Source organism: Diaphorobacter ruginosibacter (assembly GCF_014395975.1).
Lineage (GTDB): Bacteria > Pseudomonadota > Gammaproteobacteria > Burkholderiales > Burkholderiaceae_C > Diaphorobacter_A > Diaphorobacter_A ruginosibacter.
Genome location: NZ_CP060714.1, coordinates 968,415 through 1,026,085, shown reverse-complemented (window position 1 = coordinate 1,026,085; position 57,671 = coordinate 968,415). Strand labels below are relative to the sequence as shown.

Here is a 57,671-nt window from a genome sequence, read left to right as displayed (position 1 = left end):
TGGCACGCAGCTCCGCCAGCAGGCCCGCGTTGAACGTGACCTCGTTGACCCGCTCCATGATTTCCTGCGCATCGTCGGGCAGTCCATCGTGGTCGATGGGGTTGATCTGCACGAGCAGGATGTCGGCCGCCGCCGTCCGGTAGATCAGCGGATAGATCGCGGGATTGCCGGAATAGCCGCCATCCCAGTAGTGCTCGCCGTTGATCTCGACGGCCTTGAACAGCGCGGGCAGGCACGCGGATGCCATCACTGCATCGGCGCTCAGCCGCTTGCCCGAGAAGATCTCGCCGCGCCCGGTGCGCACATTGGTCGCACAGACGAAGACCTGCTTGGCATTCTTGGCGCCTATGAGCTCGAAGTCGACCACCCTCTCCAGCAGCTTGCGCAGCGGATTGATGCCAAGCGGATTCATCTGGTAGGGCGACAGGAACTGCGAGAACATGCTCATGAACGCGCCGGCGGCTGGCATCGGCACGCCCCACATCAGCGTGGAGCCCATGGTACCGACGCCTTCCCAGAGCTGGGCAAGCGTTTCTCTGGCCTTCTGCGCCCCGGCGAGCTGCGCCTGCACAGGGTCGCTGAACTCATGCGAGGCGACCGCAAAGCCATGCGCCATGGCCACCGCATTCATCGCCCCGGCACTGGTGCCGCTCACGCCTTCGATGCGCACGCGACCATCCTCGAGCAGCGCGTCGAGCACTCCCCAGGTGTATGCGCCGTGGGAGCCTCCCCCCTGAAGGGCCAGGTTCAGGGTCTTGCTGCCGCCCTTGTCATGCGACTCAGGCATCGACGCCCCGGCCCTTGCTCATCGCGAGCATGCCGCGAATGATGCGATACAGGAACCACAGCGAGATCAGGCCCCAGGCGATCCAGCCGGGCACCACGAACAGCAGCCACAGCGGCGAGGTGAGCACGTACAGCACGCCAGCCCAGATCACAGAGCGGATGCGCCAGGAGAAATGGCTTTCCTGCCACGTACCCTCCGCATCGCTGCGCTTGACGAGGTCGATCACCAGCGCCACCAGCAACAGCAGGATGCTGGGCTGCGCGCTGGGCACCACGGCCGCCACGGCAACGATCAGGTGCAGGATGTAGCTGACCCAGCCAATTGCCACCAGGCTCTCGGCACGCTGGCTGGACGAGCCGCGTGGCTCCGCATCGATCACGTCGTTGTTGCGATTGTTCAAGTTGAACCTCCTTCATCAATGGCACGTTGATCGGCCTTGCGCAGCGCCTTTTCCTCCAGGCCGCTCAGGCCTTCGCGGCGCGCAAGCTCGTTGACGACATCAGCAGGCGTGAGGCCATAGTACGACAGTGCCACCATCGAGTGAAACCACAGGTCGGCCACCTCATAGGTCAGCACGGATTTGTCCGCCCCATGATCCACGTCCTTGGCGGCCATCACGACCTCCGTCGCCTCCTCGCCCACCTTTTTCAGGAAGGCATCGGGCCCCTTGGCGAGCAGGCGCGCCACATAGCTCTTGTCCACATCGCCGCCCTTGCGGCTCTCGATCACATCGGCCAGGCGGGCCAGCACGTCGACGGAATTCAATTCTTGGGTACTCATGATGTCGCTTTGCACTGCTCTTTACTTGTAGATGGTTTCCGGATCTTTCAAGACCGGATCGACGGGCAACCACTCACCATCCTGCAGGCGACTGTAGAAGCAGCTGTGACGTCCCGTGTGACAGGCGATCCCGGGCTCGTGGCCGGTCTGCGTCACCTTGAGCAGCACCACGTCGTTGTCGCAGTCGATGCGGATGTCATGCACCGTCTGCACATGGCCGGACTCCTCGCCCTTGAACCACAGCTTCCCCCGCGAGCGCGAGAAGTACACGGCGCGGCCCAGCTCGGCGGTCTTTGCAAGCGCCTCGCGGTTCATCCACGCGAACATCAGCACGTCGCCCGAGGCGGCCTCCTGCGCAATCACGGGCACGAGGCCCTGCGCATCCCATTTCACTTGATCTAGCCAGTTCATGTTCCCATTGTCCGATATTCGGTGTCATCGCGAACGGCACCGCCCATCACAGGGCAAAAAAAGAGGCCGGGATCAACCGGCCTCTTCTCTCAGTCGCTCACAGGGCGCTACGCCTCAGCGCCTCGCACCGGACGTCCGCTGCAGCCTCGTGGCGGCCACGGTCATCAGCAACAGGCCGAGCAGCATCAGCATGGTGCGCGAGTCCACCGGCACTGGCGTCACCTCGGGCGGCGCCCCGATGTCGTCGCTGTCCGTCGACGTGCACGGAGCCGCCAAAGTGCACGCACCGCCCGTCACGCTCGCCGTGTTCACCGCCTTGCTGCCCACGCTGCCCGTCACCTTCGCCGTCACCGTGTAGCTGACGCTGCCGCCCGCCTTCACCGTGATGCCCGTGCAGGTCAGTCCCTGGCAGCTGCCCGCCACCGAGCCCGCACTCGCCGTGCCCGCCTCGATGCTCGCCTTGTCCAGGCCGCTCACCACCGTGTCCGTCCAGCTCAGGTCCGTCGCATCCGTACCGCCGCTGTTCGTGATCGTCACCGTGTACGTCGTGGTCGTGGTGGCCGCCACCTTCGTCACGCCGTTCGTCTTGGTCACACTCAAGGCGGCCTGGGTACGCACATCGGTGCTGGTGCTTGCGCAGTGGGCATCGCCCGTGCAGTTGCCCGGCGTGGGCGGATTGCCACCGTTGTGCGGGTCGCCGCCACCGCCTACCGCCGCGCTGTTGGTCACGCTGGGCACCGCAGCCGCTGCAATCGTCACCGGAACGCTGATGCTCGTAGAACCGCCTGCCGCAATCGCTGCAGTGCTCGTGCAGGTCAACACCTGGCCCGAGGCCACGCAACTCCAGCCGCTGTAGGTACCGTTGGCAGCGGTCACGCCCGCCGGCATGCTGTCAGTGACCGTGACCGTACCGGTTGTCGCCGCCGTACCGCTGTTGCTTACCGTCAGGGTGTACCGGGCATCCGCCTGCGCCACCACCCACGGACCGTTGCTGGTCTTGGCAAGGCTCAGTTTCGGCACTCCCGGCAGCTGCTCGCAGTTGGCATCCGTCGAACCATTGCCGATGCCGGCAGCGTTGTAGGCGCCATTGCCCGGTGCTCCCGTGCAGGCCATGGTCGTCACCCCCACGTTCGTCGTGAATGTGATCGCCACCGTGTAGGTATGCGTCGCCGCATTGTTGATCGTCGTATTGGTCGCACTGATCTGGTTGTCCACACCGTTCGACGGTGCTGCCGCCAGCGCAGGATTGACAACCCCATCCGTGGAGACCACCGTCCAGCTGTCCAGCACGACACCCGCCGGGTAGCCCGGAGTGTCGTTCAGCGTATAGCTTCCCGGCACACCGCCGCCATTGACAACCGTCACCGTGTAGGTGGCCGTGTGCTGGCCAGGAGTGGCTGTAGGCACGATGACTGGCTTGCTCTTGCTCACGACCATGGCCGCTGGCAGGTTCACCACAGTGTCCTTGCCCGCGCAGTGGCCCGGCGTCGCCGCATCCAGCGCCGTGCAGGCGCTGCCCGGAGCCGGTGGGTTGCCTCCGTTGAACGGATCTCCACCACCTGCCACCGCGGCGTTGTTCGTCACCGTCGCTCCCGTGCCGCTCGTGATCGCCGAGGCGTCCACCGTCACCGGCAGAACGATCGCATCCGTGCCATTGGCCGCAATGCTCGTGCTGCTCGTGCAGGTCACCGTCTGGCCGCTCACCGTGCAGCTCCAGTTGCCGCTCGTCCCGTTCACCGCCGAGATGCCCGCTGGCAGCGTGTCCACCACCGTGATCGGGCCCACCGTCGCCACCGTCGCGCTCGCGTTCGTCACCGTCAGCGTGTACTCCGCACCGCCCTGGCCCACCACCCAGGCTCCGTTGTCTGCCTTCGCCAGTTGCAGGCTCGGGGCATCCACGTTCGTCGTGGTCGTCGAGCGGCAGTCCGCCGTGTTCGTCGGACACACAGGGTCGCCACCGCCCAGCACCGTCGCCGTGTTGCTCACGCTGGGCGAGGAGACCACCGCCTGCGGCGTCACCGGGATGGTGAAGCTCACCGAACCGCCAGGGTTGGCACCCTGGGGCGCTGCCAGCACCTGCGTGCTCGTGCAGGTCACCTGCTGGTCTTGCGCCGTGCAGCCCGCCGGCAGCGGGCCCAGCGTCAGCGACGCCGGAACCACGTCCGTCACCGTGATCGTGCCGCTCGTGGGTGCCGTACCCACGTTCGTCACCTTCAGCACGTACTCGCCCTGCACTCCCACAGAGAACGTCGGCGTGTTCGTCGTCTTCACGATCTTCAGGTGCGGTGCATTCACCACCGTGCTCGTGCTCGGCGCGCAGCGTGCCGGCAGGCTCGCCGCCCCCGTGCCGTCCGCGCACAGCGGATCGCCGCCGCCTGTGGCCGTCGCCTGGTTCACCACGGTCTGGCCATCCACGCTCGCCTGCGGTGTCACCGGGATGTCGAAGCTCACCGTCGCGCCCTGCGCCAGGCTCGCCACCGTGCAGACCACCATCTGGCTGCCCGCAGGGTTCTGCACGCAGGCCGCGTTCAGGCTTGCCGTGTCGATCGTCAGTCCTGCAGGCACCGTGTCCGTCACCGTCACTGCTGCCGTCGTATCCGCCGTGCCCGTGTTCTTGAGCACCAGCTGGTAGTTCGCCTGCTGGCCCACCGTGAACGCCGTCACCGAGGTCGCCTTCGTGAGCGTCAGCTGCGGCGCCGTCACCGGGTTGTCCGTCGTGCCCGTGCAGTGCGTGCCTGCCGGGCAGGTGCTGTCACCCGTGTCCGGATTCGCCTGGGCCTTGTTCGTCAGCGACTGCCCATCGGCGCTCGCCTGCGGCGTCACCGGGATCGTGAAGACCACCGAGCTGCCGCTGGGCTTGCCCGCGGGGACGTTGCAGGTCACCACCTGCCCGCTTGCGCTGCAGCCGCTGTTCGTCAGGTCGCCAATCAAGAGGCCCGTCGGAATCGTGTCCGTGATCGTGCCCGCCAGCGTCTCTGCCTGACCGTTGTTCGTCGCCGTGATCGTGTAGCTCGTCTGCTGGCCCACCACGAAGCTGCCGTTGAGCACCTTCGTCACGTCCAGTTGCGGACGATTCACGTTCGTCTGGATCGTGGTTTCGCATGGCGCCAGCGCCGTGCACGCCGTGCCGCCACCGCTCGCCTTGGCCGTGTTCACCGCCGGGGTCGCCGTGCCGTTGGCAATGCTCACCATCGCGTTGATCACCGGCGCCGCCGAGCCCGGCAGCAGCACCGCGCTGCTCGCGCAACTGATGCTCGCGCCGCCGCTGCCGATCGTGCATGCCCAGCCCGTGCCGCTTACGCTGGTCACCGTGATGCCTGCCGGCATCGTGTCCGTCACCATGATCTGGCCGCTCGTGCTGTTCGTGCCCGTGTTCGTCACCGTGATCGAGTACACGCCCGTCTGGCCCACCGCAAAGCTCGTGGGCGTCGCCTGCTTGGCGATGCTCAGCACCGGCGTGCCACTGTTCTGGCTGGTCACCGTCGAGGTCTTCGTGCAAGGCGCTGCCGTGCAGGTCACGCCGGCCGGCGGCGTCACCGTCGCCGTGTTCACGATGTCGCCCGTCGCGCTCAGCCTGGCCTTGCCCGTGACGGTAATCGTCACCGATTTGCCCATCGGCAGGTTCACGCCCGTCAGGTTCACGTTGTTGTCCGTGCCCGAGGCCGTGCCGCCGCAGCTTGCGCTCGCGTCGCTGGCCACGCAGCTCCAGCCGCTCACTTCCACGTCGCTGGGCACCGCATCGTTCACCGCGGCTCCCGTCACATCGCTCGGGCCCGCGTTGCTCACCACGATCGTGTAGTTCAGCGGCTGGCCCGGCACGTAGCTTGTGCCTTGCTCCGACGTCTTCGTGATGGTCAGGTCTGCCTTGGCGCTCACCTGGGTCGTCGTGCCCGAGCAGTGCTGCGCATCCGTGCAGGCCTGCGGGTCGGGCGGGTTGCCGCCGTTGTGCGGATCTCCGCCACCGCCCACCGAGGCCTTGTTGGTCACGCTCGATGCGGCCGTCGCTGCAATCGTCACCGGGATGACGATGTCTGCGCTCACGCCCGCAGCAATCGCTGTCGAACTCTTGCAGGTCAGCACTTGGCCCACTGCCGTGCACGCCCAACCGTTGTACGTGCCGCTTGCTGCCGTGATGCCCGTGGGCATCGCATCGCTCACCGTGATCTCGCCCGACGTGCTCGCCGTGCCGCTGTTGCTCACCGTCAGCGTGTAGCTTGCGCCCGTCTGCGCCACCGTCCAGGGACCGTTGCTGCTCTTGGCAAGGCCCAGGTTGGGAACGCCCGGCAGGGCTGCACAGTTGGCGCTCGGCGCGCCGCCGATGCTCGCCGCGTTGTACGCACCGCTGCCCTCTGCCCCCGTGCACGCCAGTGCCGTCACGCCCGCGTTCGTCGTGAACGTGATCGCCACTGTATAGGTATGGGTTGCGCCGTTGGCGATGCCCACGTTGCTCGCGCTGATCTGGTTGGCGCTGCCGTTGGCCAGAGGATTGGCCAGCGCTACGTTCACCGCACCGCCGCCTGCCGCCGCCACCGACGAGCTGTTGAACACCACACCGCTGGGGAAGCCCGGGGCATCCGCCAGCGTGTAGCTGCCCGGTACGCCGCCCGTGTTGTTCACCGTCACCGTATAGGTGGCCGTGTACTGGCCCGGCGTGCCGGTCGCCGCAATGGTCGGTGCACCCTTGTTCACCGCCAGTGCCGCTGGAGCATTCACCACGGTGTCCTTGCCCGCGCAGTGGCCCGGCGTCGCCGCATCCAGCGCCGTGCAGGCACTGCCCGGTGCCGGTGGGTTGCCTCCGTTGAACGGATCTCCACCACCTGCCACCGCGGCGTTGTTCGTCACCGTCGCTCCCGTGCCGCTCGTGATCGCCGAGGCGTCCACCGTCACCGGCAGAACGATCGCATCGGTGCCATTGGCCGCAATGCTCGTGCTGCTCGTGCAGGTCACCGTCTGGCCGCTCACCGTGCAGCTCCAGTTGCCGCTCGTCCCGTTCACCGCCGAGATGCCCGCTGGCAGCGTGTCCACCACCGTGATCGGGCCCACCGTCGCCACCGCCTGGCTCGCGTTGGTCACCGTCAGCGTGTACTCCGCACCGCCCTGGCCTACCACCCACGCTCCGTTGTCTGCCTTCGCCAGTTGCAGGCTTGGGGCGTCCACGCTCGTCGTGATGCTGGATTTACAGTTACCGGGAATCGGGCATGTAGGGTCTCCACCGCCCTGAGCTGACGCCTGATTGGTCACCGCAGGCGATGCAGCCGCGTTGGGCGTCACCGGGATGGTGAAGCTCACCGAAGCGCCAGGATTGGCCCCCTGGGGCGCCGCCAGCACCTGCGCGCTCGTGCAGGTCACCTGCTGGCCCTGTGCCGCGCAGCCCGACGGCATCGTACCCAGCGTCAGTGATGCCGGAACCACGTCCGTGATCGTGATGGTTCCGCTGGTCGGCGCCGTGCCGGTATTGGTGACGGTCAGGATGTATTGCGATTGCACACCCACCGAGAACCTGGCCGGATTGGCCGTCTTGCTCATGGTGAGCTGCGGCGCATTGACGGCCGTGGTGGTCTGCGGCGCGCAGCGCGCCGGCAGGCTGCCCACAGCTGTGCCGTTCACGCACTGGGTATCACCGCCACCCGTGGCCGTTGCCTGATTGGTGACCGAAATGCCGTTCAGGGAGTTGTCCGGCGTGACGAAGATTTCAAACTCGACGCTCGCGTTGGCTGCAAGTCCCGCGGCCTGCGTGCAGGTCACGGTGCTCTGGCTACCCGACGTCGAGATCGTGCAGGCCGCGGAAGGGCTCACCGAGCCCACGGACAGACCGCCAGGGATGACGTCCGTGACCGTGGTAACAGCCGTGGTACTCGCATTGCCCGTGTTGCTCAGCTTGAGCTTGTAGCTGGCCTGCTGGTTCACCGTGAAGGTGCTGGGCTGCGGGGTTTTCTCCAACAGCAGCAGCGGTGCTGTCACCGGGTTATCCGTTGTGCCCGTGCAATGCGCACCGCCGGGGCAGGTGCTATCACCCGTGTCCGGGTTCGCCTGTGCCTTGTTCGTCAGCGACTGACCGTTGGCGCTCGCCTGCGGCGTCACGGGAATCGTGAAGTTCACAAAGCTGCCGCCGCCTACTCCCGCAGGCACATTGCAGGTCACGACTTGAGCGTTGGCACTGCAGCCGCTGCCCGTGAGGTCACCGATCACAAGTCCCGTCGGGATCGTGTCCGTGATCGTGCCCCCTGCCAGTGTCGCCGCCGAGCCACTGTTGGTGACCGTGATGGTGTAGCTGGTGGACTGCCCCACCACGAAGCTGCCGCTGCCGTTCAGCACCTTGGTCACATCCATCTTGGGACTGTTCACCGGTGTCTGGATGGTGCTGGTACAAGGCGCCGAGGCGGTACATGCCGTACCACCGCCCGTCACGCTCGCCGTATTGGTTACCGGCGAAGCCGTGCCGTTGGCGACACTGACCTGCAGATTGATGACGGGAGCATTCGCCCCCGGCGGCAGCACCGTACTGCTGGTGCAGCTCAATTGCGTATTGCCTGCGGCCGTGGAGCAGTTCCAGCCTGCGCCGGCATTCACCGTGGTGATGGTCAGCCCCGGAGGCAGGGTGTCGGTCACGGTCATCGTGCCGCTGGTGCTCGTTGTGCCGCTGTTGCTCACCTGAATGGCATAGCTGCCGCTTTGCCCCACGGCAAATGCACCGCCCGCTACTTTCACGATCTTCAGGTTGGGCACACCGACGTTCTGGTTCGTCACCGTCGCGCTTTTCTGGCACGGCGCCGTCGTGCAGGTCGCTGCAGCCGGCGGCGTCACCGTTGCCGTGTTCACGATGTCGCCCGTCGCAGTCGATTGCGCCGTACCGTTCACGGTGATGGTGATCGTTGTGCCCTTGGGCAAGCTGACATTGTTCAGCGCGACGTTGTTGTTCGTGCCGCTGCTGGTCGCCCCACAACTGGCCGAGCCGCTTGGCGTGCAGGTCCAGTTCGCGACGTTGACCGAGCCAGGAACCGTGTCGCTCACGCTCACGCCCGTCACATCGCTCGGGCCGGCATTGCTCACCGTGATGGTGTAGTTCAGGCTCTGGCCTGGAACATAGGTCCCACTGGGCTGGGCCACCTTGGTGATGCTCAGGTCCGATTTCTGTACCACATTGACAGTAGGCGTCCTGGGGTCGCACGTCTCGCCGGCGTTGGCCGCCGTGCACGAAGGATCGCCCCCACCGCCCAGATTGGCCGTATTGGTGGCGCCACCCGCAACCGCGCCCGCACCCACGTTGACCGGAATGCTCACGGTGTATGTGCCGTTGGCCAGATTGGCACCCAACTGGCAACTGGCACCGAGGCTGGAACCGCTGCTGGCGCAGCCGCTCAGCACTGCACCACCCGACACCGACGGCGCTGCAGCCAAGGTAATGCCGGAAGGCAGGTTGTCGGCAATGGTGATGGGGGCCGTCGTCGGCCCGTTCGCCACGGTGATGGCAACGTAGTAGAACTGATCGGTCGCACCGACCACCAAGGGGTTGACCGAGACAGTTTTTGCGCTGGTCAGCCTGGGGTAGACGGGGGTGTTGGTGAACGTGCAAGTGATGTCATCACGTGACTGGGGCGTGATGTTGACACTGGTGCCGCTACCAGATGCGGGCACGGTGGTGCCGCCACTCATCGCGTTGGAGCAGACATAACTGCTTGTGTAACGCGCCAAATTGGTGGTGCCCGCAGCAACCTCGCTCAATACGTAGTTGGTACCTGCCGTCGCCGTGAAGATCCCTGTGCTGACGCTGGGGTCGGCGTTGGCCGAAGTCGCGCTGCCGCCTCCACCACTGATCTGGACCGTGAATTGATCCGTACTGACCAAACGCCCTGCAATGGTTTTGCTCACGCGCAGTTTGGGTCGCGCGCTCACGGTACTTGACACGGATGCGGTGCAACGTCCGGTGCCGTTGCAACTGGCGTCCCCACCACCCGTGGCCGTCGCCGTATTGGTGACCGAGAACGGTGCCGAGGCCGTTGGCGTGACGGGAATGGTGATGGTCGTAGCCGCACCACCAGCGGTCAAACTGGCGGCCGCCACCGTGCATTGAACGTTCTGGCTGCCCGCAGGATTCAACGTGCAGTTGGCAGGCAGCGTGCCAATAGTCAACCCGGCTGGAATCGGGTCGGTGACAACGACATTGGCGCTGGCATTCGTGCCGCCGATGTTTTGAACACTGATCACATAGTTGCTGGAGGTGCCCACCACCATCGGCTCGGCAGACGCCGTCTTCTGAATCCGGATGATCGGCAGCGAATTGCTTATGACCGTGCTGGTGTTGTTGCTGCTGTCGGCATCAGTCTGCGAGACCGTCGCCGTATTGGTGATGCTGGTTGTTCCTGTGGCAGGCCGAACTGTGAACGTATAGGTCAGATAGCTACTGTTACTGTTTCCACCAGGATTGCCAGGCAGCGTTCCGCTGGTCAGGACATAGGCATTTCCGACGTTTGAGTGGAAGTTGGCTGCGCATGTCGCCGACCCCGTGGCTGAGCACGTAGGGGTGCCAACGACGGTCACACTGGCAGGCAAGGTGTCTGCAACGGTGACGGCTGAAGCCGAGGAACTCGGATTGCTGTTGTTCCAGACCTTGATGCTGTATTGAAACGTTGGAGGCGTTGCCGGGCTTGAATCAAAGGTCGCAGGTGCGGATTTCTGAACCGCGATGTCCGACAAGATTGCCGCGCAACCGGTGTAGGAAGCCGGATTGCTGGGGTCAAGGAGGTTTGCTTCCGGAATGATTTCAGTCCCTCCTCCCGCAGCAGCTGGTTTTGTCCATTGCAAGCGCAGATGATTGACCCCGCCCTGGTTGTTCCAGTAGATGCGCATGGCATAGCAGGCATTGGCCTGCGTCACGACAAAATTGCCCGGAATCGTTTCAAAAGTGCTGTCGTTGGAAGTCCAGGCAGCCAGCGATCCAACTGGAATGTTGTAACTGATCCCTCTATAGTTCCCTGCATTCGCAGCGACCACATCGCTGGAGAAATCAATTCGTACGCCATCGTCATGCGCCGCTCGAAAGGTATAGGTACCTGCGGCAGGGAACTTGACTATCGAATAGATGACCTTGCCCTGCCAACGCTGTTGGCAAGCTGTCGAGGACGAGTTAGCCGTGTTGCACAAGCCATAGCTGGAGGAAAACCAGTCCACATTGGTTGCAGTTCCACTACTGGCGATGTTTGCCGTAGTTGCGGCGAAATTGGCGAGATTCGCCATTTGCGTCGCATTGGTGGCATCCGCGTAATTGGAGTAGTTGGGGGTGATCAGGGGGGTCGGGACCCCTGAATTCCCTCTGAAATTATCAAATAGAACTGCTGCAGAAGCCGCCTGTGCAGCGCATGCCAGTGACACGACAGTGATCACCCGGCGGGCGAGACCTACCACACTCGATGAATTGAAGAGGAATTTGTGACGCTGCGGCGTCGCTCTCGGGTATCGCATAGAAAGCTCATCTCTTACGTGCCCTGCTTTCAGCAATGCCCTGCAACAACTGGGGCACTTCCGTGAAAGAGGTTCTGTTTGTTTGCCCCATGTATGGCAGCAATCGATATGTCAGCGCAGCACTGATTCGCCCGGGTAGCCTTTTGCCTTCGAGCCGAGAGGAGCGGTCCAAAGATATACAGTAACTATCGAAGAGGGTACTAAAACTGACTCACTTCCGATAGATTACAACAATGTGTGAGGAAATGTTTAAATTTAATAAAATTTAACAATCGAAAAAACAAAACATTGAATAGATTGCAATCAATAGTCCCAATTTTCATATCAATCCCATCATTCAATTATTAATTGAAATCACTTAGTGTGTTTAATAGTATCAAACTATAACAAACAAGGATATGGAATGTCGATCTGAGAGGAGGTGGTGAACCGCTGCCTAGTTCACCTCCAGGAGACCTCGGAAAGAAGATCAGCGAGAGTTGTCGCTGACGGAAGAGTCGCTTCTTTCAGCCTCTTCCATAGCTCACGGCTGGCTCGCTGACAGCCGTGAGCTATTCAGTTCAGCATAGATCAGCGATAGAAGCTGTTCTTGCTGAACGATCTCCCGGCAGTGAGAGCAGTGAGGCATACCAGCAGAGCGCCCAGCAACAGCAGCATGGTGCGCGAGTCCACCGGCACTGGCGTCACCTCGGGCGGAGCCCCGATGTCGTCGCTGTCCGTCGACGTGCACGGAGCAGCCGCCGAAGTGCACGCACCGCCCGTCACGCTCGCCGTGTTCACCGCCTTGCTGCCCACGCTGCCCGTCACCTTCGCCGTCACCGTGTAGCTGACGTTGCCGCCCGCCTTCACCGTGATGCCCGTGCAGGTCAGTCCCTGGCAGCTGCCCGCCACCGAGCCCGCACTCGCCGTGCCCGCTTCGATGCTCACCTTGTCCAGGCCGCTCACCACCGTGTCCGTCCAGCTCAGGTCCGTCGCATCCGTTCCGCCACTGTTCGTGATCGTCACCGTGTACGTCGTGGTCGTGGTGGCTGCCACCTTCGTCACGCCGTTCGTCTTGGTCACACTCAAGGCGGCCTGGGTGTTCACAGGCGTTGTCACGCTTGCGCAGTGAGCATCGCCATTGCAGCTGCCCGGGACTGGCGGATTGCCGCCGTTGTGCGGGTCACCTCCGCCTCCCACGGCGGCGTTGTTGGTCACGCTGGGCACTGCGGCTGCGGCAACAGTGACCGGAAACTCAATGCTTGCCGAGGCTCCCGGAGCCAGCACGATGGCATTCGTACAGGCCAGAGACTGGCCCGTGGCCGTGCAATTCCAACCGTTGTAGGTATTGCTGCTTGTCGTGATACCTGCGGGCAGGCTGTCGTTGACCGTGATGGTTCCGGTCGTTGCGACTGTGCCGCTGTTGGTGACCGTCAGCGTGTACCTGGCATCCGCCTGGGCAACCGCCCAGGGGCCATTGCTGGCCTTGGCCAGGCTCAGGCTCGGCACGCCGGGCAGTGTTCCGCAATTGGCGCTGGAGGATCCATCGATGGCCGCCTCGTTGTAGGCACCACTGCCCGGCGCGCCCGTGCAAGCCACGGCCGTCACGCCCACATGGGTCGTGAAGGTGATCGCCACCGTATAGGTATGCGTCACTGCGTTGCCAATCGGCAGATTTGTCTCACTGATCTGGTGAACCACGCCGTTGACGGGCGCCGCCGCCAGGGAGGGGCTCACAACGCCGCCGTTCGATGAGGTGACCGACCAGCCATTGAGCACGACATCCGCAGGGAAAACCGGTGCATCGGTCAATGTGTAGCTCCCTGTAGCGCCGCCAGAGTTGGTCACTGCGACCACATAGGTGGCGGTGTACTGACCCGGCGTGCCCGTGGGAAGGAAGCTCGGCTGGCCCTTGCTCACGGCAAGCGCAGCGGGCGTGTTCACGACCGTGTCCCTGCGCGCGCAATGACCGGGCGTGGCTGCATCCAGTCCGGTGCAGGTGCTGCCGGGAGTCGGCGGATTGCCATTGTTGAACGGGTCGCCGCCGCCAGCAACCGAGGCATGGTTGGTTACGGTGGAGGTTGTGCCGCTCTGAACCGCGGAGGGCTCGATCATCACCGGCAGAACGATAACACTGCCCGCTCCTGGAGAAATGCTGCCATCCGGACCCGTACCGGGGTTGGTGCAGGTCACGCTCTGGCCGCTGACCGTGCAGACCCAGTCGCCGCTTACCGCATCGACTCCGGTGATGCCCGCCGGCAGCGTGTCCAGAACGGTCATCGCACCTGTCGTCGCCACTGTTGCACTCGCATTGGCCACCGTCAACATGTACTCTGCTCCGCCCTGGCCCACCACCCATGGGCCATTGTCCGCCTTGGTCACCTGCAGGCTCGGTGCATTCACGGGCGTCGTGATGCTCGCGACGCAATCTGCGTTGATCGGGCACACCGGATCCCCACCGCCCTTCACAGAAGCGGTATTGCTCACCTGAGGAACCGCTGTTGCCTTGGGTATCACGGGAATGCTGAAGCTCCGTGACTCACCTGGCGTTGCACCTTGTGGTGCCGCCAGAATGTCCGTGATCGTGCAGGTCACCTGCTGGCTGTTGGCCGGTGCCGTACAACCGACTTGCAGAGGGGTGCCCAGCGTCAGGCTGGACGGGATCAGGTCCGTCACCGTGATCGTACCGCTCGTGGCTGCCGTGCCCACATTCGTCACCGTCAGGATATAGCTGGCTGGCACGCCCACCGCGAACGCCGCCGAGCTCGCCGTCTTCTCGATCTTCAGGTGCGGCGCATCAACCACCGTGGTGGTGCTGGGCGCGCAACGCGCCGGCAGGCTGGCAGCCTCGGTACCCACCGGGCACATTTGATCGCCACCACCTGTTGCCGTCGCCTGGTTGGTAACGGAGACACCATCGAGGCTCGCATCGGGCGTGACGACGATGTCAAACACCACGCTGGCCTGGACGGCAAGGCCGGCGGCCTGGGGGCAGGTCACCGTCGTCTGGCTGCCTGTCGGGGCAAAGGTGCACGGGGGTGTCGCACTGCTCACGGTCAGGCCCGCAGGAATCACATCGGTGACGGTCGTGTCAGCCGTTGTGGGTGCCGTGCCCGTATTGGTCAGCGTGAGCCTGTAGGTCGCTGGCTGATTGACCGTGAATGTGCCCGGCTCCGCAGCCTTGGTCAGGGTGAGTTGCGGTGCGAGAACCGGGTTGTCCGTGGTTCCCGTGCAGTGCGCACCGGATGGACAGGTGCTGTCCCCCGTATCCGGGTTGACCTGTGCCTTGTTGGCCACGGATTGCCCAACGAGGTTGCCATCCGTGGGTGTCACGGGAATCGTGAAGCTCACCGAGCTTCCGCTGGGCTTGCCCGCAGGTATGTTGCAGGTCACCAGCTGCCCATTGGCGGTACAGCCACTGCCCGCCAGGTTGCCGATGGCGAGGCCCGTGGGTATCGTGTCCGTGATCGTGCCTGCCAGGGTGTCCGCCTGGCCATTGTTCGTGACCGTGATGATGTAGTTCGCCTGCTGGTTCAGTACGAGGGTACCGCTGAGCACCTTCTTCACGTCCAGTTGCGGGCGGTCCACGTTCGTCTGGATCGTGGCCTCGCATGGTGCCTGGTCTGTACATGCCGTGCTTCCACCAGTCACCTTTGCGGTATTCACCGCTGGTGTCGCCGTATTGTTGCCCACCATCACGTTGGCGTTGACCACGGGTGCCGAAGCGCCCGGCACCAGCACGGCACTGGTCGTGCAGCTCAGCACCGTCGTCGTGCTGGCGGAGCAATCCCAGCCCGTACCGCCCGCGTTGCTCGCCACCGGCTGCTGAATCTCGATGCCGGGAGGCATGGTGTCTGTCAGCACGATCGGGCCACTCGTACTCGTCGTGCCGGAGTTTCGTATCAGGATGGCATAGCCCCCTGTCTGACCCACGGCGAAGCTGCTGGGCGATGCCTGCTTGGTGACCGTGAGAGCCGGGGTTCCGCTGTTCGTGTTGCTGACCGTGCTCGACTTGGAACATGGAAGCTGGGTGCAGGTCGCCCCTGCGGGCGGAGTGACCGTCGCCGTATTGGTGATCGTGCCTGTGGCTCCGAGCTGCGCCGTGCCCGTGATCGTGATCGTGACGGACGCGCCGCTGGGAAGGTTCACGCCCGTCAGGTTCACATTGTTGCCTGAGCCGGAGGAGATCGGGCCGCAACTGGCGCCCGGATTGCCTGGAGTGCAGTTCCAGTTGCTCACCGACACCGCACCAGGAACCGTATCGGAGATGGTCGCGCCCACGACTCCACTGGGCCCGGAGTTGCTCACGACAATGGTGTAGTTCAGCGGTTGGCCCGGCAGGTAGGTATTGCCTGGCGTAGCCGCTTTTGCAATGCTCAGGTCCGCCCGGGTGAGCACATTGTTGGTCACTGTCGCCGTACAACGCCCGGCTTCGTTGCAACTGCTGTCGCCCCCGCCGGAGGCGGTCGCGGTATTCGTCACCGTCGAAGCGGCGGCCGCTGTCGGTGTCACGGGGATCGAGATGGTGAATGGCGCCGCACCAGCCGCCAGGGACGATGCCGGTACGATGCACTGAAGGTTCTGGCCTGCCGTCGTACATCCTGCGGGCAGGGAACCAATCGTCAGCCCGGCAGGAATGGGATCGTTGATGACGACAGGAGCGCTGGCATTGGTTCCACCCAGGTTCTGCACCGTCAACACGTAGTTGCTCTGAACATCGACCACCAGCGGATTGCTGGATGAACTCTTCTGAAGCCGGATGATCGGCAGCGAGTTGCTGGTCACCGTGCTGGTGTTGTTGCTCGGATTCGAGTCGGTCTGCGAGACGGTCGCGGTATTGGTGATGGTCTTCGTGCCCGCTGCCGGCCTGACCGTGAACGTATAGGTGAGATACGAGCCCGAGGTGGGTCCGCTTGCCGGACTCGGGTTCGTGGGCAGATCACCGCTCGTCAGGACATATGCGCTGCCCGAATTGGAGAAGAAACTGCCCGCGCAGGTCGCGGAGCCCGACGCGCTACAGGTGGGGCTTCCGACAACCGTCACATTCGCCGGCAGGGTATCGGAGACCGTCACGCTCGACGCCGCCGGCCCCGTGCTGCTGTTGTTCCACACCTTGATGCTGTACTGGAACGTGGGAGGAGTCGCCGAACTCGAGTCGAAGGTGGCCGGGCCGGACTTCACGACGCCGATATCGGCCTGCACCGTTGCGCAGCCTGCATAGGATGCCGGACTGGACGGATCCAGAAGGCTGCTCGCCGGGACGATCACCGGCGTGCTCGTCCCGGGAGGGATCCATTGCAATCTCAGGTGATTCACGCCCCCCTGGTTGTTCCAGTAGATGCGCATCGCATAGCAGGTATTGGGCTGGGCCACGACGAAATTACCGGGCACCGGTTCAAAGGAAGTGTCGCCACTCGTATAGCTCGCCAGCGATCCGACGGGAATGTTGTAGACAAAATTTCGATAGTTGGCGCTCGTGGCCGCGGTCGCATAGCTCGAAAAATCAATCTGTGCTTCATCGTCATGAGCTACGCGGAACTGATACGTACCGACCTGTGGAAAGCGGATCAATGAGTAGATCACCTTGCCCTGCCATTGACCCAGGCAAGCTGCCGAATTGTTGTGCCCCGAAAGATTGCTGCAGAGCCCGTCATAGTTTTCGGCAGGGGTCGTTGTCAGGTAAGCCCAATCTACCGTGTTCGCTGTTCCACTGCTGGCGGCGGTCGTGGACGCCGCGAACTGGATCAGATTGGCTTTGGCGGTAGAGCCGAGGTTCTGGTAGTTGGGCGTGACCTGGGTGCCAGGTACCCCGCTACGCCCGCGGAAGTTATCGAACAGAACCGTGGCCGTGGCCAGTTGCGCAAACGCGCCCAGGGCAGCCACCCCCAGCACGGCACGCAGAGTGCGCAAGGAATGGCGTTGGCCGACTCCTGCCCGAGGGGGCTTCTCCGGCACCGGTGGTGCCTCCCCTATCACATCGCTCCAGAGAGCCTGACAGGACACTGGTTGGGCCACATTGGGCGCGGTGTGTGCGATTGCTTGCATATGCATTTCTTGAACCGTAGCCGCCGATCACGCCCACCCCGCACATTCGCGCGCAGTGGCTCTCATGACGAGTCGCAAGCGTGGCCCTAGAAATGCGTGCAATGCCCCGGCTGATGATTTCAGCCAATCGATACCGGTTGTCCCATCAAGCACTGGACACAAAGACTTGCGGGCCGACCGTCCAGCCCACGAGCCAATCCCACAACGCGTACAGAACTAACGAATAGTCTGACGCTAATGTATTTTTGCAATCTCATACACGTCTGTGAGAAATTGTTAGATTTGCGAATGATCGAAAAGATCGTGCAGGTATCTGGGCTTTGAAGAATCGATGGACCGACCTCGGCACGAGGGAGTTGCGGGATGCGGCAGATCCGAATGGGCTGCAAGGCGCGAGCCCCGGCAACAGCGCGCTTGGGCTATTGCGAAATGACGAGGGTCGGCAACGACGCGGACTGCCCGAGGCCGCGCCTGCACATGTGTCTTGAGATGGTCAACAGCCTCTTAGAGTCGCACCGGGATACCGCGCTCCCGCATGCGCTCCTTGGCCTGCTGCACCGTGTATTCCCCGAAGTGGAAGATGCTGGCCGCGAGCACGGCGTCGGCGCCGCCCTGCTGCACGCCGTCGGCCAGGTGGTCGATGTTGCCGACACCGCCCGAGGCGATCACCGGGACGCTCACGGCATCGGACACCGCGCGCGTGAGGGCAAGGTCGAAGCCGGACTTGGTGCCGTCGCGGTCCATGCTGGTCAGCAGGATCTCGCCTGCGCCACGCCGGGCCATTTCGCTGGCCCATTGCACCGCATCGAGGCCGGTGTTCTTTCGGCCACCGTGGCTGTAGACATCCCAGCCTTCGCCGCGCTCGACGGCATCCTGTCCCTGGCGGCGTTTGGCGTCGATCGCGACGACGATGCACTGGGCACCGTACTTGTCGCTGGCTGCGTTGATCACATCGGGGTTTGCGATCGCAGCGGAGTTGAAGCTGGTCTTGTCGGCCCCGGCGTTGAGCAGGCGGCGAACGTCCTCCACGGTGCGCACACCGCCACCCACGGTGAGCGGGATGAAGACCTGGCTTGCCACGGCCTCGATGATGGGCAGGATCAGGTCGCGGCCGTCGCTGGTCGCCGTGATGTCGAGGAACGTGAGTTCGTCCGCGCCCTGCGCGTTGTAGCGCGCCGCGATTTCCACCGGATCACCGGCATCGCGCAGCTCCACGAAATTCACGCCTTTGACGACGCGGCCGCCGGTCACGTCCAGGCAAGGGATGATGCGTTTTGCAAGCACGGTGAAATCTCCGAATCAAACTGACAAAGTAGAGGTTGCCTTGTGGCGCTCCGCATGCGACGCTGCCTCGCGCCCCTGCCATTGCGTGAGCTGCTGCCAGCCGATCCAGCGCTGGCCCGGCGCGAGCGTGACGGATTCATCCACGCAGGCCGCCTCCACGCAGAGCATATGGCGAAAGCCGTCCCGCGGCATGTCTTTCAATTGCGCGCAGAGAGCAGCCCCCGGATTCCACACCACCGCGTTGTGCCAGCTCGCACTGTTCTCGATGGTCATGAATCGGCCCGTGGCCTCGTCGCCCAGCCGCAGCGGGCCCCGGGGCAGAGGGGAAGAGAACACGCTGTCGTACTCTCCGTCGAAGCGCACCGCGGCTGACTGCGTAGCATGCACATCGCGCACGGCATCCCAGCGGGCCGCGCCACCCAGGCCATCGAGCTGCATGCGCGTGATGTCGGGCACACGCAGATAGGTATGCAGTGCCCCGGTGAAACTCCAGGCATCCGCCCCGGTGTTCGTAAGCTCAAGCGCCAGGCGCAGCACGCCCGGCTCCAGCTGCACGCACAGCCGGGCCTCGAAGCCATGCGGCCACCAAGCGCGTGTCGTGTCATCGTCCCGCAGGATCAGCGAGACATGCGCGCGCCTTGCATCCGATGCCGAATCCAGAACCCGCCATGGCAGGTTGCGCGCGAAGCCATGCTTGGCGAGCGGGCCGCGCTGGTTGAACTGTGGAAAGCAGATCGGAACACCGCCGCGCACGGCGGAATGCCCGTCCCATTGGGCTCGGTCACTCAGGAACAGGTGCTCGCCCCCTTCGGGAGTGCTCCACGAAATCAACTGGGCACCATGCAGGGCGATCACGGCGGCATCGCCGCACGGCAGCGCCGCACGGATCACCGGCTGGCCGTTGAACACATCCTCGTGCACGCTCATTGCACGCGGCGCGCTTCGCCGTTCTGCCAGCGCCAGACATCGGCGCACATCTGGTCGACGTTGCGAGTGGCGCGCCAACCCAGCAGGCGCTCGGCCGATGCGGGGTCGGCCCAGTAGGCCGGCACGTCGCCGGGCCGGCGATCGACAATGCGGTAGGGCACGGGCTTGCCGCAGGCGCGCTCGAAGGCCTGGACCATCTGCAGCACGGAGACAGGGTCTCCCGTGCCCAGATTGAGTGTGAGCAGTCCCGCGTGCTGCTGCAGATAGCGCAGCGCCGCCACGTGGCCTTCCGCCAGGTCGCTGACATGAATGTAGTCACGCACGCCCGTGCCGTCGGCCGTGGGATAGTCGCCGCCGAAGATGCTGAGTTCCTGGCGCACGCCCGCCGCCACCTGGGCGACGAAAGGCATCAGGTTGTTGGGTATGTCCTGCGGGTCCTCTCCAATGAGGCCGCTTTCGTGAGCTCCCACCGGGTTGAAATAACGCAGCCGGGCCAGGCGCCATTGACCGGGCTCGGACTGATCCAGATCGGCCATGATCTGCTCGGCCATGTGCTTGGTGTGGCCGTAGGGATTCATGGGATGCAGCGCGGCGTCCTCGGGAATCGGTGAGCTGATCGGGTCACCGTAGACGGTGGCCGACGACGAGAACACCAGGGTGCGCACGTTGGCCTCGCGCATCGCCGACAGCAACGTGACGGTGCCGGCGACATTCGTGTCGTAGTACTTGAGCGGGTTGCTCACCGACTCGCCCACGGCCTTCAGCCCGGCAAAGTGGATGACCGACGTGATGCCGCGCTCGCGCAGCACATTCGCCACGGTGCGATGGTCGCGCACATCACCTTCGACGAACGGCACCGGTTGACCGGTGATGCGCGCCAGGCGCTCCAGCACCGACGGCTTGCTGTTGGCGAAGTTGTCCAGGACAACGAACGGAAGCCCCTGGCCGGCGAGTGCCGCGCAGGTATGGGAGCCAATGAAGCCGGCGCCGCCGGTGACGAGAATCATGCTGCGTTCACGCCGACAGTTCGTCGGCGCGATCCTGCGCAGCGGCGAAATCGAGGTCGCCGGAATAGATGGCGCGTCCGCAGATCACGCCCTCCACGCCTTCGCGCTCCACCTCGCAGAGCTTCTCGATGTCGGCCATGCCCGCCAGGCCGCCCGATGCGATCACCGGAATGGACAGGGCCTGGGCCAGCGCCACGGTGGCATCGATGTTGATGCCCGACAGCATGCCGTCGCGGCCGATGTCGGTGTAGATGATGGACTCGACGCCCCAGTCCTGGTACTTGCGCGCCAGATCGACCACTTCATGGCCCGTGAGCTTGCTCCAGCCATCGGTGGCGACCTTGCCATCCTTGGCGTCGAGACCGACGATGATGTGCCCACCGAACGCGCTGCAGGCGTCCCTCAGGAAGCCGGGGTTCTTCACTGCGGCCGTCCCGATGATGACGTAGCGCATGCCCGCGTCGATGCAGGACTCGATGGTGTCCAGGTCGCGGATGCCGCCACCGAGCTGCACCGGGATCTCCTGGCCGACTTCCTTCAGGATGGCCTTGATGGCCTCCTTGTTCTTCGGTTGCCCGGCGAATGCTCCGTTCAGGTCGACCAGATGCAATCGGCGTGCTCCGGCGTCTACCCAGCGGCGCGCGATGGCGGCCGGGTCTTCACCAAAAATCGTGGATTGATCCATATCACCTTGTTTGAGGCGCACGCATTGGCCGTCCTTGAGGTCGATGGCGGGGATGAGCAGCATGATCGTAAACGTGAGAGGGGCGAATCAAAAAAGAGGTCGGCCCGACCGGGTTGAAGATGTCAGGGCTTCCAGTTCAGGAAGTTGCGGAACAGCGCAAGTCCATGTTCGGAGCTTTTTTCCGGATGGAATTGCGTAGCGAAAATATTATCGCGTGCGATGGCGGATGCAAAGCGGCCGCCGTAATCGGCCTCGCCTGCGACATGACTGCTCTGCTCCGGCTTGGCATAGAAGCTGTGCACGAAGTAGTAGAAGCTGTCATCGGGAATCCCTTGCCACAGCGGGTGCACGGCGCTGGAATGCGGCGTCTGGCGCACGCGGTTCCAGCCCATCTGCGGCACCTTGAAGCGGCTGCCGTCCTCCTGCCTGCGGCCGGCGAGGTCAAACTTGACCACGGTGCCGGGGATCAGCCCGAGGCCGGGCGTATCGCCCTCCTCGCTGTAGTCCAGCAGCATCTGCATGCCGATGCAGACACCGAACATGGGCTTGCTGGCCGCGGCCTCGAGCACGCTCTCCTGCAGGCCGGAATCACGCAGCTCGCGCATGCAGTCGCGCATCGCGCCCTGCCCCGGCAGCACCACGCGCTGTGCAGCCCGTACCTGCTCCGGCTCGGAAGTGACAACGACATTCCAGCCGCTGCCATCCGCTGCGGCCAGCACGGCCTGCGACACGGAGCGCAGATTGCCCATGCCATAGTCCACGACCGCGACGGTTTTCGATTCACTGTTCATGGTGTGCAGTTCTGCGGTTACAGCGAGCCCTTGGTGGACGGAATCATGCCGGCCGAGCGCGGATCGCGCTCGAGCGCATCGCGCAGCGCGCGGGCAAAGGCCTTGAACACCGTCTCGCACTGGTGGTGCGCATTGATGCCCTTGATGTTGTCGATGTGCAGCGTCACACCCGCGTGGTTCACGAAGCCCTGGAAGAACTCGTAGGTCAGCTGGGTGTCGAAGCCGCCGATGCTGCCGGCCGTGAACGGGATGTGCAGATGCAGCCCCGGCCGGCCCGAGAAGTCGACCACCACGCGCGAGAGCGCTTCGTCGAGCGGCACGTAGGCATGTCCGTAGCGCCTGATGCCCTTCTTGTCGCCCACGGCGCGCGCGAAGGCCTGGCCCAGCGTGATGCCCACGTCTTCCACCGTGTGGTGTCCGTCGATGTGCAGGTCGCCGTCACAGTCGATCTGCAGGTCGATCAGCCCGTGGCGTGCGATCTGCTCGAGCATGTGGTCGAAGAAACCGATGCCGGTTGCAATGCGCGAGGCGCCGGAACCATCCAGGTTCACGCGCACCTTGATGCGTGTCTCCGCGGTGTTGCGGGCGACTTCGGCGACGCGGTCGGCATGGGCATCGACCGCAGGTGTGGAGGGTACAAGAGATGATGTCATAGGGAAGCCTGGAGCGCCGCGAGCATCTGTGCGTTGTCGGCAGCATTTCCGACGGTCAGACGCAGGCAGTTGGCCAGCAATGGATGCATTGTAGAAACGTTTTTGATCAGCACCTTCCGGGCCTTCATGCCCTCGTGGGTCTTTGCCGCATCGGCCACACGGATGAGCACCATGTTGGCTTCGCTGTCCCAGACCTTCTCCACACCCGGAATCGTCTTCAGGGCATCGATCAGCTTGGCCCGCTCGGTGCGGATTTCAAGGGCCTGGGCGGCAAATACCTCGGCGTGCTCCAGCGCAAAGATCGCGGCCTCGCAGTTGAGCACGCTCACGTTGTAGGGAGGGCGCACCTTGTCGATCTCGCTCACGATGGCCTCGGGGCCGATCAGGTAGCCCAGGCGCACGCCGGCCAGCCCGAACTTGCTGAGCGTGCGCATCAGCAGCACGTGGGCGTTGCGCTCCGGCTCGGCCTTCATGCGGTCGATAAAGCTGTGGCTGGCGAAGGGCTGGTAGGCCTCGTCCATCACCACAAAGCCGCCCTGCTCGCCCACGGCATCGACGATGCGCTGCACCGCGCCCTGGTCCCACAGCGTGGCCGTGGGGTTGTTGGGGTAGGCGATGTAGGTGATTGCGGGCTTGTGCTCCGCGATCGCCGCAAGCATCGCAGGTTCATCGAGTTCGAAGTCGGCCGTGAGCGACACGTTCACGAAATCCAGCCCCTGCAACTGTGCACTCATCGGGTACATCACGAAGCCCGGCATGGGCGCGAGCAGCTTGGCGCGCGCGCCGTCATGCGGCTGTGCACAGGCAAGCGCCAGCAGGCTGATGATTTCGTCCGAGCCGTTACCGAGCAGGACGGCGCTGCCTTCCGGCGCACCGGCATAGCTTGCGAGTGCGGCCTTCAGATCGTTCTGCCGCTCTCCGGGATAGCGATTGATCTCCAGGCTTCCGAGACGCTGGCCCAGCTCCAGTTGCAACGCCGGGGGCAGGCTGAACGGGTTCTCCATGGCGTCCATCTTCAGGTAGCCGACAGCACCCTGCACCTTGTAGGCATGCATGGCGCGCACGTCGGGACGCAGGCGGTCGAGGGCTTTGGAGAGGTTGGCGGGAGAAGAATTGGGCATGATGAAAAACGGTAGTGGAAGTGGCTTCGTCAAGGAGCGATGCAAGTGGTTCAGGGAGGCTGGTGGCTGAACGTCAATGCTCGTCCGTTGCGGAAACCGGTGCATGCTGCGGATGCACCATCACCACCCCGCCGTAGTGCGCACCATGCGGCAGGGCGAGGGTCAGCATCCGGGCGCAGCCGCTGTGCTGGGCACAAGCAACGGCAAGGCAATCGCCGAACGGCAGGTTGTGCCGGGCCTGGACGGCCCACGCCGTCTCGAGCGTGGCGGCATCGGTCTTCCAGGGGTTCCATGTCTGATAGCGGCGGATGGCGGCGCGCGCATCGCCCTGCGACAGCGGCTCGGCCGCCGTGGTCACCTGATCGTAGAACTCGCACAGCGCCTGGCTTCCGGTGCGTCCGGCACGCGCACGCCAGAGCGCATCGAGCCATTCGAGGGTCGCCGCATGCAGTGCTCCCGCGCCCATGTCCTCCGCAGCGATCAGCACCGAGGTGTCAACAAATACGGGGTTCATGGCGCGGCGAGCTTTCCTTTGGCCGCGGGCTTCCTCGTCGCGGATGCAGCCGTGCGCTGCAGGCTTGTCGCACGGGGGGCGGCGACGCTGTCAGGCGCCCGCCAGTTGCGCTCGTCCGTGCGCCAGGCCAGATAGGCGCGCTCGTAGGCGTCCTCGCGCCGCTGCATCTCGGCCATGAAATCACCCACCATGCGCGAAACGCTGGTGCCGCGCCTCGCAGCTTCGATGCGTGCCCATTCGAGCACATCATCCTCGACGGTGATGGTCAGGTTTTTCACAGCATGCAGTTTACACGAATTTCGTGTTCCACGAAATTCGTGTGATTTCACCTGAGCACGAGCAACCGCTTTCAGCGGTATTGCGGCGCGGGTGCATACGGGGAAGGGCTCGGCTTGTCCGCAGGAAAGGCATTGGGCCGGTCACCCCGAGAATGACCGCCGGACGGCGGCTGCGTCCCCTTGTCCAGACGCACCTCGAACAGCGCCGTGCCGATCACGCCGATGTTGCGCGGGTTGCCCGCGGGCGTGTTGCTGGCATAGGCCCCGTCCTTGCCGGAGAAACGGAATGCTGCCACCTCGTTGCTGCTCTTGCGAAAGCCTTCGATGCGCAACGTCTCCCCCGGCATGAGCAGGTAGCCGTTGTTGCGCAGGCTGCCGCTTTGGCCGGTCAGCACGTCGAGGCCGTCGACCGTGGCAACCACTTCGTAGCTGCGCTGGCTGCGGTTCACATAGACCAGCTCATAGCGCGCGCCACGGCTGCCCGCGACCTGGTGAGCGCCCTGCTCTCCCCTGGCGCCATAGATGGGCAGGGGCCTGTCGTTTTCGTCGCGCAGCGACCACTCGACCTTGCCGTCGGCGAGCAGCACATTGAGTTGTCTGTCCGCGCGCGCACCAAGTGCGCTGCGGATGCTGGCTTCGTCCGTGTAATGCAGCGTCTTCAATGCCTGCGGCCTGGCGGGCGTGATGCGGGTGGCATCCACAAGTTCTACGGATGACTCGCGGCCCTCACCCCACTGGGTGCCGAGTGTGGACGCAGCCGGTGTGGGTGCAGCAACGGGCGCGGCAGGTACGGGCGGAGTGGAACTGGGCGCAGGCGTGTAGGCATCGCGACCGGCCGCAACCGTTGGCACCGTCTCCGCCACGGGGGCCGGCCTGGGCGGCATGGAGCAACCGGCCAACAGCACCAGAACGCCGGCCGCCAGCCCGCGTTGCCAGTGAATCAGGGATTTGAGAGTGAGAGGAGCCGATGCGGATGAAGACGCAAGGGAAACGAAAGAAAACCGAAACCCATCCCGATGTGCGCGTGACATGTTGTGATTCCTGCCTTGCTTGTGTTGTGGCCAGCCCGATGCAATGCAGTGCAACGGGCAAGGATCACAGTGTCAGCGCAAAAAAAGCAGGGAGCGCACTCGGAGAAACATCTGGACAAGCTTCTTGCAGTCGCCCGACATTGTGTGCCCGGGCTGCTGCAGAGGCTCCCAAGCCAACACATCACTTCTTCAGCAGACGCATCTCCGCCGCGCGCGCGTGTCCCTGCAGGCCTTCTCCATAGGCCAGCTCCGCTGCGATCTTGCCCAACACCTGGGCTCCCGCCTCGCTCACTTCGATGAGGCTGGAGCGCTTCTGGAAGTCATACACGCCGAGCGGCGAGGAGAAGCGCGCCGTGCCGCTCGTGGGCAGCACGTGATTCGGCCCGGCGCAGTAGTCGCCAAGGCTCTCGCTGGTGTAGGCGCCCAGAAAGATCGCGCCCGCGTGCTTGAGCAGCGGCTCCCAGCGGTGAGGATCGCGGCTGGAGACCTCCAGGTGTTCCGGCGCGATGCGGTTGCTGATCGCGCAGGCTTCTTCCATGTCCCTGGTAAGGATCAGCGCGCCCCGGCCGTTCAGGCTCCTGGCGATGATCTCCTGGCGCGGCATCTCGGGAAGCAGGCGATCGATCTCGCGCTGCACCGCGTCGATGTAGGCGGCATCGGGGCACAGCAGGATCGATTGCGCGAGCTCGTCGTGTTCGGCCTGGCTGAACAGATCCATGGCGACCCACTCGGGCGGCGTGCTGCCGTCGGCCAGCACCAGGATTTCCGAAGGCCCTGCAATCATGTCGATGCCGACCATCCCGAACACGCGCTTCTTGGCGCTGGCCACGTAGGCATTGCCGGGACCGGTGATCTTGTCGACCTTGGGAATGGTTGCCGTGCCGTAGGCCAGCGCCGCCACCGCTTGCGCGCCTCCCACGGTGAATGCGCGGTGCACGCCTGCCACATAGGCCGCCGCCAGCACCAGCGCGTTCTTTTCGCCGCGGGGTGTGGGCACGACCATGATGATGTCCTCCACACCCGCAACATGCGCGGGAATGGCATTCATCAGCACGCTCGACGGATAGGCGGCCTTTCCGCCGGGCACATAGATGCCGACGCGGTCCAGCGGCGTGACCTTCTGGCCGAGCAGCGTGCCATCCTCGTCGCGGTAGCTCCAGCTCTCGCCGTTGGCCTTCTTCTGCGCTTCATGGTAGGTGCGCACGCGCCTTGCCGCAGCCTGCAGAGCGTGCTTTTGCGCATCGCTGAGGCTGTCGAACGCGGCCTTGAGTTCGTCCTGCCTGAGCTCGAGGGCCGACAGGTCGGGCGCGTTCAGGCCGTCAAAGCGCGCCGTGTATTCAAGCACCGCCGCATCGCCGCGCCTTTGCACATCGGCCAGGATGTCGGCCACGCGCTGCTCGATCTCGGCGTCCGTGTCCGCCGACCAATGCAGGCGCGCCGCGAAGTCGGCTTCGAAGGTGCTCGAAGCGGTGGACAGACGCAGGGGGGCGGCTTGCAGGGACATGGTGCGCGGCTTTCTTTGGGGAAGGGGAAAATTCAGTCCTGACGGATCGCGGAAGCGAATGCGTCGATGATGTGGCGCAGTGGCTCCTGCTTGAGCTTGAGCGCCGCCTGGTTCACGACGAGGTGGGAACTGATGTCCATGATGCGCTCCACTTCCACCAGGTTGTTGGCCTTGAGCGTGTTGCCGGTGGAAACCAGGTCGACGATGGCGTCGGCCATGCCGGTGAGCGGCGCGAGTTCCATGCTGCCGTAGAGCTTGATCAGGTCCACGTGCACGCCCTTGGAGGCGAAGAACTCACGCGCGATCGCCGTGTACTTCGTGGCCACCTTCAGGCGCGAGCCCTGCGTGACCGCATGCTCGTAGTCGAAATCGCTGCGCACGGCCACGCTCACGCGGCACTTGGCGATCTTCAGGTCGAGCGGACGGAACAGGCCCTGCCCCCCATGCTCGATGAGCGTGTCCTTGCCCGTCACGCCGATGTCGGCACCGCCATGCTGCACATAGGTGGGAACGTCGGTCGCGCGCACCATCACCACGCGCACCTCCGGCTTGTTGGTGGGCAGGATCAGCTTGCGCGAGGTTTCCGGATCCTCCAGCACCTCGATGCCGGCGGCGGCCAGCAGGGGCATGGTCTCATCAAAAATGCGGCCCTTGGACAGAGCCAGAGTAATCATCGTCATCAGATTCTTTCGACATCGGCGCCCAGGCCGCGCAGTTTGGCTTCCATGCAGTCGTAGCCACGGTCCAGGTGATAGATGCGGTCCACCACCGTCTCACCGCTGGCCACGAGGCCGGCAATGACCAGGCTCGCGGAAGCACGCAGGTCGGTCGCCATCACGGTGGCACCCGAAAGGCGTTGCGCAGACTGCGCACGGCTCGTATTGTCCTCGCAATTGTCCAGGCCGCCAGCGGCCGCCTCGCTGAGTCCCTCGATCACGGCCTGCCGCGAATCGGTGGTCTGGATTCTTGCGCCGAGGCGGGCGAGCTCGCTCACGTGCATGAAGCGGTTCTCGAAGATCGTCTCGGCAACGGTCGAGCGGCCTTGCGCCACGGCATTCAGCGCCATGAACTGCGCCTGCATGTCGGTGGGAAAGCCCGGGTACTCAGTGGTATGGAAGCTTTGCGCCCTGAGCTGCGATGCACCCGGACTCTTCACGTGGATGCCGTCCTCCGCGGCCTGCACCTCGACCCCTGCATCGCGCAGCTTGTCGACCACGGCGCCGAGGTGATCGATGCGGCCATGACGCAGAAAGGCCTCGCCACCGGTGGCCGCCACGGCGCACAGGAAAGTGCCCGCCTCGATCCGGTCGGCCACGACCTGGTGCTCACAGCCATGAAGCCTTTCCACACCCTGGATGCGGATGCACGCCGTACCGTGGCCCTCGATCTTCGCGCCCATGCGGATCAGCATCTCGGCCAGATCGGCGATCTCGGGCTCCTGCGCGGCGTTCTCCAGGATCGTCTCGCCTTCGGCCAGCGTCGCCGCCATCAACAGGTTCTCCGTGCCGGTCACCGTGACCATGTCCGTCGTGATGCGGGCGCCCCGCAGGCGCGAGCGTCCCTCGGGCAGGCGCGCCACCATGTAGCCATGCTCGACCACGATGTCCGCCCCCATGGCCGTCAGGCCCTTGATGTGCTGGTCGACCGGACGCGAGCCGATCGCGCAGCCACCGGGAAGCGAGACCTTTGCCTCGCCGAAACGCGCCAGCAGCGGGCCCAGCGCGAGCACCGACGCGCGCATGGTCTTGACCAGGTCGTAGGGTGCCTCGGTGTGCTGCAGTTGGTCGGCCACGATGCGCACCACGCCCTTGGCATCGGGACGGGAGCAGTCCGGGTCCTCGATGCGGTCCACGGCCGCGCCCATGTTGCGGATCAGTGCCAGCATGGTGGCGATGTCCTTGAGGCGAGGCACGTTGTGGAGCACCACGGGTTCTGCGGTCAGCAGCGCGGCGCACAGCTCCGGCAGTGCGGCATTCTTGGCGCCGGAGACCGGCACCTCGCCATGAAGGGCGCGCCCACCACGAATCAGGAGTTTGTCCATTGGAAAATCAAAAAGTCCGGGCGGTCAGCGGCCCATCGATCGGATGAGCGGGCTGCCGCCGCATTCAAGAAAACCCACGCGAGGCACGAAGGCACGGTGCGCAGCGCGGGAGCATCGCGGCGATCAGTCCGCGGCAGATTTGGCGGCCCATTCAGCGGGCGTGTGCACCTTCATCGACAGCGCATGCACTTCGTCGGTCTGCATGCGGTCGCCCAGCGTGGCGTACACGCGCTGGTGGCGCTGGATGAGCCGCTTGCCCTCGAATTCGGCAGACACGATCGTGGCAAACCAATGGCGGCCGTCGCCTTCGAGCTCGATGTGCTCGCAGGGAAGGCCGGCGCTGATGAGTTGCTTGAGTTGGTCTGCGGTCATGTGAGATAGGTCCGAAATATCAAAAGGGGCATCAGTTGCGGATCTTGTAGCCGATGCGCAGCAGGTGCACGGCGAACGCACTGATCAGCAGCCACGCGCAGGCGACGATGCCGAAGCTGGTCCACGGGGAGACGTCGCTCTGCCCGAAGAAGCCATAGCGGAAGCCGTCGATCATGTAGAAGAACGGATTCAGGTGGCTCACGCCCTGCCAGAAGCCCGGCAGCGAATGGATCGAATAGAACACGCCGGAGAGGAAGGTCAGCGGCATGATCAGGAAGTTCTGGAACGCGGCCATCTGGTCGAACTTGTCGGCCCACAGGCCCGCAATCAGCCCGAGCGTGCCCATGATCGCGGCGCCCAGCAGCGCAAAGACGATGATCCACAGCGGCGCAGAGAAGTCGGGCACCGCAAAGAACAGCGTGACGACGAAGACGCCGAAGCCCACCAGCAGCCCACGCAGCACCGCCGCCCCCACATAGGCACTGAACCATGCCCAGTGCGACAGCGGCGTGAGCAGCACGAACACCAGCGAGCCCATGATCTTGCTCTGCACGAGGCTCGACGAGCTGTTGGCGAACGCATTCTGCAGGATGCTCATCATCACGAGGCCCGGGATGATGAACGCGGTGTAGCTGATGCGGTCATACACCAGCACACGGCCCTCGAGCACATGGCCGAAGACCAGCAGGTACAGCACGGAGGTGAGCACCGGCGCCGCAATGGTCTGGAAGGCCACCTTCCAGAAGCGCAGCACTTCCTTCTTCAGCAGGGTCTGCCAGCCGTTCATGCTGCCACTCCCTTGCCGGAATGTTCCTGTTCGTTCATGACGTGGATGAAGACATCCTCGAGGTCGGCGCGGCGGATCTCCACATCCTCCAGCACCACGCCTCCCTGGCGCAGCCCGGCGAGCAGGCCTTCGACGTCACCCGCATCCTGTGCGGGAATCTGCACGATGCGGCCCGTGACACGCGCGCGTTCGGCCATCGCCGTCGGCAGCAGGCTATCGGTCTTGAACTGCAGCACGTTGGCCGATGCGGACTTGAGCAGCTCCGACATCGGGGAGAGCTTGACGATGTTGCCGTGCTTGAGCATGGCCACGCGGCTGCACAGCGCTTCCGCCTCCTCGAGATAGTGGGTGGTGAGCAGCACGGTATGGCCTTCGCGGTTCAGGCGGGCGATGAAGTGCCAGAGCGTCTGGCGCAACTCCACGTCCACCCCCGCCGTGGGCTCGTCGAGAACGATGATCGGGGGCTTGTGCACCAGCGCCTGGGCCACCAGCACGCGGCGCTTCATGCCGCCAGACAGCTGGCGCATGTTGGACTGCGCCTTGTCGGCCAGCCCCAGGCTCTCCAGCAACTCGTCGATCCAGGCGTCGTTGTTCTTCACGCCAAAATAGCCGGACTGGATGCGCAGCGTCTCGCGCACGCTGAAGAACGGGTCGAATACCAGTTCCTGCGGCACCACGCCCAGGCGGCGGCGCGCCTCGGCGTAGTCATCCCGCACGTCGCGGCCCAGCACCTTCACCGAGCCGCTGCTGGCACGCGCCAGCCCCGCCAGGATGCTGATGAGAGTGGTCTTGCCCGCGCCGTTGGGGCCGAGCAGGCCGAAGAACTCGCCTTCCTCGATGTCCAGGCTGACCTGGTTCAGCGCCTGGAAGAGGCCCTTGGAGGTATTGAAGGTCTTGGAGACAGACTGAAAGGATACTGCTGACATGAACCGCTCATTTTAAGGCGCGCAGCCCTCGCGCTGCTGTGCAAGGTTTTGGGAGGCGCGCACCGACGGCTCGCCAGGGCGATCAGTCGGCCGGCAGCAGTTCCTGAACGCCGTAGAGGCCGGCCAGGCTGAGCAGCGCGGGCGGGAGCGCCTTCACGGCAAACGACTTGCCGAACGCAAGCGCCGTCCGGCGGCATTCGAGCAGGACGGCGATGGCCGAGGAGTCGAACACCTTGAGCGGCCCTGCGTCCACGATGAGCTGCTGCTCCTTGTGGGCGCGCAGGGCCTGCATGAGCATGCGCAGACACGCCGTGGCCTGGGCATGCGTGAGCTCGGGCGGAAGCACCAGCATCGAAGGTGCGGCGGGCGAGGTCATGGCCGATTACTTCGCCGCGCTGGCTGCATTGGCCTTGTTGCGTGCCACCAGCGTGTCGATCAGGCCGTCGATGCCCTTGGCATTCACTTCCTGCGCGAACTGCGTGCGGTAGGTATCGACGATCCAGACGCCCAGCACGTTCAGGTTGTAGATCTTCCAGCTGTTGCCGTCCTGCTCGAGGCGGTAGTCGACCTGCACCGGATCGCCCTTGCCACGCACTTCCGTGCGTACCAGCACGTCCTTGTCCCCTGCCGCTGCACGCATCGGCTTGACCTCGACGGACTGATTGGTCACCTGGCTCAGGGCACCAGAGTAAGTGCGCACCAACAAAATCTTGAATTCGTCCTGCAGGCGCTTCTGCTGCTCGGGCGTAGCCTTGCGCCAGCCCGGGCCGACAGCAGCGGCGGTCATGCGGCGGAAGTTCACGTGCGGCATCAGCATGCGGTCGACCAGCACCATGATCTTGTCCACGTCGCCAGACTTGATGGACGGATCGTTGCGGATGGTGTCCAGCACTTCGTTGGACAGGCGCTTGATCATGTCATCCGGAGCCTCGCCCGCAGCCCATGCGCTCGGGGACGACAGCAACGCAAGCGACACAACTGCCGCGGCGGATTGGGTGAAAAGGCGTCGATTCATCAGCATCTTGGGATTCCTTCTTCTTGTCACATACAAACCTGAATGTATGTGATTGGCAACATACGCACCAATACGCGTTCAAGCACGCGCGCTATTGTGAGCAGATCACCGGCCGTTCCATACGTCTGGCCGGTAGCGTCATGAAAGCAAATGCAACACCGCGACCCGGCCTCGGAACTGGCCGACAACCAGCGTCGGTGCAGGGATCAATACGGGTACTCAATAGTCCTCGGGCAGCTTGCCTGCATCGTCGTCATCCTGCGCCTGTCCCTTCTTGGGTGTGATGCGCTGGCTCCGGACCTGCAGATAGACGTCACGCGTGAACGAGTAGCGGTCCAGGGCAGCAGCCTCGAGCACGTCGCCTGCATTGAGCAGCGACTCGCGCTTTTCCAGGACCTTCAGGCCGTACAGGGAGTTGCGGGCACCCACATCGTTGATGGAGCTCAGCGGATCGCCCAGATAGTCCACGGGCAACGCGGCCGCATCACGCACGGTGGAGGGGCCCAGCAGAGGCAGCACCAGATACGGCCCGGTCTCCACGCCCCAGTGCCCCAGCGTGAGGCCGAAGTCCTGCTTGTGGCGCTGCACACCCATCTCGCTGGCGATGTCGAGCAAACCGCCGAGACCGAAGATCGTGTTGACGTTGACACGGACCATGGTGTCGAGCGCATCGGCACCGCGACCCTGCAGCAGGTTGTTGACGAACGACCAGACGTCGGTCAGGTTGGCAAAGAAGTTGCTCACACCCGTGCGCACCGGCTTCGGTGTGACGTCCTGGTAGGCCGTCGCCACGGGCTTGAGCACCGCCTTGTCCAGCCCGTCATTGAACGAGTACATGCTGCGATTGAATGGCTCGAGCGGATCATCCGGATTGGAGTGGGGGCCGGTTGCACATCCGGCGAGCAGGGCAAGGCCCAGCATCGCGGCTGCGCCACGTGCAACGATGACTTTGGAATATTTGGTTTGATGGGTCATTTTTTACCGCCGGATCCACCGGTACTGCCACCCTCTTCCGCCTTGTTGTAGAGGAACTGGCCAATCAGGTTTTCCAGTACCACGGCCGATTGGGTGGATGTGATTGTGTCACCTTCCGCCAGATTTGCCTCGTCAGCGCCGGCTTCGATTCCGATGTACTGATCGCCCAGCAGACCGCTGGTGAGGATCTTCAGGGAGCTGTCCTTGGGAAACTTGTATTGCTTGTCGAGCTCCAGGTGCACGTTGGCCTGGAACGTCTCGTCGTTGAAGCCGATCGACTGCACGCGCCCCACCACCACGCCGGCGCTGCGCACCGCCGCCTTGGGCTTGAGGCCGCCGATATTGTCGAAGCGCGCCGTCACGTTGTAGCCCGACTTCCAGTTCAGGCTCAGCAGGTTGGCGGACTGCAGTGCAAGGAATACGAGCGCGGCCGCGCCCAACAGCACGAACAGGCCGACCCAGACATCATTCTTGGATTGCTGCATGGTTTGCTACTTTCTCCGTAATCCCGAGATACCAGTCTCTTCGCTCTCAACCGTTCGATTCGAATCCATTGCCGCCCGCTCCGTCAGATGCTGAACATCAGCGCCGTGAGCAGGAAGTCCAGCCCCAGCACGGACAGCGATGCAATCACGACGGTGCGCGTGGTGGCACGCGACACGCCTTCAGGCGTCGGCTTGGCCACATAGCCCTGCAGCACGGCGACAAACGTCACGGCCACGCCGAACACGATGCTCTTGACGACGCCATTGCCCACATCCTTCCAGACATCGACACTGCTTTGCATCGCCCCCCAGAAGGCACCCGGATCGACACCCAGCATGACGACGCCGACGATCCAGCCGCCGATCACGCCGACCGCGCTGAACACCGCCGCCAGCAGCGGCATGGCGATCACGCCGCCCCAGAAGCGGGGCACCAGGATGCGCTTGACCGGATCGACGGCCATCATCTCCATCGCGGACAGCTGCTCGCCCGCACGCATGAGGCCGATCTCGGCCGTGAGCGAAGTCCCGGCCCGGCCCGCAAACAGCAGCGCTGTCACCACCGGGCCGAGTTCGCGCACCAGTCCCAGCGTGACGACCAGGCCCAGGGCATTCGTCGAGCCATAGATCTGCAGCACGTTGTAGCCCTGCAGCGCCAGCACAAAGCCCACGAACAGGCCCGACATGGCGATGATCGAGAGCGAATAATTTCCCAGGAAGTGCACCTGGTCGCGCACCAGCCCGAAACGGCCGAGCGCAGTGCCGCCCAGCGTGAGCAGCCGCCAGAACAGCCGCGCACCCGCGCCGATGTCGGCCAGCTTGCTGCGGACCGCGAGGCCGATGTGGGAGGGACGCCACCAACTCATGCGGAACCTCCTGGCGTGGCGCCGACCGGGCCGAAATCCTGGGCCACGCTCGGGCCCGGATGGTGGAACGGCACGGGGCCGGTCGGCAGCGCATTGACGAATTGATGTACCAGCGGGTCGGTGCTGTTGCGCACCTCGTCGGGCGAGCCCTGGGCCGCGATCGTGCCCGCACCCAGAATGACGACATGGTCGGCCAGCCTGAAGGTCTCCTCCAGGTCGTGCGACACGATGATGGTGGTCAGGCCCATGGCATCGTTGAGCTGGCGGATCAGCTGTGCCGCCGTGCCCAGAGATATCGGGTCGAGTCCGGCGAAGGGCTCGTCGTACATGATCAGCTCGGGATCGAGGGCGATCGCACGGGCCAGCGCCACGCGCCGCGCCATGCCGCCCGAGATCTGGCTGGGCATGAGGTCGCGCGCACCGCGCAGCCCCACGGCGTTGAGCTTCATGAGCACGATGTCGCGGATCAGTTCGTCCGAGAGATCGGTGTGCTCGCGCAGCGGAAAGGCCACGTTCTCGAACACGCTCATGTCGGTGAACAGCGCACCGAACTGGAACAGCATGCCCATGCGCCGGCGTGCGGCGTACAACGCCTGCATGTCCATCGCACCGACATTGCGGCCGTCGAACAGCACCTCGCCGCCCTGCGCGACCTGCTGGCCGCCGATCAGGCGCAGCACCGTGGTCTTGCCGCCACCGGATGCACCCATCAACGCCGTGACCTTCCCGCGCGGAATGCTGAGGGATACGTCGCGCAGGATCGTGCGATCGCCATATCCGAACTGGACATTGCGCAATTCCACGAGCGGAGCGTTGGCGATGGGTGCGACTGGTTGCATGTTGTTGAGGTTGAAATGCTTGCGCAAAATCAAGATAAATCACGCGCGAGCAACCGCACATCATAGGGGGAAACCCTTTTCCCGGGCGAAACCGAGTGTTGAACGGACTGTTTCGCAAATGGTGCTTGACTATACTGGTCCCTTTCCTGCCACGATGGGCACAGACTGCGGGCGCCTGCGCGACCCGCCCCTGCCCAGCCTGCTCACGGACTGGAAATGGACGCTGCCTGTCCCTCAGGCAGCAAGCCCCTGCCGCCTCCAGCCGTGGCTCGGCGCCATCGATCCGCCGGCTTCCCTGTGTTCCTGACGGAAACGGGACTGCCGTTTTTTTGCTACACCTTCCTCCCAACGAAAGGGCTTTAGCTCAATGAAGAACCACGTCCAGAACGCCATCCCCATCAAGACCTCGCCCGTCTCCCGCTCGGCCACCGGCCTGCACCTGATCGGCGATCTCTACGGTTGTCTCTGCGACAGCCGCCTGATGCTGGATGCCGGATATCTGGAATCATTCTGCAAGGAGCTCGTGACCACCGCCGGGCTCACTACCGTGGGCAGCCTGTTCCACAGTTTTGGCGAAGGCGGTGGCGTGACCGGCGTCGTCGTGCTCGCCGAGTCGCACCTGTCGATCCACACCTGGCCCGAATCGGGCTATGTCACGCTCGACGTCTACGTCTGCAACTACACGAGCAACAACCGCCCCAAGGCCCAGAAGCTGTTCGACGACCTGATGGCCGCATTCAATCCGAATGACCCGCATCTGCACAGCGTCGAGCGCGCCTGACATGGCAGCCTCGGAAATCAAGCAGGCCGCAACCCAGTCGTATGCGGCCGAGCGGCTCAATCATGACTTCGGTTTCTACCTGAAGAACAGCCACCTGCTGGCCAGCATGCAGTCGCAGTGGCAACACATCGAGGTGTTCGAGAACGCACAGTTCGGCCGCGTGATGCGCATCGACGACTGCTTCATGACATCGGAGCGCGACGAATTCTTCTACCACGAGCCCATGGTGCATCTTCCAGCCATCGCCCATCCCGGTGTGCGCCGGGCCCTGGTGGTGGGCGGAGGTGATGGCGGCGCGGCCGAGGAGCTGCTCAAGCTGCCGCAGATCGAGCGTGTGGTGCTGGCCGAACTCGACGAGCAGGTGATCGCGGTGTCGCGCAAATGGCTGGCCGACATCCACCACGGTGCGTTCGATGATCCACGCCTCGAGATACGCATCGGCGATGCGCGCAGCTTTCTCGGCCAAACGAGCGCAGGCGAAGGCGAACGCTTCGATCAGATCGTACTGGACCTCACGGACCCCTTCGGCCCTGCCACCGATCTCTACACCGTGGAGTTCTACGAAAGCTGTCGCCGTGCTCTCGCTCCCGGCGGCGTGATCTCCCTGCACCTCGGCTCACCCATCCACCTGCCGAAGAGCCTGGCACGCATCGCCGCCTCGGTGCGCACAGTGTTTCCGGTGTTCCGTCCGTATCTGCAGTACGTGCCTCTGTATGGCACGCTGTGGTGCATGGCGATGGCATCGGAGCAGACCGATCCGGCACTGCTCGGTACCGAGGAGGTCGATCGCCGCATCGCGGAGCGCGGAATCGGCTCCCTGCAGCTCTACAACGGTGCAATGCACCAGGCGCTGCTGGCCCAGCCGAACTTCGTGCGCGACCTGCTGGCGCAGCCCGCGCAGCCGATCCGGCGCGGCGACACGCTGGAGGAAGTGCGTGATCCCGCGGAACTCCCGCCCGTGGTGATCAGGGCGGGCTAGGACGGCACCAGCAAAAACGCAACCTCGAGGGTTGCGTTTTTCGTTTGGAGCACGGAGATCACAGCATGTGGTTAAGGAACGCCTTCGCGCGCTCATGGCGCGGATCGGCGAAGAACTCCTGCGCGGGCCGCGCCTCGATGAGTTCGCCCTGGTCCATGAACACCACCGTGTTCGCGACCTCGCGTGCAAAGCCCATTTCGTGCGTGACCACCAGCATGGTCATGCGTTCGTCGGCCAACTCGCGCATGGTGCGCAGCACTTCGCCGGTCAGCTCCGGATCGAGCGCCGAGGTCGGCTCGTCGAACAGCATGATGTCGGGCTCCATCGCCAGGGCGCGTGCGATCGCCACGCGTTGCTTCTGGCCGCCGGACAGGCGCGACGGATAGTTGTCCCGCTTGGCAGACAGGCCCACCTTCGCGAGCAGTTTCTCGGCACGCGCGATGGCCTCGTCGCGCGAGACCTTCTGCACGACCATCGGCGCCTCGATGATGTTCTCCAGCACGGTCAGGTGCGGAAACAGGTTGAAGTGCTGGAACACCATGCCCATCTTGCGGCAGATGCTGCGCACCTCGGCTTCGGATGCATAGCTGCATTGGCCCTCGGCGTCCGTGGAGGCCAGCGTCCGCCCCTCGACGGTGATCGTGCCGCTGTCGATGGTCTCCAGGTGATTCAGGCAGCGCAGGAAGGTGCTCTTGCCCGAGCCCGAGGGCCCGATCACGGCCACCACCTCACCCTGGGATAGCTTGAGCGACACGCCGCGCAGCACCTGGGTTGCGCCGAATGCCTTCCTGATGTCGCGCGCATCGATCATCGTCGGCTGCTGCGTCGCGTCATTCGTCATATTTGGCATAGCGTTTTTCCAGGCGCTGGAAGCCCCAGGTGAGCACCAGCGTCATGATCAGATAGAAGGCTGCGGCCACGATGAAGGGCGTGGTCGTGAAGTCGCGCTGCACGAAACCGCGCGCCGCGCGCAGCAGGTCGTTCAGGGCCAGCACGTAGATCAGCGAGGTGTCCTTCACCAGCGTGATCGTTTCGTTGCTCATGGGCGGCAGGATGCTGCGCACCATCTGCGGCAGCACGATGCGGCGCATGGTCTGCGGGTAGCTCATGCCCAGCACCTTGGCCGCTTCATACTGGCCGCGGTCGACCGAGAGAATGCCCGCACGGAAGATTTCCGCGAAATAGGCCGCGTAGTTCAGCGCGAAGGCCACCACGGCGGCAGGAAAATCAGGCAGGCGCACGCCGATCACGGGCACGAACGGCAGCGCGAAATAGATGAACAGCATCTGCAGCATGAGCGGCGTGCCGCGCATCAGCCAGATGTAGCCGTTGACCAGCGTGGACAGCGGCTTGAAATGAGAGACGCGTGCCAGCGCCAGCACCAGTCCCAGCGGAACGGCCAGCAGCAGCGTGATCGCGAACAACTTCAGGGTGACGGTGGCACCCTGGGCAAGTGGTCCGAGAAGGGAGAGAACGTAGTCCATACGGAAAGCTTGAGAGCTCCGGAAGCGCGCGGCCCATGCCGTCGGCGCCTGCGATGCAAGGCGCGCATCGCTTTACGCGAGAACACCGCAGCGCAAGGGAAGCCAGCACCGCGGTGTCACGAAGAAAACCCGGCGCCCCCTCATGAAGGGCCGCCGGACTTGTTGCTTACTTGATGATGTCCTTGCCGAACCACTGCGTGGCGATCTTGGCGGAAGTGCCGTCGGCCTTCATGTCGGCCATGGCCTTGTTCAGCTTCTCGAGCAGGGCGGTGTCGTCCTTGCGCACGCCGACACCGTAGTCTTCGGTGCCGAAGTTCTCGTCGAGCACGCGGTACTCGTCGGGCTTCTTGGCCACATAGTAGCGGCCCACCACTTCGTCGACCACCACAGCCTCGAGGCGGCCGGCGGACAGGTCCATCAGCGCGGTCACGTTGTCGCCGAAGGTCTTGAACTCCTTGAACGACTTGAAGACAGCGTCTTCCTTCTTCACTGCGTCAACCGCGGAGGAGCCTTCCTGTGCGCCCACGACCTTGCCGGCCATGTCGGCCTTGTTGTTGATCGCGGACTTGGCTGCCACCACGATGATCTGGTGGTTTTCCATGTAGGGCGAGGTGAAGCCGATCTTCTCCTTGCGCTCTTCGGTGATGGTCAGGCCATTCCACAGCGCATCGACGCGCTTGCCCGAGAGCTCGGCTTCCTTGGCGCTCCAGTCGATCGGCTTGAACTCCGCCTCGACGCCCATGCGCTTGGCCGCTTCGCGTGCCATGTCGATGTCAAAGCCCACGAGTTCGTTCTTCTCATCGCGGAAGCCCATCGGAGGGAAGTTGTCATCCAGGCCCACGACGATCTTGGTCACAGCGGCGGGTGCCGGTGCCGCTGCGGGCGCGGAGGGAGTTTCGTTCTTGCTGCAACCAACCAGCGCTGCGCCCAAGGCGAGCAGCACAACTGCGGCGATCTTTTTCATGGTCTTGATGAATGAATGATTGAAGAAGTTGGAAAAAACAAAGCCTCCCGGCAGCACCAGCTTCCGAAAGGAAGCGCCACTGACGATGAAGCATCGAGGAAGGAAAAACCCTTTATTTTCGCCGACCTTGGGGCTCTTGGGTTGAAAAGCACACATTACGCCGCCGATTCACTCGGGCGAGCGGACATTTGCATGCGCAGAATCCTTTTTCGGCAAGCCTTTTTTGCTATTAAAAAATGAGCAATCGCAGGCACGAGCACGACGCAGCGCATCACCGATGAGGCCGCAGCACGGGCGACGCAGTGCCGTCTTGCCGCGCCAATGCCGTTCGGAATCGAGTTCGCGGACAATGTCCTTTTCACAGGACCGCCCGCCGACCGCGACGCGCTCCCCCATCCACCACCCCTTGAAGGAATCCATCACCATGTCCATGCGCCGGATTGCAACCACCGCCCTCCTTGCCTCGCTGTCCCTCGTGGGTGTGGCAAGCCACGCCGAAGTCACCGTTCAGGACGCCTGGATCCGCGCCACGGTGGCGCAGCAAAAGGCCTCGGGCGCCTTCATGCGCATCACCTCCACCGAGGCCACGCGCCTCGTCGGCATCGCGACTCCCGCAGCGCCGATTGCCGAAGTGCATGAAATGAAGATGGAAGACGGCGTGATGAAGATGCGCGGAATCGACGGCATTGCGCTCAAGGCAGGCGAAACCCTCGAACTCAAGCCGGGCGGCTACCACGTCATGCTGATGGATCTGCCCGCAGCCATGACCGCCGGCAGCACGGTTCCCATGACGCTGACATTCAAGGACGCCGCCGGCAAGGAGTCCACCGTGCAGGTGCAGGCACAGGTGCGTGCAGCCAATGCGGCAGCGGCACCTGCAATGGATCACTCCAAGCACATGAAGCACTGAGGCCAAGGCCATCCATGTCGGGCGCGGCGCCAGGACGACGAAAGCCCGACAATCTCCCCAATGCATCATCAAGCCGAGAAACTCTGGAACGCCCCACGCTGGGCACTGGCCATCCTGCTGGCGCTGCTCGGCATGCTCGGGCCGTTCTCCATCGACACCTATCTGCCCGCTTTCCCTGCCATTGCGAGTGCCCTGGATGCCACGCCGGTGCAGATGCAGCAGACACTCTCGGCCTATCTGTTCGCATTCGCGTTCATGACGCTGTTCCACGGCTCGCTCTCCGACAGCCTGGGTCGCAGGCCCGTCGTGCTGTGGGGCATCGTGGTCTACACGCTGGCCTCAGCAGGCTGTGCGCTCTCTCAATCCATCGGACAGCTCGTGCTGTTCCGAGCGCTGCAGGGGCTGTCGGCAGGAGCCGGCATCGTGGTCTCCCGCGCCGTGATCCGCGACATGTTTCCGCCCGCGGAAGCACAGCGCATGATGAGCCAGGTGACCATCTTCTTCGGCATTGCACCGGCGATCGCTCCGGTGGTGGGCGGACTTTTCTCCGTCTATCTGGGCTGGGCCAGCGTGTTCTGGTTTCTGACAGGCGTGGGCGTGTTCCTCTGGATCGCCAACTACCGCCTGCTGCCCGAATCGCTGCCGAAGGCCGACCGCCAGCCCTTCGACGTGGGCCACCTGCTGCGCGGATACTGGGAGCTCGGCACCAGCCCGCGCTTTCTGCTGCTGGCCCTGGCCAGCGGTGTTCCTTTCAACGGCATGTTCCTCTATGTGCTGTCGGCCCCCGCATTCCTGGGTGACCTGCTGCACCTTGAGCCCACGCAGTATTTCTGGTTCTTCCTGCTCAGCATCTCCGGCATCATGGGCGGCGCCTGGATGAGCGGGCGCCTAGCGGGCAAGATTCCTCCCAAGAAGCAGATTCGCCACGGCTTCGTCATCATGCTCGCGATGTCGTCGCTGAACCTCGTGCTCAATCTGTTCCTCGAGCCCCATCCCGCCTGGGCCCTGCTGCCGATCGCCATTTTCTCGTTCGGCTGGGCGCTCATGGTGCCGGTCGTGACGCTGCTGGTACTGGACCTGTTCCCGCACCGCCGGGGAATGGCATCGTCCATGCAGGCCTTCGTAGGCTCGACAGCCAATGGCATCGTCGCCGGCGCCCTCGCGCCGCTGGTGATGCATTCGGCCACGGGACTGGCCCTCACCTCGCTGGCATTGATGAGCATCGGGTTGGTTGCCTGGGTCTACCTGCACCACCGCTGGCCCGAAATCGGCCGAGCATCCCACGGGCAAACATAGTACGGACAGCACAAACGGCAGCCTATGCAGCGCACGCGCTGCATGAACTGTTCGCCACAATGCTGACGCGCCCCATAGGACCCGGTCTTCCGGGAAAAACAAAAAAAGCCGGAGCGGTCAATCCGCTCCGGCTTTTCCATTGGTGTTCCCCTTGCGGGGAATCCATCAACAACGCTCAGCGTGGCGTACGGGTGCGAGGTGCATAGGGCTTGGCGCCGGCACCGGACTTCGCATGGGCATGGGCCGGCTTGCGGTCGCCACCGAAACCACCGCGCGGGCCGCCGTCACGGCCGCCGCCGAAGCCGCCTTCGCGACGACCACCGCCAAACGAGGAACGCTCGCCACCAAAGGAGGAGCGCTCACCGCGCTCGCCACCGAACGAACGCTGTTCGCCACGTTCGCCTCCGAAGGAGCGCTGCTCGCCGCGCGGAGCACCAAAGCCACCACGCGAGCCGCCGCCGAAACCACCGCCGCCTTCACGGCGTTCGCCGCCGAAGCTACGCTGCTCGCCGCCACGGTCACCGCCGAAACGGCCGCCGCGGTCGCCACCGAAATTGCGATCACCGCCACGGTCACCGAACGAACGTTCACGATCACCGAAGTGACGCTCGCCACGATCACCACCACCAAAGGAACGCTGCTCGCGCTGGCCACCAAAGCCGCCGCGATCACCGGAGCGATCACCACCACGGTCACCGCCGCCAAAGCCGCCAAAGCCCTGCTTGCGGCCATAGCCCTCGGAGTCACGGCCACCGCCGAAACCACCGCGGCCACCGCCGCCATGGCGCTTGCCGCCACCACCACCGTTGCGGCCGCCACGGCCACCGAAGTCCGGCTGCGGAGCACGTTGCTGGGGCTCAAGACCCGGGATCACTTCCGGCTTGAAGCGCTGCTTGGTGTAGCCCTCGATATCGAACACGCGGCGGCGGTCGCGGAATTCCGCGAACGTCACGGCCAGGCCCTGGCGACCAGCACGACCGGTACGGCCGATGCGGTGGGTGTAGTCCTCCGCCTTCATCGGCAGGCCGAAGTTGAACACGTGCGTGATCGTGGGCACGTCGATACCACGCGCCGCCACGTCGGTCGCCACCAGAATCTGCACCTGGCCATTGCGCAGCGCCATCAATCGGCGGTTGCGCAGGCCCTGGCTCAGTGCGCCATGCAGCGCCACGGCGGAGAAACCGTCCTGCTGCAGGTCGTTGGCAAGGCCATCGCATTCGATCTGCGTGCTCGCGAACACTACGGCCTGGTTGATCGAGGTGTCACGCAGCCAGTGGTCGAGCAGCTTGCGCTTGTGCTGTGCGTTGTCGGCCCAGAACAGCGTCTGCGTGATGTTGGCGTGCTGCTCCTGCGGCGAGTCGATCTGGATCTTCTTCACCGACGAGCCGTTGTCGTGCATCACGCGCATGGCGAGCTGCTGGATGCGCGGCGCAAACGTGGCGCTGAACATCATGGTCTGGCGGCGCTGGCTGGTGAGCTGGTTGATCTCGGCGAGGTCGTCCGCGAAGCCAAGGTCGAGCATGCGGTCGGCTTCATCGACCACGAGGAACTGCACCTGGTCGAGCTTGATCTGCATGGAGCGTTGCAGGTCGAGCAGACGGCCGGGCGTTGCCACCACGAGGTTGGCATTCTGCAGCTTGGCAATCTGCAGCTGGTAGGGCATGCCGCCCACCACGTTGGCGATGCGCAGGCCCTTGCAGTGACGGACCAGGTCGATCGCGTCGTGCGCAACCTGCTGAGCCAGTTCGCGCGTCGGGCACAGGATCAGGGCACCGGGAACGGCTGCCTTGAAGTTGCGCGGATTGGTCGGGTCCTTGCGGCGTGTACGCTTCGGGGCGGGTTCACCCTTGGCTGCGGCTTCGGCGCACAGGCGATCGTATTCGGCGCGTTCGCGGGCGAATTGCTCATCCTGCTGCTTGAGCAGCGTGTGCAGCACGGGCAGCAGGAAGGCGGCCGTCTTGCCACTGCCAGTCTGGCTGGAGACCATCAGGTCGATGAAACGATCGCTGTCGCCGTCGGCTTCCATCGCGTAGGGGATGGCGCGCTCCTGGACGGTCGTCGGCTTGGTGTAGCCCAGGTCGGCAACAGCCTGGACCAGCTCGGGTGCGAGGCCCAGTTCGGCGAACAGGTTCGGGCCCTGTTCAACTTCGGCTTCGGGAGCCGCATCGAGGAGTTCTTCCTCGGCGCAGAAGGCGGCCACGGCCGCTTCGTTCGCGGTTTCGACGGCAGCGATGTTTTCTTCGGGCAAGGCGGATTGAGCAGGCGCGAAATCGCCCTGCGAGTGCAGAGAGTCAGTCATGTGTATATGCAGCCGCAGGCGTTACCTGCGGAGGCTTCATCAAACGGTTAAAAAAACATCAACCATTCAACAAAACCTGCGCCAGCAAGAAAGGCTGGGCGGGTGGGTGTTTTTCAGTGGCGAATCCGCTGCGCGTCCATGCAGGACTCTCATCGCGTACGCCGTGAACCCGGAGTGAAGGGGAGATGTACAAAGTGCACGAACGAAACAACAGGAGCGCCGGTTTGTCTTTTGACCACCGGCCAAACGCTCAATTCATGCAAGCCAGCGATTATGGCATGACTCGGGTTTTCCCGCAATAGCCATTTGCGCAAAATGTGCACACACCCTCTCCAGCGCCCCCGGAGCGATCCCAGGGCGCCGGCGATCGGAGGTCCCGGATCACAGCGACAGGAAGGTCGCCCGGTAGTGCGCCAGTTCGTCAATCGACTCGATGACATCGGCGAGCGCGGTGTGCTTCTGCGCCTTCTTGAACGAATTGAATGCCTCGGGCTTCCAGCGCTTGGCCAGTTCCTTGAGCGTGCTCACGTCCAGATTGCGATAGTGGAAATAGGCCTCGAGCTTGGGCATGTACTTCACGAGGAACCGGCGGTCCTGTCCGATGGTGTTGCCGCACATGGGCGAGCCACTCTTGGGCACATAGCGCTTGATGAACTCAAGTAATTGCTCCTCGGCCTGCGCCTCGGTCAGTGTCGACGCCTTGACCTTGTCGATCAGGCCGCTGCGGCCATGCGTCCCCTTGTTCCAGGCGTCCATGCCGTCGAGCAGCGCATCGGACTGGTGCAGCACCAGCACCGGGCCCTCGACGCGGGGCTCGAGGTTCGGCCCGGTGATGACGACGGCAATCTCCAGCAGGCGATCGGAATCGGGGTTCAGGCCAGTCATTTCGCAATCGAGCCAGACCAGGTTCTGGTCGGATTTGGCGAGCTCGGGGACAGTCGGGGCAGCAATTTCAGACATGGCGGGGATTGTCGCCGATCACCTACACTTGCGTTTTGCACCCGCAAAATTTTCCGCCCCTCGAAAAGTGTCAACATCCCTGCTCTGGACATCGCTGTTCGCCCTCTTCCTGCTCGCCGGACTGGCCCTTAGGCTCTGGCTGGCCACCCGCCAGATCCGCCATGTGGCCCAGCATCGCAATGCCGTCCCGCAGGACTTCGCCGGCCGCATCCCCTTGGCCGCGCACCAGCGCGCCGCCGACTACACCGTGGCCAAGACCCGCTTCGGCATTTTCGAGATGGCATGGAGCGCTGCCGCAGTGCTTGGCTGGACGCTGCTGGGCGGCCTCGACCTGCTCAACAACGCGCTGCTCAATCAGTTGGGAGGCGGTATGTGGCAACAACTGGCGCTGCTCGGCTGTTTCGCACTGATCAGCGGAGCGATCGAGTTGCCGCTCTCCTACTACCAGACCTTCGTCATCGAGCAGCGCTTCGGCTTCAACCAGATGACACGCGGAATGTGGCTGAGCGACCTGCTCAAGTCCACGCTGGTCGGCACGGCCATCGGCCTGCCACTGGCGGCCCTCATCCTGTGGCTCATGGGAGCGGCAGGGAGCATGTGGTGGCTGTGGGCGTGGTGCGTATGGATGGGCTTCAACCTCGTGCTGATGGTGGTCTACCCGCTCTTCATCGCCCCCCTCTTCAACCAATTCAAGCCTCTGGACGACGAGTCGCTCGCTGCGCGCGTCACGGCATTGATGAAGCGCTGCGGCTTTGCCGCCAAGGGTCTGTTCGTGATGGACGGAAGCCGCCGCAGCGCCCATGCCAATGCCTACTTCACCGGCTTCGGCGCAGGCAAGCGCGTGGTGTTCTACGACACGCTCCTCAAGCAGCTTTCGCCCGAGGAGGTGGAGGCCGTGCTCGCACACGAACTGGGGCACTTCAAGCACAGGCACATCACGCGTCGCATCGTCGGCATGTTCGTGATGAGCCTTGCCGGCTTCGCGCTGCTCGGCTGGCTTGCCACCAAGGGCTGGTTCTACGCCGGCCTCGGTGTCGTGCCCAACTTCAGCATGCCGGGCGTCGAAGGCTCGGCGCCCAACGATGCGCTGGCACTGCTGCTGTTCATGCTGGCCGCACCGATCTTCAGCGTGTTCCTTTCTCCGCTGTTCGCGCAGGTGTCGCGGCGCCACGAGTTCGAGGCCGATGCCTTTGCCGTGGCCCAGACGCAGGGGGGCGACCTGGCCTCGGCGCTGCTCAAGCTGCATGAGGACAACGCATCCACGCTCACGCCCGATCCGGTGTACGTGAAGTTCTACTATTCGCATCCGCCAGCCACCGAGCGGCTGGCCCGCATTCCCTATTCCGCATCAACGAGCGCAGCATGACGACGACAAACACCCTCCCCAAGAAAGACTGGTCCCGCATCCCGCGCCGCGCCCTGAGCGCGACCGAACTGGTGACCAAGCTGGTCGACCTGCAGGGCTGGCGCCTCGATGGTGATGGCGCGAGCGTCGCCATCGAGAAGACTTTTCACTTCGCCAACTATTTCGAGACCATGGCGTTCGTGAACGCGGTGGCTTTCATCGCGCACACCGAGGACCACCATCCCGACCTGTCGGTGCACTACAACCGCTGCGTGGTGCGATTCAACACGCATGATGTGAGCGGCATCTCCGTCACCGACATCGAATGCGCCCAGCGCGTCGATGCGCTGGTGGCCCAGCCGCAGCCATGAGCGCACGGCCCGAGCTCAACAGGGGGCTGGTGGTTGGAAGCCACGGCCGCCACTGCGTCGTCGAGACACCCGACGGTGAGCGCCGCATCTGCCACCCCCGCGGCAAGAAGAGCCAGGCCGTGGTTGGCGATCAGGTGCTGTGGCTCCCCGCCCCACCCGGCCAGGGCGAGGAAGGCACGATCGAGAAAGTGGAGAAGCGCCGCAACCTGTTCTATCGGCAGGATGAGATCCGCACCAAATCGTTCGCCGCGAATCTCGACCAGGTGCTGATCCTGCTGGCGGCGGAGCCCGTGTTCTCGGAAAGCCAGCTCGTGCGTGCACTGATCGCCGCCGAGGCCGAACACATCACGCCGATCATCGCGCTGAACAAGAGCGATCTGGTCGAACCGTTCGCGCGCGCATGGGAGCGTCTGTGGCCCTATCGCCACATGGGCGGCGAGCAGGACACCGCTCACCACTACCGTGTGCTGCCGATGTCGCTGACCGAATCGGGCACCGTGGACCACCATGCGCTGATGCCGATCCTCGAAGGCAAGACCACGCTGGTGCTCGGCCCATCGGGCGTGGGCAAGAGCACGCTGGTGAACCTGCTGGTGCCCGGTGCGGCGGCGCAGACGGGCGAGATCTCGCAGGCGCTGAATTCCGGCAAGCACACCACCACCACCACCACGCTCTACTGGATCGACGAGGCCCGCAAGACCGCCCTCATCGACTCCCCGGATTCCAGGAGTTCGGCCTGCGCCATCTGCAGCCCACCGATCTCGCGAAGTGCATGCCCGACATCGCCGCCCACGCGGGCGATTGCAAGTTCTACAACTGCACGCACCTGCACGAACCAGGATGCGGCGTGCGCAGCGTCGTGCTCGATGCCGAGGACGACCAGAAGCAGGCCAATGCGATCAGCGCCAACCGCTACCGCATCTACGGCGAACTGTTCGAGGAACTCAGCGCGCCGCCTCGGTATTGAGTTGCCCCGCAGGTTCGCCCTGCCTTGCACCGTCGGCAGGAGCCTCCTGCACCAGCGTCAGGACGAAGCGCGTGCCGCCCAACGGCGACGGTGACACCGTCACGTCGCCGCCATGCTGGCGCGCGATGCGCCTAGCCACCCACAGCCCCAAACCGAATCCCTGGGTCTGGTCGGCATGATCGCCGCGCTCATGGCGCTCGAAAATGCGCTCGGCCTCGTCGGGTGGCAGGCCCGGACCCTCATCATGCACCGACAGTTCGAGCCGGCCCGGCCCGTCGGTGCACGCCTCGATCAGGATACGGCCCGACTTCGCGTACTTGATGGCGTTGTCCACCAGATTGGAGAGCGCGATGGAGACCAGCGTCGGATCGCAGCGCCACTCGAACACCTCCTCCGAAAGATCGAGCGCCAGGCGGTGCCGCCGCGACCATTGCACGAGCTGTGCCGCATCCGCCAGCAGGTCCTCGAGCGGCACGCATTGCATCTGCGGAGTGAAGGCCGTGGTGCCCAGGCGATCATTGAGCAGGCAGTTGTCCACCAGCGCGGTGAGCCGCCTGCATGCGCGGCGGATCTGCACCGCGCGCTGCACCAGCACCTCGCTGTCCACGGTGGGAAACACTTCCTGCTCGGTGGCGGCGCTGTCCACCACCGCAAGCGGCGTTCGGAACTCGTGGTTGACCATGTGGAAGAACTGACGCTGCTCCAGCCGCATCTCGCGCTCGCTGTGCAACGCGTGCTGCATCGCATTGCGTGCCTGCAGCAACTCTTCGGTGCGCACGCGCACCCGTTCCTCCAGCGCCTGCTCCGACTTCTCGAGCGATGCGACCAGCTGCTTCTGGTGCTCCATCGACTCGCGGAACCTGCGCACGAGGCGCGCGCCCACCGCCACGGCGATCAGGATGTTGATGAGCAGCATTTCAAGCTGCCACAGGATGCTGGTCTCGATCTGCGGAGGCGGCGTCACGCCCATGTACACCAGCGTGACGTACAGCCCCAGGATGCCGTAGAGCGTGGTCGGCAGCGCCATGAGCAGTGTTTCGGTCGATGCGCCGTCCTTGATCAGATTGCCCCAGGCAACGAATGCAAAGAGCGCACTCAGGGCCCAGGGCGCGATGACGCCCACCCATGCCCAGTCCTGGTAGGTGCCCAGTGCGATGCTGGGCAGACACAGCAGCGGTGCGATGCCCACCGCCAGCAGGAGCTTGTCGGTCCGCTTCCAGCGCGTGTCGATGGTCAGCAGTTCCCGGAATTGCCACGCGATCGCGATCGGGAGCACCAGCGTGCCCACCTTCACGCCCACATCGCCCCAATGGGCGAGCTCGGCCGGCAGCCATACCTGCCAGTAGCCGCGATCGGCCGAGCCGTGCGCAAGCGCCGCGGCCGCCCCGGTTGCCAGCGCTGCCAGGCTGCGCATGCGCAGCACCAGCGCCGCGCCGATGATGAGCAGCACCAGCATCAGGTTGATGCCCTGGTGCACCCCGGAGGCCCATTCAACGCGCGAGAACTGCGTGAGCAGCGCGTCCGAGCGCCACACGCGCGCATCCATCGCGACGGGACTGGTGGACTGCACGCGCAGCACGAACGGTTCCCCTGCCGCCAGAGGGAAAAGCAGCTGCCGCACCTCGATGCGCTCGGACATCGCGACCGTATCGCCGCTGCGGCGCTGGTGCCATTGCTCCCCGTCAAGCTGGTAGAGCCGCACGTCGTCGAGATAGCTGGGAAGAATGCTCAACCAGAGCGCCACGCCTTCCTTCTCCGCTCCGTCCGGCAGGGCGACCGGGTTCACCTTCAGCCAATAGACGCTGCTGCTGTAGCCCTCGCTCAGCGGCCTGTCCAGCAACCGGAACGCGGACTCGGGCAAGGCCGCAACCTCCTCGATTCCGAGCTTGCCTTCCCCATCGACCAGCATCTGCATCGGTACGCCACTGCCCAGCTCGACCCCGTTGCCCGAGGGCTGCAGCCACGCAGGGCTCAGGATGGTCAGCGCCACGATGGCCAGCGACAGCAGCAGCCAAACCGGAAAGATGAGGCGCCTGAGCCACGCCCCCACGAAGGAACGCCGCACAGGCGCAGAAGAACGAATCGCATTCATGGGAGGAGCAATGGTGAAAAAGACTTGCCTGCAATCGCATTCAATTTGAAACAAATTGTATTGCCTGACGAGATAACGCAAAAAGGCCCGATGCAGCCAATGCACGGGCCTTGTCGCTGCCCCATGGGCAGCGAGCGTTCCTCAGCGCATGCGCCGGCGCAGCGTGAACACCGCCGCAACGGCCATCAGCACGGCCATCAGCGCCTGCCCCCATTGCGAGAGCGTCGGCACGGGCGTGGCACTACCGGGTGCCGGCGGTGTGACAGCCGCACCCACCGTCACGTCCTTGGTTGCCGTGACTGCGCCTGTCGTTCCGACGGCAGTTGTCACGCCTTCCTGCGTGGGCGTGCCGCTCACTTCGCACGTCACGACGGCGGCCTGCGCGATCACGTCCCCCGGAACCCACGCGGCACCGGCGGGGCTGACCTTGCAAGCACCCTGGGTGACTCCTGGGGGCAGTCCTGTTGCCAGGCACGAGGTGCTTCCCGTCGCATCGGCATCCCCCGTGTTGGAGCAGGTGAAGCTGCCGGTGTAGCCCTTGCCGACGGTGGCCGTACCGGGGAGGCCCGACAGATCGACCACGAGATTCGGAGCGGTGGGCACCGGCGAAAGCGCCTGTGTCGCCACGTTGTTGGAGGGGTCCACGTCATTGGTGACGCCGGCCACCCCTTGCACCGTCGCAGGAGACTCCGAGGTGACCGTGCCGCTCACTTCACAGGTGACGACCACACCCGCGGCGACAGGATCGCCCGCGCTCCAGGCCTTGGCTGGCGAGCCGCTCGTGCATTGGCCCGGCGTCACACCGGCAGGCAGCCCGCTCACGGAACACACCGTGCCCGCGACCGCATCGAGCACTCCGACATTCGTGCAGGTGAAGCTGCCCGCATAGGGCTTGTTCAGAGCCACTGTCTTCGGCAGTCCGGACAGATCGATCTTCATGTCGGGGCCGCCCACGTCCACGTTCTTCGAGGTCTGGTTGTTGGTCGTGTCGCCATCGTTGCCAGCACCCGTCGTCACCTCCGGCACGAGGCCCGAAGGCGCCGTGATCGTGCCGCTGACGGGGCATGTCACCGTGCCCGCGGGCGGCACGGCAGTGCCCGCGCTCCAGTTGCTCACAGCCCCCGAGACATTGAGCTTGCACTGGCCGACGGCTACGCCTTGTGGAAGGCCGCTCACATCGCAGGTGGGAGACAGTGCAGAAGTCGAGCCCTGGTTGGTGCATGAGTAGGAGCCACTATAGGATTGACCGATCAGTCCGGTCGCTGGCAGGTTGCCGAGATCGGGAACCATGTCGGCCAGAAGCGCCGTCTTCACCAGAGGCCCGAGCAAGGGTGGCACCGCGGTGCCGGCAATCGGATAGCTGCCGTTGTTGAGCGAATCCGCCGCAGTGCCTGCGGGCACGCGGACGGTCATCGTGAAGGTTCCCGACTCTCCCGGGGCCAGCCTGCCGATCGTGCAGCTTGCCGCACCCGTGCTGCCCGCCGTGCCATTGCAGCTGGCACCGCTGGTGCTGGGATTGCCGATGGAGACCAGGCTCGTGTCGACAGGTGTCGTCTCCGTGGTCTGAGGCATCGATGGCGTGACCGTGACGTTGTCGACCGTCGTGCTTCCGTCGTTGCGGTAGGTGTAGGTATAGGTCACGTCGGTCGAGCCATCCGGATTCGTGTGCTTCCTGACGGCATCCGGCCCTTCGGCGGTCACCCACAGGCTTGCGCCGCTCACGGTGTTGGTCGTGCGTATGTTGTTCAGGTACACGGCACCGGTATGGCCTGACTGTCCGCAACCCGCGGCGATCACAGTGAGCTTGACCTGGTCGCCGACCGCGACCTGCGCAGGATCGAGGGCGATGTCGAAGGCCTGCCAATCCGTGAAGGTCACGTCGCCTTCTTTCTTCCAGGGAATACCGGCCTGGTTCGCGAAGTTGAATGTGCTGAACAGCGAGGTTCCATCCGCCTTCGTGATTTCAATGAAGAAATAGGGTTGCTCCTCCTCGGGATGACCGGGCTCGTCAAGCACCGGAGCGGCCGTGAAACGGATGTGCACCTTGCCGTCCACATCGACGTCGCCCGCGGCAATCGTGATCTGCTGCGAGATCGAGCTGGCCTTGTTTCCACGACCACTGCCATTGTCCGACGTGTGCACGCGCGCCACCGGATCGCTCCAGGTCAGTTGCCCGCCCGTCGTGACATCGTTGCCGGCGGACAGCACCGCCGACTTGTCGTTCGCTGGTACCTCTGCCGAGCTCAGTCCCAGATCCGACAGGGTCAACGGAGGAAAGGTCGGAATGACTTTGGGAATGGTATGGCCTGCATGAGTCCATCCGTCGAATGCCGGTGTCGCATCGAAGTTGCCGTTGACGAAATCGGCTCGTGCGGCGGAGGCCAGCATCAGGCCACCCGCGCTCAGTGCCAGCATGAGACGCGAATGACGCATCCAGTTGCGGCGTGCGGCATGCCCGCCGCGTGCGAAGAACAAGTTTCCGAACATATCTCTCCTCGGTTTGAAGGGCGCATCGCGCTCTATTTGCAAAATCGACGGGCAAGGCTCCGCCCTGCAGGGCCTCGGCCTCGCATGAAAAATCACGGTCTCGATGGAGCAAGGAAGGAATTTCCGGGCGGGCCATGACAGGCCGCCGCGATGCTGCGCAAGGGGCACGGTCATGCGGCATGGCGCCGCTGTGCCACAGGTCCCGAACGCGCTTTTTCTACTTGTCTATCAATGCTCGTTGATAGGAAAAATTATCTGTTTCGGACTTTTCCGATGCCATATACCAAACATCACCAAAACTCACAGGTCTGATATTTATTGCAATCAGACAGTCATCATGATTTGCTGTAGCTATTGAGAACGCAACGTCATTCCGTGCGAGGCCGGACCACGCCGCCTCGCGGAAGGAGAAAGAAACGAGAAGAGAAGGAGAAGATAGGGAGAAGGGCGAGAGTGGGCCCCGAACGCGTCAATGCACGAACGCAAGGCCTTTGCCGAACACTGCACGCACAGGCAACGCCGAGCCGGTCTCCACGAGCGTCTTTCGGCGCATGCGCGCAAGGTGGGACGCAATGCTGTGCAGCCCATCCTCCACGTCGGCATAGCCCAGCACTCTCACCAGCTCCAGCTTGTTCACGATGCCGCCACCCGCGGACATGAGGTAGTGCATCAGCTCAAATTCGCCGCCGGTCAGCCGCACGGACTGCTGCGCGGGAGAAATCAGCTGGGACGCGATACGGTCCAGGCGCCAGGTGGTCCCCACCTTCGGCGCTTCGGCTGTGGGCTGGGGTGCCGCGCGTTGCATGACATGCCGCAGTTGCGAACGGATCCCCGCCACCAGTTCGCGGAGGTCCACTGGCTTGACGAAATACTGCAGGGCTCCGGCATTGAGCCCCTCTATCCGGCTTTGGGAATCGCCACGGCCGGTCAAGGCGATCACCGGCGTGCTCTGCCCCGCCAGGCGCCGGATCAGATGCAGCCCGTCTTCTCCGGGCAAGCCCAGATCGACGACGACCAGATCCGCCTTCTGCTGGAGCAGTGCCACGTAGAACTGTTCCGCGCAGTCGACACCCCAGGCCTTCATGCCGGACTTCTGCAGGAAAGTACAGACGTTGGCGCGGATGTCGTCATCGTCCTCGACGACTGCGACAGTGGGCGTGAAAGCGGAATGGACCGAAGACATAGCGGCCCGAAGCATAAGAGAAATTCAATCGGATACAAGGGGCGTCGGCGCAGGAAACGTCTTTTGCGGGCCTTAGGTTACATTTGTTTGCAAAACGTAAGAAACCGTGAACCGCCGCCCGCGATTCACGGCTTTTCTCGACGGATCACAAAGGGACGTTTCGCCCTTGCCCGGTCTCCCGGAGCGGGTTGAGGTTCTCAGCCCAGCAGGCGAGCGAATGACAGCAGCGCCAGCAGCAGCATCCACACCACCACCGAACGCCACACGAGACCCACGACACTGCGCAGGTGGGCCACTTCGGGTTCGCGTCCCGGGGTGCTGGCGCTGTCATCGAGCTGCGGATCGGTCTCCCAGCCCTGCGCAGGCTGCACGTCGGACTTGAGGCGCAGCGCCTCGCCGCCAAGGCGCACATTGATCGCGCCCGAGGTGGCCGCCAGGATCACGCCGTCGTTGTCATTGGGAAAACGCTGCGCATGAAAGCGCCAGCCGTCGATCGCCTCCTCGAAGCTGCCGACCACCGCGAAGCTCATCGCGGTCAGGCGCGCGGGAAGCCAGTCGATCACCATCCATGCCTTCGACGCCGCATGCTGCAACGAGGCGCTGGCCGGATGCGTGGACACGGCGCGGCTGCGCGGCGACCAGTAGCGTGCGACGAACTCGGCCATGCGATACAGCACGGCACCGGTCGGACCCAGGCCCAGGGCCGCGAGCACGGAGAACCATGCGAGCACGCCGAACACATGGCGATGCGCGGCAATCACGCAGTATTCGATGACGTGGCGAACCACCTCGCTGCGCGGCAATTCACCCACCTCCACCTGCTTCCATTCAGCAAGGCGCGCACGGGCACGATCCGCATCGCCATCTTCGAGCGCATCGCGGATGCCTGTAAAGTGATAGCTGAATTGCCGGAAGCCCAGCGTGAAGTACAGCACGGCCACATTCCACAGCAGTGCCACCGGCCACCCGATGAAATGCACCAGGGCCCAGTGCACACCGAAGGCAATGACGGATGGCACGAGCACGGCGATGCCCCATGCCACCCAGCCGTGTCCCGGGGTCCCCGTATCGAAGTTGCGGCTCACCGACAGAGCCCAGGCACGTGGCCCCGCGTGGATCGGATCGCTGCGCGACAACGGTCGGGCCTGTTCGATCAGCAAGGCAAACAAGATGGCGAAAAAACTCATGGGAGTAATCATACTGTTCAGGTGTATCCGACAGTATGGGGAATGCCTGTGTCAGCTCGTCGTCACCGAGGAGCGCTGGAGCGGCCTCGCCAGCAGGTGCAGGAGTGTCAGGCCGACAGGAAGCGGTAGAAATTGCGCAGCATGCCCGCCGTCGCCCCCCAGATGTAGCGCTGCGTGGCGCCATCCTGATACGGCATCGCGTACCACTCGCGCCGCAGGCCCTGCCATTCGAGGAAATGACGCTGGTGATGGCGCGGGTCCATGAGGAAGTCGAGCGGCACCTCGAACACGTCCGCCACTTCGTCGGGGCTCGGGCGCAGCGTGAAACCCTCATGCACCAGCGCCACGACGGGCGTCACGTTGAACGCGGTGACCGTGACATAGGTGTTGAGCTGGCCCAGCACCTCGATGAACTGGCGCTCGATACCCACTTCCTCATGGGTCTCGCGCAGCGCCGTGCCATCAGGGCCGCCATCGCCCGGATCGGCCTTGCCGCCCGGAAAGGCGATCTGCCCCGAATGCTTGGCAAGCTTGACGGTGCGCTGAGTGAGCAAAACCGTGGGCTTCTCGCGCATGACGATGGGGATCAGCACCGAGGCATTCGCCGGCTCGCGGTCGATCACGCCACGGTCGCGCATCACGTCCGGCGTCCAGAGCGGCGGCTTGGCGAATCGCGTACGCAGCGCCTCGGGTGTGAGCAGCCCTTCGGGAATGGCAGGCAGGTGGTCGTCCACCCCCAGCATCGGTGCCAGCCGCGGGTCGAAATTCGGAACGCTGGAGAGCTGCAACTCCTTGGGCTCCGCACCCGACGATGGGGCCTGGAGGGAGGCAACGGACATGGCGGAAGGATTCACGGCAGAGGAAGGACGAGGGATAGCAATGGAACTGCGAACGGCCTGCACCGGCTCCCCCAAGGGAAAGAAGAAGGCAAAGAAAAAGCCGCTACAGGCCAGAAGCACTGTAGCGGCTTTTCGCGAGACTCGCTGAAACGGCGTTGGATTACGCTGCTTCGACGGCCTTGACGCGGGAAGGCAGCTTTTCCTTGATACGTGCCGACTTGCCGCTGCGCTCACGCAGGTAGTACAGCTTGGCACGACGCACGTCACCACGGCGCTTCACTTCGATGCCGGCGATCAGGGGGGAGTAGGTCTGGAACGTACGCTCCACACCTTCGCCGCTCGAGATCTTGCGCACGGTGAAGCCGCTGTTCAGGCCACGGTTGCGCTTGGCGATCACCACGCCTTCGTAGGCCTGCACGCGCTTGCGGTTACCTTCCACCACGTTCACGCTCACGATGACAGTGTCACCAGGTGCGAACTCAGGGATGGTCTTGTTCAAGCGAGCGATTTCTTCCTGCTCGAGAGTCTGAATCAGATTCATGATTTCTTCCAAACGATCATGTCCGCGCCAAAATTGGCTGGATGCCCGGATTGGCATCTTGGTGGCTCAAAGCGGGTGCGCAAATCCAGGTTTGCGTACCTTTCAGGCTTGAAGAGCGGCCGGCCAGAGGATCGAAAAGCCTTTCATTATAACAACTTGGGCAATTTCGCCAAGAGCGCCTCGTCGGCCTTCGACAGCGCTCCCTTCTCGCGGGCGGACTCCAGCAGTTCGGGGCGGTGCGCAGCCGTGATCCTCAGGCTCTGTTCACGCCGCCAGCGCTCGATCTGCGCATGGTGTCCCGAGAGCAGTTCCGCGGGTACGGCGCGGCCGTTCCATTCCTCAGGGCGCGTGTAATGGGGGCTGTCCAGCAGCCCATCGAGGGCGGGGTTGAAGCTGTCGAGCTGATGGCTGCCCTCGTCGTTCAGCACCCCGGGCTGCAGCCGCGCCACGGCATCGAGCAGCGCCATGGCAGGAATCTCGCCACCGGAGAGCACAAAGTCGCCCATGCTGATCTGTGCGGTGACAAAGGCGTCGATGAAGCGCTGATCCACCCCTTCGTAGCGCCCGCACAACAGAATGGCCCCCGAGCTGGCCGACCAGCACTCGACAGCGCCATGGTTCAGCCGCTCGCCAATGGGCGAAAACAGCACCAGCGGGGCCTCGGCGTCGGCGGCTTCCGCCCGGTCCGCGCGGATGGCGGCAAGGCAGCGCGACAGCGGCTCGGCCATCATCACCATGCCCGGGCCCCCTCCGAAGGGTCGGTCATCCACGCGCCGGTAATTGCCTTCGGCATGATCGCGCGGATTCCACAGGCGCACCTCGACCTGTCCGCTCTGGTAGGCACGGCGCGTCACGCCGCTTTCGAGAAAGGGCGAGAACAGTTCGGGAAACAGCGTGATGACGTCGAATCGCATGGCCGGGGAACCATCCACCTCTCAAGAACCCATCAATAGTCGGGCTGCCAGTCGACCGTGATCCGGCGCCCCTCGATATCGACCTTGTCCACGAAGGCCGAGACGAACGGGATCATGCGCTCGACGGGCTTGTCACCGGACACCTCCTGCGACAGCACCAGCGTCGTCTGCGGGCCGGTGGACATCAGATCCTTCACCACCCCCAGGGACACGCCCTCGCGGTTGAGCACATCGAGGCCGATCAGGTCGACCCAGTAATACTCGTCGTCGGCCGCCTTGGGGAAATCGGCACGCGAAATGAAGATGCGTGCCCCGCGCAGTGCCTCGGCGCCATTGCGGTCGGGAATCTCCTCGGCCGTTGCGACGATCGAATCCGAATGCTCGCGAGCCTGCTTCACGGAAAGCAGCACGGTGCCCGAGAAGAAGCTCTTCGCCCCCTTCTCCGACGGCTGCAGATACCAGTTGCCACCGCCCAGCAGCGCCTCGGGATCGGCGCTGTAGGGCACGATC

General features: G+C 64.1%; 48 protein-coding genes and 2 pseudogenes (2 of these 50 cut by a window edge). 7 read left to right on the top strand and 43 right to left on the bottom strand.

What is annotated here, in order from left to right:
• The 29 genes and pseudogenes from H9K76_RS04620 to H9K76_RS04485 all read right to left on the bottom strand — a co-directional run.
• A protein-coding gene (locus tag H9K76_RS04620) for a patatin-like phospholipase family protein (protein ID WP_187598397.1) crosses the window boundary here: on the bottom strand, positions 1-787 show its 5' portion. The gene continues 248 nt to the left of window position 1, outside the view; only the first 787 of its 1,035 coding nucleotides appear in the window; the start codon lies at positions 785-787; its stop codon lies beyond the left edge, outside the window.
• Positions 780-1,187 (bottom strand): DUF4870 family protein, encoded by a 408-nt coding sequence (locus H9K76_RS04615; RefSeq protein WP_187598396.1) that lies wholly within the window; start codon positions 1,185-1,187, stop codon positions 780-782. Before H9K76_RS04615 ends, H9K76_RS04620 begins: the two co-directional genes overlap by 8 nt.
• The gene (locus H9K76_RS04610) at positions 1,184-1,567 is read right to left on the bottom strand and encodes a phosphoribosyl-ATP diphosphatase (protein ID WP_187598395.1); all 384 of its coding nucleotides are present in this window, start codon (positions 1,565-1,567) and stop codon (positions 1,184-1,186) included. The genes H9K76_RS04615 and H9K76_RS04610 overlap by 4 nt, the downstream gene beginning before the upstream one ends.
• Before the next feature lie 21 nt (positions 1,568-1,588).
• On the bottom strand, positions 1,589-1,978 hold the full coding sequence (hisI, locus tag H9K76_RS04605) for a phosphoribosyl-AMP cyclohydrolase (RefSeq protein ID WP_187598394.1): 390 nt from the start codon (positions 1,976-1,978) through the stop codon (positions 1,589-1,591).
• A gap of 114 nt (positions 1,979-2,092) precedes the next feature.
• Positions 2,093-10,183: a beta strand repeat-containing protein gene (locus H9K76_RS04600; RefSeq protein WP_246475305.1), complete on the bottom strand. Its 8,091-nt coding sequence runs from the start codon at positions 10,181-10,183 to the stop codon at positions 2,093-2,095.
• A gap of 141 nt (positions 10,184-10,324) precedes the next feature.
• Positions 10,325-10,825 (bottom strand): annotated as a pseudogene (locus H9K76_RS23655) (hypothetical protein); the annotation flags it as partial.
• 1,182 nt (positions 10,826-12,007) lie between these two features.
• Positions 12,008-17,326 (bottom strand): beta strand repeat-containing protein, encoded by a 5,319-nt coding sequence (locus H9K76_RS04595; protein ID WP_187598392.1) that lies wholly within the window; start codon positions 17,324-17,326, stop codon positions 12,008-12,010.
• A gap of 639 nt (positions 17,327-17,965) precedes the next feature.
• Positions 17,966-18,745, bottom strand: a complete 780-nt coding sequence (gene hisF / locus H9K76_RS04590) for an imidazole glycerol phosphate synthase subunit HisF (protein WP_187598391.1) — start codon at positions 18,743-18,745, stop codon at positions 17,966-17,968.
• A 15-nt stretch (positions 18,746-18,760) separates the two neighbouring features.
• Positions 18,761-19,672 carry a D-hexose-6-phosphate mutarotase gene (locus tag H9K76_RS04585; RefSeq protein ID WP_187598390.1) on the bottom strand — a complete coding sequence of 304 codons (912 nt, stop codon included), beginning with the start codon at positions 19,670-19,672 and terminating at the stop codon, positions 18,761-18,763.
• Positions 19,669-20,679, bottom strand: a complete 1,011-nt coding sequence (gene galE, locus H9K76_RS04580; protein ID WP_187598389.1) for a UDP-glucose 4-epimerase GalE — start codon at positions 20,677-20,679, stop codon at positions 19,669-19,671. The genes H9K76_RS04585 and galE overlap by 4 nt, the downstream gene beginning before the upstream one ends.
• A gap of 7 nt (positions 20,680-20,686) precedes the next feature.
• On the bottom strand, positions 20,687-21,427 hold the full coding sequence (gene hisA, locus H9K76_RS04575) for a 1-(5-phosphoribosyl)-5-[(5-phosphoribosylamino)methylideneamino]imidazole-4-carboxamide isomerase (protein ID WP_187598388.1): 741 nt from the start codon (positions 21,425-21,427) through the stop codon (positions 20,687-20,689).
• A 59-nt stretch (positions 21,428-21,486) separates the two neighbouring features.
• Positions 21,487-22,155: an imidazole glycerol phosphate synthase subunit HisH gene (gene hisH / locus H9K76_RS04570; RefSeq protein WP_187598387.1), complete on the bottom strand. Its 669-nt coding sequence runs from the start codon at positions 22,153-22,155 to the stop codon at positions 21,487-21,489.
• A gap of 17 nt (positions 22,156-22,172) precedes the next feature.
• Positions 22,173-22,808, bottom strand: coding sequence for an imidazoleglycerol-phosphate dehydratase HisB (gene hisB, locus H9K76_RS04565; RefSeq protein ID WP_187598386.1), 636 nt, complete (start codon positions 22,806-22,808; stop codon positions 22,173-22,175).
• The gene (gene hisC / locus H9K76_RS04560) at positions 22,805-23,929 is read right to left on the bottom strand and encodes a histidinol-phosphate transaminase (protein WP_187598385.1); all 1,125 of its coding nucleotides are present in this window, start codon (positions 23,927-23,929) and stop codon (positions 22,805-22,807) included. Before hisC ends, hisB begins: the two co-directional genes overlap by 4 nt.
• 73 nt (positions 23,930-24,002) lie before the next feature.
• Positions 24,003-24,443 carry a PIN domain-containing protein gene (locus tag H9K76_RS04555; RefSeq protein ID WP_187598384.1) on the bottom strand — a complete coding sequence of 147 codons (441 nt, stop codon included), beginning with the start codon at positions 24,441-24,443 and terminating at the stop codon, positions 24,003-24,005.
• On the bottom strand, positions 24,440-24,721 hold the full coding sequence (locus H9K76_RS04550) for a DUF6364 family protein (protein ID WP_187598383.1): 282 nt from the start codon (positions 24,719-24,721) through the stop codon (positions 24,440-24,442). Before H9K76_RS04550 ends, H9K76_RS04555 begins: the two co-directional genes overlap by 4 nt.
• Before the next feature lie 71 nt (positions 24,722-24,792).
• Positions 24,793-25,572, bottom strand: coding sequence for a hypothetical protein (locus H9K76_RS04545; protein WP_187598382.1), 780 nt, complete (start codon positions 25,570-25,572; stop codon positions 24,793-24,795).
• Between the two features lie 361 nt (positions 25,573-25,933).
• The gene (gene hisD / locus H9K76_RS04540) at positions 25,934-27,256 is read right to left on the bottom strand and encodes a histidinol dehydrogenase (RefSeq protein ID WP_187598381.1); all 1,323 of its coding nucleotides are present in this window, start codon (positions 27,254-27,256) and stop codon (positions 25,934-25,936) included.
• A gap of 32 nt (positions 27,257-27,288) precedes the next feature.
• Positions 27,289-27,936, bottom strand: coding sequence for an ATP phosphoribosyltransferase (gene hisG / locus H9K76_RS04535; RefSeq protein WP_187598380.1), 648 nt, complete (start codon positions 27,934-27,936; stop codon positions 27,289-27,291).
• On the bottom strand, positions 27,936-29,297 hold the full coding sequence (gene murA / locus H9K76_RS04530) for a UDP-N-acetylglucosamine 1-carboxyvinyltransferase (protein ID WP_187598379.1): 1,362 nt from the start codon (positions 29,295-29,297) through the stop codon (positions 27,936-27,938). The genes hisG and murA overlap by 1 nt, the downstream gene beginning before the upstream one ends.
• 123 nt (positions 29,298-29,420) lie before the next feature.
• The gene (locus tag H9K76_RS04525) at positions 29,421-29,669 is read right to left on the bottom strand and encodes a BolA family protein (protein WP_187598378.1); all 249 of its coding nucleotides are present in this window, start codon (positions 29,667-29,669) and stop codon (positions 29,421-29,423) included.
• Positions 29,670-29,700: 31 nt separating this feature from the next.
• Complete coding sequence (locus H9K76_RS04520; protein WP_187598377.1) at positions 29,701-30,456, bottom strand: ABC transporter permease; 756 nt, start codon at positions 30,454-30,456, stop codon at positions 29,701-29,703.
• Positions 30,453-31,382: an ABC transporter ATP-binding protein gene (locus H9K76_RS04515; protein ID WP_187598376.1), complete on the bottom strand. Its 930-nt coding sequence runs from the start codon at positions 31,380-31,382 to the stop codon at positions 30,453-30,455. The genes H9K76_RS04520 and H9K76_RS04515 overlap by 4 nt, the downstream gene beginning before the upstream one ends.
• An 82-nt stretch (positions 31,383-31,464) precedes the next feature.
• The gene (locus H9K76_RS04510) at positions 31,465-31,734 is read right to left on the bottom strand and encodes an STAS domain-containing protein (protein WP_187600455.1); all 270 of its coding nucleotides are present in this window, start codon (positions 31,732-31,734) and stop codon (positions 31,465-31,467) included.
• Between the two features lie 30 nt (positions 31,735-31,764).
• Positions 31,765-32,403 carry an MlaC/ttg2D family ABC transporter substrate-binding protein gene (locus H9K76_RS04505; protein ID WP_187598375.1) on the bottom strand — a complete coding sequence of 213 codons (639 nt, stop codon included), beginning with the start codon at positions 32,401-32,403 and terminating at the stop codon, positions 31,765-31,767.
• A gap of 213 nt (positions 32,404-32,616) precedes the next feature.
• Entirely contained in the window at positions 32,617-33,372 is a 756-nt protein-coding gene (locus tag H9K76_RS04500; RefSeq protein WP_187598374.1) for an MlaA family lipoprotein, read from the bottom strand.
• Positions 33,369-33,857 (bottom strand): outer membrane lipid asymmetry maintenance protein MlaD, encoded by a 489-nt coding sequence (gene mlaD, locus H9K76_RS04495; protein ID WP_187598373.1) that lies wholly within the window; start codon positions 33,855-33,857, stop codon positions 33,369-33,371. Before mlaD ends, H9K76_RS04500 begins: the two co-directional genes overlap by 4 nt.
• 83 nt (positions 33,858-33,940) lie before the next feature.
• Positions 33,941-34,723 carry a lipid asymmetry maintenance ABC transporter permease subunit MlaE gene (mlaE, locus tag H9K76_RS04490; protein WP_187598372.1) on the bottom strand — a complete coding sequence of 261 codons (783 nt, stop codon included), beginning with the start codon at positions 34,721-34,723 and terminating at the stop codon, positions 33,941-33,943.
• Entirely contained in the window at positions 34,720-35,562 is an 843-nt protein-coding gene (locus H9K76_RS04485) for an ABC transporter ATP-binding protein (RefSeq protein ID WP_187598371.1), read from the bottom strand. The genes mlaE and H9K76_RS04485 overlap by 4 nt, the downstream gene beginning before the upstream one ends.
• A gap of 367 nt (positions 35,563-35,929) precedes the next feature.
• Between H9K76_RS04485 and speD the strand changes: the two genes are divergently transcribed.
• Together speD and speE are read left to right on the top strand one after the other, a co-directional pair.
• A complete protein-coding gene (gene speD / locus H9K76_RS04480) occupies positions 35,930-36,343 on the top strand; it encodes an adenosylmethionine decarboxylase (RefSeq protein WP_187598370.1) in 414 nt (137 codons plus the stop codon).
• 1 nt (position 36,344) lies between these two features.
• Positions 36,345-37,322 carry a polyamine aminopropyltransferase gene (gene speE / locus H9K76_RS04475; protein ID WP_187598369.1) on the top strand — a complete coding sequence of 326 codons (978 nt, stop codon included), beginning with the start codon at positions 36,345-36,347 and terminating at the stop codon, positions 37,320-37,322.
• 58 nt (positions 37,323-37,380) lie between these two features.
• Here speE and H9K76_RS04470 read toward each other — a convergent pair whose 3' ends face one another.
• From H9K76_RS04470 to H9K76_RS04455, 4 genes are all read right to left on the bottom strand, one after another.
• On the bottom strand, positions 37,381-38,172 hold the full coding sequence (locus H9K76_RS04470) for an amino acid ABC transporter ATP-binding protein (protein WP_281394161.1): 792 nt from the start codon (positions 38,170-38,172) through the stop codon (positions 37,381-37,383).
• Entirely contained in the window at positions 38,153-38,806 is a 654-nt protein-coding gene (locus H9K76_RS04465; RefSeq protein WP_187598368.1) for an amino acid ABC transporter permease, read from the bottom strand. Before H9K76_RS04465 ends, H9K76_RS04470 begins: the two co-directional genes overlap by 20 nt.
• A gap of 166 nt (positions 38,807-38,972) precedes the next feature.
• On the bottom strand, positions 38,973-39,770 hold the full coding sequence (locus tag H9K76_RS04460) for an amino acid ABC transporter substrate-binding protein (RefSeq protein WP_187598367.1): 798 nt from the start codon (positions 39,768-39,770) through the stop codon (positions 38,973-38,975).
• A 168-nt stretch (positions 39,771-39,938) separates the two neighbouring features.
• The gene (locus H9K76_RS04455; protein WP_187598366.1) at positions 39,939-40,202 is read right to left on the bottom strand and encodes a hypothetical protein; all 264 of its coding nucleotides are present in this window, start codon (positions 40,200-40,202) and stop codon (positions 39,939-39,941) included.
• On the opposite strand from H9K76_RS04455, the gene H9K76_RS04450 reads away from it, so the two are divergent.
• Together H9K76_RS04450 and H9K76_RS04445 are read left to right on the top strand one after the other, a co-directional pair.
• Positions 40,201-40,680 (top strand): copper chaperone PCu(A)C, encoded by a 480-nt coding sequence (locus H9K76_RS04450; RefSeq protein ID WP_187600453.1) that lies wholly within the window; start codon positions 40,201-40,203, stop codon positions 40,678-40,680. The genes H9K76_RS04455 and H9K76_RS04450 overlap by 2 nt on opposite strands.
• A gap of 60 nt (positions 40,681-40,740) precedes the next feature.
• On the top strand, positions 40,741-41,976 hold the full coding sequence (locus tag H9K76_RS04445) for a multidrug effflux MFS transporter (protein WP_187598365.1): 1,236 nt from the start codon (positions 40,741-40,743) through the stop codon (positions 41,974-41,976).
• A 175-nt stretch (positions 41,977-42,151) separates the two neighbouring features.
• Here the strand turns inward: H9K76_RS04445 and H9K76_RS04440 are convergent, their stop codons facing one another.
• Together H9K76_RS04440 and orn are read right to left on the bottom strand one after the other, a co-directional pair.
• A complete protein-coding gene (locus H9K76_RS04440; RefSeq protein WP_187598364.1) occupies positions 42,152-44,275 on the bottom strand; it encodes a DEAD/DEAH box helicase in 2,124 nt (707 codons plus the stop codon).
• A 381-nt stretch (positions 44,276-44,656) separates the two neighbouring features.
• On the bottom strand, positions 44,657-45,235 hold the full coding sequence (gene orn, locus H9K76_RS04435) for an oligoribonuclease (protein ID WP_187598363.1): 579 nt from the start codon (positions 45,233-45,235) through the stop codon (positions 44,657-44,659).
• Here orn and H9K76_RS04430 point away from each other — a divergent pair.
• The 3 genes and pseudogenes from H9K76_RS04430 to rsgA all read left to right on the top strand — a co-directional run bounded on the left by H9K76_RS04430 (position 45,234) and on the right by rsgA (position 47,918).
• Complete coding sequence (locus H9K76_RS04430) at positions 45,234-46,601, top strand: M48 family metallopeptidase (RefSeq protein ID WP_187598362.1); 1,368 nt, start codon at positions 45,234-45,236, stop codon at positions 46,599-46,601. The two genes, orn and H9K76_RS04430, sit on opposite strands and share 2 nt — an antisense overlap.
• Positions 46,598-46,951, top strand: coding sequence for a 4a-hydroxytetrahydrobiopterin dehydratase (locus tag H9K76_RS04425; protein ID WP_187598361.1), 354 nt, complete (start codon positions 46,598-46,600; stop codon positions 46,949-46,951). The genes H9K76_RS04430 and H9K76_RS04425 overlap by 4 nt, the downstream gene beginning before the upstream one ends.
• Positions 46,948-47,918 (top strand): annotated as a pseudogene (gene rsgA / locus H9K76_RS04420) (ribosome small subunit-dependent GTPase A). Before H9K76_RS04425 ends, rsgA begins: the two are co-directional and overlap by 4 nt.
• Here rsgA and H9K76_RS04415 read toward each other — a convergent pair.
• The 8 genes from H9K76_RS04415 to rimM form a co-directional block, all read right to left on the bottom strand.
• Positions 47,896-50,010 carry a sensor histidine kinase gene (locus H9K76_RS04415; RefSeq protein ID WP_187598360.1) on the bottom strand — a complete coding sequence of 705 codons (2,115 nt, stop codon included), beginning with the start codon at positions 50,008-50,010 and terminating at the stop codon, positions 47,896-47,898. The pseudogene rsgA and the gene H9K76_RS04415 sit on opposite strands and share 23 nt — an antisense overlap.
• A 141-nt stretch (positions 50,011-50,151) precedes the next feature.
• Entirely contained in the window at positions 50,152-52,497 is a 2,346-nt protein-coding gene (locus tag H9K76_RS04410) for an IPTL-CTERM sorting domain-containing protein (RefSeq protein WP_187598359.1), read from the bottom strand.
• A 469-nt stretch (positions 52,498-52,966) separates the two neighbouring features.
• Positions 52,967-53,680: a response regulator transcription factor gene (locus tag H9K76_RS04405; protein WP_187598358.1), complete on the bottom strand. Its 714-nt coding sequence runs from the start codon at positions 53,678-53,680 to the stop codon at positions 52,967-52,969.
• Between the two features lie 197 nt (positions 53,681-53,877).
• Complete coding sequence (locus H9K76_RS04400) at positions 53,878-54,867, bottom strand: CobD/CbiB family protein (RefSeq protein ID WP_187598357.1); 990 nt, start codon at positions 54,865-54,867, stop codon at positions 53,878-53,880.
• 107 nt (positions 54,868-54,974) lie between these two features.
• Complete coding sequence (locus H9K76_RS04395; RefSeq protein WP_187598356.1) at positions 54,975-55,706, bottom strand: CoA pyrophosphatase; 732 nt, start codon at positions 55,704-55,706, stop codon at positions 54,975-54,977.
• A 160-nt stretch (positions 55,707-55,866) separates the two neighbouring features.
• The gene (gene rplS / locus H9K76_RS04390; protein ID WP_187598355.1) at positions 55,867-56,247 is read right to left on the bottom strand and encodes a 50S ribosomal protein L19; all 381 of its coding nucleotides are present in this window, start codon (positions 56,245-56,247) and stop codon (positions 55,867-55,869) included.
• Positions 56,248-56,393: 146 nt separating this feature from the next.
• The gene (gene trmD, locus H9K76_RS04385; protein WP_187598354.1) at positions 56,394-57,161 is read right to left on the bottom strand and encodes a tRNA (guanosine(37)-N1)-methyltransferase TrmD; all 768 of its coding nucleotides are present in this window, start codon (positions 57,159-57,161) and stop codon (positions 56,394-56,396) included.
• 32 nt (positions 57,162-57,193) lie between these two features.
• Positions 57,194-57,671, bottom strand: the 3' portion of a protein-coding gene (rimM, locus tag H9K76_RS04380) for a ribosome maturation factor RimM (RefSeq protein ID WP_187598353.1). Its footprint extends 101 nt past the window's final position; the window shows 478 of its 579 coding nt (coding positions 102-579); the start codon falls outside the window, past its right edge — the gene reads right to left on this strand; the stop codon is at positions 57,194-57,196.

Excerpts from the sequence above, each read along its gene's own strand:
- H9K76_RS04610 (WP_187598395.1), bottom strand. The coding sequence starts at position 1,567 with ATGAGTACCCAAGAATTGAATTCCGTCGACGTGCTGGCCCGCCTGGCC.
- hisI (WP_187598394.1), bottom strand. The coding sequence starts at position 1,978 with ATGAACTGGCTAGATCAAGTGAAATGGGATGCGCAGGGCCTCGTGCCC.
- H9K76_RS04585 (WP_187598390.1), bottom strand. The coding sequence starts at position 19,672 with ATGAGCGTGCACGAGGATGTGTTCAACGGCCAGCCGGTGATCCGTGCG.
- galE (WP_187598389.1), bottom strand. The coding sequence starts at position 20,679 with ATGATTCTCGTCACCGGCGGCGCCGGCTTCATTGGCTCCCATACCTGC.
- hisA (WP_187598388.1), bottom strand. The coding sequence starts at position 21,427 with ATGCTGCTCATCCCCGCCATCGACCTCAAGGACGGCCAATGCGTGCGC.
- hisH (WP_187598387.1), bottom strand. The coding sequence starts at position 22,155 with ATGAACAGTGAATCGAAAACCGTCGCGGTCGTGGACTATGGCATGGGC.
- hisB (WP_187598386.1), bottom strand. The coding sequence starts at position 22,808 with ATGACATCATCTCTTGTACCCTCCACACCTGCGGTCGATGCCCATGCC.
- hisC (WP_187598385.1), bottom strand. The coding sequence starts at position 23,929 with ATGCCCAATTCTTCTCCCGCCAACCTCTCCAAAGCCCTCGACCGCCTG.
- H9K76_RS04555 (WP_187598384.1), bottom strand. The coding sequence starts at position 24,443 with ATGAACCCCGTATTTGTTGACACCTCGGTGCTGATCGCTGCGGAGGAC.
- hisD (WP_187598381.1), bottom strand. The coding sequence starts at position 27,256 with ATGTCCCTGCAAGCCGCCCCCCTGCGTCTGTCCACCGCTTCGAGCACC.
- hisG (WP_187598380.1), bottom strand. The coding sequence starts at position 27,936 with ATGACGATGATTACTCTGGCTCTGTCCAAGGGCCGCATTTTTGATGAG.
- murA (WP_187598379.1), bottom strand. The coding sequence starts at position 29,297 with ATGGACAAACTCCTGATTCGTGGTGGGCGCGCCCTTCATGGCGAGGTG.
- H9K76_RS04525 (WP_187598378.1), bottom strand. The coding sequence starts at position 29,669 with ATGACCGCAGACCAACTCAAGCAACTCATCAGCGCCGGCCTTCCCTGC.
- H9K76_RS04520 (WP_187598377.1), bottom strand. The coding sequence starts at position 30,456 with ATGAACGGCTGGCAGACCCTGCTGAAGAAGGAAGTGCTGCGCTTCTGG.
- H9K76_RS04515 (WP_187598376.1), bottom strand. The coding sequence starts at position 31,382 with ATGTCAGCAGTATCCTTTCAGTCTGTCTCCAAGACCTTCAATACCTCC.
- H9K76_RS04510 (WP_187600455.1), bottom strand. The coding sequence starts at position 31,734 with ATGCTGGTGCTTCCGCCCGAGCTCACGCATGCCCAGGCCACGGCGTGT.
- H9K76_RS04505 (WP_187598375.1), bottom strand. The coding sequence starts at position 32,403 with ATGCTGATGAATCGACGCCTTTTCACCCAATCCGCCGCGGCAGTTGTG.
- H9K76_RS04500 (WP_187598374.1), bottom strand. The coding sequence starts at position 33,372 with ATGACCCATCAAACCAAATATTCCAAAGTCATCGTTGCACGTGGCGCA.
- mlaD (WP_187598373.1), bottom strand. The coding sequence starts at position 33,857 with ATGCAGCAATCCAAGAATGATGTCTGGGTCGGCCTGTTCGTGCTGTTG.
- mlaE (WP_187598372.1), bottom strand. The coding sequence starts at position 34,723 with ATGAGTTGGTGGCGTCCCTCCCACATCGGCCTCGCGGTCCGCAGCAAG.
- H9K76_RS04485 (WP_187598371.1), bottom strand. The coding sequence starts at position 35,562 with ATGCAACCAGTCGCACCCATCGCCAACGCTCCGCTCGTGGAATTGCGC.
- speD (WP_187598370.1), top strand. The coding sequence starts at position 35,930 with ATGAAGAACCACGTCCAGAACGCCATCCCCATCAAGACCTCGCCCGTC.
- speE (WP_187598369.1), top strand. The coding sequence starts at position 36,345 with ATGGCAGCCTCGGAAATCAAGCAGGCCGCAACCCAGTCGTATGCGGCC.
- H9K76_RS04470 (WP_281394161.1), bottom strand. The coding sequence starts at position 38,172 with ATGCCAAATATGACGAATGACGCGACGCAGCAGCCGACGATGATCGAT.
- H9K76_RS04465 (WP_187598368.1), bottom strand. The coding sequence starts at position 38,806 with ATGGACTACGTTCTCTCCCTTCTCGGACCACTTGCCCAGGGTGCCACC.
- H9K76_RS04460 (WP_187598367.1), bottom strand. The coding sequence starts at position 39,770 with ATGAAAAAGATCGCCGCAGTTGTGCTGCTCGCCTTGGGCGCAGCGCTG.
- H9K76_RS04450 (WP_187600453.1), top strand. The coding sequence starts at position 40,201 with ATGCGCCGGATTGCAACCACCGCCCTCCTTGCCTCGCTGTCCCTCGTG.
- H9K76_RS04455 (WP_187598366.1), bottom strand. The coding sequence starts at position 40,202 with ATGGACATGGTGATGGATTCCTTCAAGGGGTGGTGGATGGGGGAGCGC.
- H9K76_RS04445 (WP_187598365.1), top strand. The coding sequence starts at position 40,741 with ATGCATCATCAAGCCGAGAAACTCTGGAACGCCCCACGCTGGGCACTG.
- H9K76_RS04440 (WP_187598364.1), bottom strand. The coding sequence starts at position 44,275 with ATGACTGACTCTCTGCACTCGCAGGGCGATTTCGCGCCTGCTCAATCC.
- H9K76_RS04430 (WP_187598362.1), top strand. The coding sequence starts at position 45,234 with ATGGCGGGGATTGTCGCCGATCACCTACACTTGCGTTTTGCACCCGCA.
- orn (WP_187598363.1), bottom strand. The coding sequence starts at position 45,235 with ATGTCTGAAATTGCTGCCCCGACTGTCCCCGAGCTCGCCAAATCCGAC.
- H9K76_RS04425 (WP_187598361.1), top strand. The coding sequence starts at position 46,598 with ATGACGACGACAAACACCCTCCCCAAGAAAGACTGGTCCCGCATCCCG.
- H9K76_RS04415 (WP_187598360.1), bottom strand. The coding sequence starts at position 50,010 with ATGAATGCGATTCGTTCTTCTGCGCCTGTGCGGCGTTCCTTCGTGGGG.
- H9K76_RS04410 (WP_187598359.1), bottom strand. The coding sequence starts at position 52,497 with ATGTTCGGAAACTTGTTCTTCGCACGCGGCGGGCATGCCGCACGCCGC.
- H9K76_RS04405 (WP_187598358.1), bottom strand. The coding sequence starts at position 53,680 with ATGTCTTCGGTCCATTCCGCTTTCACGCCCACTGTCGCAGTCGTCGAG.
- H9K76_RS04400 (WP_187598357.1), bottom strand. The coding sequence starts at position 54,867 with ATGAGTTTTTTCGCCATCTTGTTTGCCTTGCTGATCGAACAGGCCCGA.
- H9K76_RS04395 (WP_187598356.1), bottom strand. The coding sequence starts at position 55,706 with ATGTCCGTTGCCTCCCTCCAGGCCCCATCGTCGGGTGCGGAGCCCAAG.
- rplS (WP_187598355.1), bottom strand. The coding sequence starts at position 56,247 with ATGAATCTGATTCAGACTCTCGAGCAGGAAGAAATCGCTCGCTTGAAC.
- trmD (WP_187598354.1), bottom strand. The coding sequence starts at position 57,161 with ATGCGATTCGACGTCATCACGCTGTTTCCCGAACTGTTCTCGCCCTTT.